The following is a 57,671-nucleotide window of genomic DNA, read 5'->3' on the forward strand; positions in this document are numbered from 1 at the left end:
TGATTGCGGATTACCTCTGAAGTGATCCACCGCCGCACAACTTCGGCAATAACCTTCTGTTTGGCTTTATCGATTTCAGCCATGTTCGGGCCTGCATGCTTAAAAGGACCGAACTGCACCGCGAGCGGATTTGTTCCTTTGAATGATGGGCGGAATGTTTGGTAGAAATTTCTCAGCAGGGGATCGGATTACTGGCTCGCGCGAGGCCCCCCTGCCCTCTCGACCCTATAGAGCGCGCCTCGATCCGCCTTTGGTCCCACAACCCCGGATCGGTCGTCCCGACGTACACCTGAGGCCGAACCAATGGGCTGCCGGGAGGACTATTCGTGGAGGTCGAACGCGACTGACAGTCCGAAGGCCGGGGCCGCAGTGAGCAGTGACTATAAGGTAGACCAGCTCATCGTCAGCTTAGCGCGCTGTTTCCGCCCGGGTGGAGCTAGGCTGTCAGTTTAGTGAAGTCGTGGCGCCGCGCGCGAACATGTGCCAGCAAATTCGTTTCGTTTACGACCCCTGATTGAAAGAGATTCAGCGTGGTCGAGACCAGAATCTGACCGTCTATCGAAGTGCTGTACCATTTAGCGTCGGCGGTTATCTGGTCGACAACCCGCTGGCAAATCGCCCGATCTTTAGGTCTAAGGAACTGACTTTTCAGCGCTCGGAGCATCTCGATGCCTTTAAAGGGGAGTCACTTGTCTCCCACGCGACCACGCGTGGGTCTCCCGAGAATGGATACTAAACGCATCTGGACAGAAAATTGCCATTCGTTTGAGCGGTACCGATGCGGGGCGTTGGGTCGATGACGTGGTTGCGATCCCGGCCGCGGTACGGAGGCGGGTCACCGACGACCGCCTCAGGGATACACGCACTTCCTTAGGGGGCGGCCCAGCAGCTTGGGTTAGGGGGCCGCTTGGCCTGACCAGCGAGCGTTCGGGAATGCTCGACTGACTGGTTAGTACATTAGACAAATCTAATGTACTTGAACCATGCGAACGAAGTACGCGGCGGTAAGAAAGTGGCTGGCACGATTCACTTACCGCGCGCTTTTGCCTTGGGTTCTGGCGAGCTTTCTGACGGGTTTGCAGCCAATTTTGCAGATCGCCGATCTGTTACCCACAGGGACTTTTTCCTCGCCACCAAATCGTCACGATCGCCCTCAGCGGTCGCTCGGCTATGCATCGCAGCTGTGGCGTAGTCGGCTCTGTTGGTTCGATAGTCTTCTTTTTGGATAGTCATCGTTTGCTCCCAGTTTCATAGCCCCTCTTTTTGCCCTGGCGGGGAGATTAACTGCCGGTGCATTACGCGAGTCAATCGATTAAACGACCACCCCGCAGTCGCGAGGGGCGGGAAGCAAGCCGACAATTTTAACGTTGGAACGGCTTACAATGTGCCGGCAACACAGCCGCCCTTTCGTCGGTGTGCGTTGATCGCGTCCATGTTGCCCTTCAGCTCCCCGATACGAGCATGCGCTGAGGGCGGGACGAAGTCTATGTGCCTTGACGGCGGAATATAATCCTATTTTGTGGATGCCGCACCCTCGCCGACACGAAGCCGTTTCGGTCCTACGTCCTTCATCTACGACCGCATAAGATTGTCAACAATCTGTAAAAGTTTTGTTGACAGATAATTGATTTGAGCCTTGACTCACAAAAGTCCGCGTATCGGTCGAGTTCTGTCGCAACAATGCGCGGCCTCCAAAGGGGAAAGAACAATGATCAACAGACGTTCAATAATCACATTCGCCGCACTCGGCGCCGTCTCTGCGCTGGCAATCATGGCCGGCGGCACAATCACAGTGCAAGCCGCCAACAAGGAACTCAAGATCGGCTTTGTCGGCGTGACGAGTGGCGCGGCCGCTGCGTGGGGCACATCCAACGTCCGCTCGATGCAGACGCGCGCCGCCTGGATCAACGAAACCGGAGGTGTGAAGATTGGTGACGAGACCTATGACATCAAAATCGTCACCTTTGACGATCAGAAGGACCCGAAGCGGGCGATCGCCGGCATGGAGAAGATGGCCCAGGAGGGCATCCACTATGTCGTCGGTCCGAATGTCGACGACGGCGCGGCGGCGGTGCGTCCTGTGGCTGAATCCAAGGGCATCATCTATTTTCCCTACGCATTCCCGAAGGAACTCTACACCCCGCCGGCGTCCAACGCCGTGCTCGGCATGATCGCCAACTACCAGTCAGCTCCGGCGATCTACAAATATCTCATGGAAAACAGGGGCGTGAAAAAAGTTGCCTTTGTCGCCGCCAACGAATCCGATCCGCTGAGCCAGCGAGATGGCGGTGTTGCCGCGGCAAAGGCGCTCGGGCTTGAGGTTGTGGCTGCCACGGACGTCTACCAAAACGATACCCGCGACTTCACGCCGGTACTGACGCCGATCGTTTTGCAAAAACCGGACCTGCTGGTGCTTTCGGGTGTCGCGCCCGGCAATGCTCCGCTGCTGATCCGCGCCGCGCGCGAGCTCGGCTACGAAGGTCTGATCTCCACCGAAACGGCGCAGGATGCCAAGGTGCTGGAAGAGGGCGCGGGCGAGTTGGCCAACGGCTTCATCTCAGTCGGCGGCGCATCGACGCCCGAAATCGCGTCCGACATGATGAAGGAGTTCGTCGACCGCTATACGAAAATGTTCGGCGAATACAATGACGAGTCCAACACCAAGGTCTACGCGCTCGAATACATCATCGAGACGCTGAAGGCGAATCCGGCCGCGATCGACAATGTCGAGGAGTTCAAGAAGACGATCGACACTTTCTCGGCGCCCAATCCCTATCTGAAGGGCGATGCCAAGCTGACCTATGTCGGAATGACGTCGTTTGGCCAGAAGCGCCAGCTTTCGGTCCCGATGGTGGTCACGGAATACCGCGACGGCAAGTTCGAGACGCTCTTCGTCGCTCAAGTCGATTGACGCAATTGCACTGAAGCGGATTGCCGCAGAGGCTCGTGCATTCGCCTTGAGCCTCTGAATGGCCGGGAACCATCCTGATGGAACAAGTCATCGCCAACGGGCTTTATCTTGGTGCGCAATACGCCTTGATCGCGCTCGGTCTGACCCTGATCTTCGCTCTGATGAACGTGCTAAACTTTGCCCATGGGCAGATGTACGTTCTCGGTGGCTTCATCACCTACACAGTCTATGGCCAGCTCGGCATGCCTTTCGTCGTCGCGCTCGTCGCGTCCGGGATCACGCTGCTGGTCATTGGAGCGCTGGTCGAGAAATTCCTTTTCAGAACGGTGATTAGGCGAAGCGTGCGGGAGGAAAGTACGATGCTTCTCGCGGCGGCGGTCGCATTCTTCCTCGACGCCGTGATCCTCCTCCTGTTCGGCGAAAAGCAGCGCGGCGTGCCGAAGATCGTCAACGGCGTCTTCGTCTCCGACAGCCTCATAATGCCTTACGACCGGCTGCTGGTCGGCGCACTCGCCATACTGTTCATCGCCTCCTTCGTGCTTTTCATGCAGTACAGCAAGCCGGGACGCGCCATGCGGGCGCTGGCGCAGGACCGGGTCGCGGCACAGCTTATGGGCGTCGAGGTCGACCGCTATTCGATGATCGGCTTTGCGCTCGGCGCCATGCTTGCCGGCATAGTCGGCGGGCTGCTGGTCGCCATCACCGGCGTCAATTCGGGCATCGGCGGGCCGATCTCGATCAAGGCGTTCTTGATGGTGATGATCGGCGGCGCCGGCGTGGTCAGCGGAGCGATCGCCGGCGGCTTCATCCTCGGCATGATGGAATCGGTCGGCCTGACGGTGCTACGCCAATATGGCGACGTCACTTATCTCGTCATCTTCGCCGCGCTGATGGTGTTCCTGAGCATCCGCCCGAACGGGCTCATGGGCAAGCCGTGGGGGTGATCGACATGAAGCGTACACGCAACATCCTCGGCGTCGCTGTCTTCCTGCTGGTCGTACTCATCGGCGTGCCCTGGCTGATCGAGGCGACGGGTCGGCTCGACCTCTACTACACGCTGACTTCGGTCGCGCTGCTCAGCATCGCCAGCGCCGGGGTGTGGGTGACTTTCTACATCGGCCGCATCAATATCGGCCAGGGTGCCTTCGCGCTTATGGGCGGCTATGTTTCGGCCATCCTTGTCGTCCAGTATGGTGTGTCGTTCTGGCTGACACTGCCGCTGGCTGGGCTATTCTGCGCCGCTGCAAGCGTGCTGATCGGGCTGCCCATCCTCAGGCTTCGCGGCGTCTATTTCGCCATGGTCACGCTGGTTTTGACCGAAGTGGCGCGGCTGCTCGCACTGGCACTGCCGATCACCAACGGAGCCAAGGGCATGGTCAGCATTCCGCTCCCCGGCGGCATCTCGATATTCGGGCTGACCATCCTTCCGGATTTCGCGACGCTCGCCAATCCGCGTCCCGCCTTCTATCTGGTGTCGGTTGTGCTGATGGTGCTGTGCTTTGCAGCGCTCTACCGCCTAGTCCATTCGCGCATCGGCAAACTCTGCCAGTCGTTGCAGCAGAACGAGGAACTGGCCTCCTCGATCGGCGTCAATATCGCCTATCTGCGCGTCATCGCCTACGCCATCTCCTCGTTCCTCGGCGGTCTCGGCGGCGCGATGTTCGTCGCCATCTCTCAGTCGATCTATCCGTCCAGCTTCACCGTCACCGACTCGGTGAACTTCATGCTGAACTGCTTCCTCGGCGGGCTCAGCTACGTCTTCGGGCCGATGATCGGCACCTTCGTGCTCTATTTCGGCTGGGATTTCCTGTTCGAGACCGGCGAGTTCCAGTTGCTGATCTTCTCGTCGGTGCTGATCGCGCTGATGCTGTTCCTTCCCAACGGCCTGCTCAGCCTCCGGCTGTTCGGCAAGAAGCAGGGCTAGGACCATGACTGACCTTCTCCAGATCAAGGCAGTGACCAAACGCTTCGGCGGGCTGGTCGCGGTCAACAATGTTTCCTTCGCGGTCCGCGAACGCGAGATCCTTTCCGTCATCGGCCCCAACGGCGCCGGCAAATCGACGCTGTTCAAGCTGATTTCCTCTTTTCTCAATCCGACCTCGGGCGAAGTGCTGTTCCGGGGAGAGCGGATTTCAGGCCTGGCGCCGCATATCGTCGCCCGGAAGGGCGTCGTGCGCACGTTCCAGGAGACGACGATCTTCAAGGGCATGACGGTGCGCGACAATGTCATAATCGCGCATCACCTGCGTTCCAGTGCCAGCCTTGCCGGCTTCTATCTCGGCACGAATACCGCACGGCGCGACGAAGATGAATTCGGCCGCTCGGCCGACGAGATCATCGACTTCCTCGGTCTCGGCGCGCAACGGCATGAGATCGCCAGCACGCTGCCGCACGGCCATCTGCGCGCGCTCGGGATTGCCATCGGGCTCGCCACGAATCCGACCGTGCTTCTACTCGACGAGCCCTTCGCCGGCATGAACCATGACGAAACCGTGCGCACGGTGGAGATGGTGCGCGGCGTGCGGAAGCGCGGCGTGACTGTCCTGCTGGTCGAGCACGATATGCCCGCCGTCATGAACATTTCCGACCGAATCGTCGTCCTGAACTTCGGTGTGAAAATCGCCGAGGGAACGCCGAAGGAAATCCAGGAGAACGAAAAGGTCATCGAGGCCTACCTCGGCGCCGAAGATGAGACGATCGGATTTTAGCCATGAGCGAACTGCTGAAAGTCTCCGACGTCGAACTCTACTACGACCATGTCTATGCACTGAAGGGTGTATCGCTCAACGTCAACGAGGGCGAGACCGTCGCGCTAATCGGCGCGAACGGCGCGGGCAAATCTTCGATCCTGCGCGCCATCACCGGCCTGAAGAAGGTCCGCAGCGGCGAGATTCATTTCCAGGGCCACCGCATCGACGGAACGCGCCCTGACGAGCTGGTCAGGATGGGCATCGCCATGGTGCCGGAGGGTCGGCGCGTCTTTTCCTACATGACGGTGCGCGACAATCTGATGATGGGCGCCTTCACCCGCATCGACAAGGCCGAAATCGCAAGGACGCTGGACATGGTGCTCGGGCGCTTCCCGCGCCTGAAGGAACGCTATTCCCAGACGGCGGGTACGATGAGCGGCGGCGAACAGCAGATGCTGGTGATCGGGCGGGCGCTGATGGCCAAACCGAAGCTTCTGCTGCTCGATGAACCCTCGCTCGGCGTCGCGCCGAAGCTCGTTCAGGACATCGCCCGCTCCATCGTGGCGATCAATCGCGACGAAAAGGTCAGTGTTCTCTTGGTCGAGCAGAATTCGCGCATGGCGCTGCGCATCTCGCAGCGCGCCTACGCACTGACGACCGGAAAGATCGCGCTGGCCGGACATTCGGCTGAGCTGCTTGGCGACGACCGGGTCAAGAAACTCTATCTCGGCGGCGAAATATGAAAGCGCAAATGGACGTACTCGTCGTCAATCCCAACACCACCGCGTCCATGACCGAAAAGATCGGCGAGGCGGCGCGCCTTGCGGCTTCGGCCGGCACCAGGATCATCGCCGTCAATCCGAAGGACGGGCCGCCGAGCGTCGAAGGCTATTTCGACGAGGTCTTCGCCATCCCGGGAATGATCGGCGAGATCCTGAGACATCCGGCGGCGAGCGCCTGCGTCATCGCCTGCTTCGACGACACCGGCCTCGACGCAGTACGCTGCGTCGGCGAGATGCCGGTGGTCGGCATCGGCGAAGCGGCGTTTCACATGGCGAGCCTGATTGCCGGCAAGTTCAGCGTGGTGACGACGCTGTCGCGTTCGGTGCCGGCAATCGAGCACAATCTGGTGCGCTACGGCCTCGCCAGCCGCTGCGCCAGGGTGCGGGCAAGCGACGTTCCCGTTCTGGAGCTCGAAGTGCCCGGCTCCAACGCCCGCCATCGAATTTCGGAGGAGATCGAGCGCGCCATCCGCGACGACCGGGCCGAAGCGATTGTGCTGGGATGCGCCGGCATGGCCGACCTCGCCGCCGCGCTCAGCCGCGAACATAGCCTTCCCGTGCTCGACGGCGTCGCCTGCGCAGTAAAACTCTGCGAGAGCCTCGTCGGCCTTGGCCTGTCGACCTCAAAGCGCGGCGGCTACCAGGTTCCACTCGAAAAATCCTTCGCCGGAATCTTTGCGCCCTTTTCGCCCTCCGGCCGTGTATCCTGATGCGTGCAAAATTGTTGACATTCCCACACAGGATGTTCGATGTGCGGCCGGAAACGCGGTGTTCGTGCCGCTATGCGATCCGGCCGCCGGGACAATGAGACGATGGACCTGCTTGGGCCAAAGCCACGGGATGGCGACAAGCCGACGATGCGCTGGTTTCCGGTCTATGCCGGCCTGCGCGACGCCATCGTCAGCCACCGCCTCGCACCGGGCACAAAACTACCCGAGGACGAACTCGCCTCGATCTATTCGGTGAGCCGCGCGGTGATACGCGCGGCGCTGCAGGCGCTGTCGCATGACCGCTTGGCTCGGCTCGAGCCGAACCGCGGCGCGTTCGTCGCCCAGCCGACCAAGCAGGAAGCGCGCGAGGTCTTCGAGGCGCGGGCGCTGATCGAGCCCAAGGTCGCGGCGCTTGCCGCCGAAGTGGCAAAGCCGGCCGAGATCGCGCAACTGCGGCTTCATCTCGAAAAAGAGCACGAGGCCCTGCATGCCGGCCGCGACAGCGACGCCATCATGCTGTCGGCAAAATTCCATGTCGGCATAGCCGAAATCGCCGGCCATTCTATCCTGACCGGTTTCGTCAAAGACCTGCTGTCGCGGTCGTCGCTGATCATCGCGCTCTACTGGCGCCGCCGCGACACCACCTGCGAAAGCCACGCCCATCACGCCCTCGTCGATGCCATCGAAAAGCACGACGCACAAAACGCGTCCGACCTGATGCGAAGCCATCTCGTCGAACTTCTGTCCGGCCTTGATCTGTCGCTTGGCGAGAAGAAGCCCGAGAGCCTGTCGGACATCTTGCGCTGATCTGCGCTGTCAAACTCTTCGCCAAGCTTCGCATTGCAGATGTCGTCGCGATGCTGGACGAATATCGGATCACCCGCAACCGACACCGGCCAACGAAGCTCGCGCGTAAGTGGCCGCTCTCAAAGCTAGTAAAGCCGAAGTGCCATACTTGATCGCCCCCGATCGGGCGCTCACGGCGAAGCCAGGATGCACGTCACCCCGCAATCCTGACTTGGCGCCTACCCCTGAAACGTCCCAATGCGACATTTCTACTTGCCAGCAACGCGACATTCGAACTTGGTTGCAACATGATCCCAGGTTGATTGGCGATCCTGCCCCCGGTCCACCCGGTTCCGAAACGGCACTATGCGCCATCTTGGGACGTTCAATGCGGCGGGGAACTTCGCGATCCGACCCTTCTTCCCGACCTTGACAGCCAAGTGCAATATGCGCCAGTTGCGTCTTCGGTCGTTGCAAGCCGTTGACACGATATGATTCAGCATTGTTGGGCGGTAGCCCGAGGATTGAAGCCGATATTCGCCTCGCTGGAATGTCTAATGCGACGCCGTCATGATCCTTCCGGCCCCGTCGAGCGACGCTGCCAAAGCCGGTGACGCCAATGCAGGTGATGAGGTCAGGCTAGATCAGTGCAGCAGATCCGCCCGGCGACTTTTCTTTTTGCGGCCCGAGCCCTGCGGGACATGGGCGACGGCTTCGTGGCCGTTCTGTTGCCGGTCTATCTCCTCGCATTAGGCTTCGCGCCTCTGCAGGTCGGCATCATTGCAACCGCATCGCTGCTCGGTTCAGCGCTCTTGACCATCGCCGTCGGACTCCTTGGTGCCCGACACGATCACCGCCAACTCCTGCTTGCCGCCGCCAGTCTGATGGTCGCCACGGGTGTGGCCTTTGCTGTGGTCCACGACTACGCGCTGCTTTTGGTGATCGCCTTCGCAGGCACCATCAACCCGTCGGCCGGCAGCGTCAGCGTATTCGTGCCCTTAGAGCATGCCGTGCTCACACGCGAAGTCACCGACGCCGCGCGGACCAAGATGTTCGCGCGCTACAGCCTTGTGGGTGCGCTCGCAGCCGCGGTTGGCGCGCTCGCTTCGGCGACACCTGATCTTCTGGCTCCAGCCGGCCTCGATCAACTCACCGGCATCAAGGCGATGTTCGTGCTCTATGCGTTGCTGGGCCTGCTCGGCGGTCTCCTTTACGCGCAGATCCCGCAGCGCCGTCCAACGTCGGACTCCGGCAGCACGTCCGCGCTTGGCCCCTCGCGGAATATCGTTTTCAGGCTTGCGGCCCTTTTTAGCCTTGATGCCTTTGCCGGCGGCTTCCTCGTCCAGTCGCTGCTTGTCCTGTGGCTTTTTGAAAAATTCGACCTGTCGCTTTCGGAAGCGGGCTTTTTCTTCTTCTGGTCCGGCATCCTTTCGGCGTTCTCATTCCCCGTTGCCGCCTGGCTGTCGCGGCACATCGGACTCATCAACACGATGGTGTTCACACACATTCCGTCCAGCATCGCCCTGATGCTGGCGGCGCTTGCGCCGACGCTCCCTCTGGCGCTCGCCCTGCTGCTGATCCGTGCCGCGCTTTCGCAGATGGACGTCCCGACGCGCTCATCTTACGTCATGGCCGTCGTCACGGCGGCGGAGCGGGCAGCCGCCGCGAGCTTCACATCGGTCCCGCGCAGTTTGGCTGCCGCAGCCAGTCCCGCCCTGGCGGGCGCTCTGTTCGCTGCCTCGTTCCGGGCATGGCCCTTCCTGATCTGCGGCGCACTCAAAATCATTTATGATCTGCTGCTGCTGATGCAGTTCCAGAACGTCAAGCCGCCAGAGGAACGCTGATATTTGGGTTGCTTGACCGGGAGGGGTCAATGGCGAAGGCAAATGTTGGAAAGGTCGTCGATCATTTCGGCTCTGACTCCGGACTTGTTGAATGCCTAATGTGACCCGACATCCTCGACGCGATGCCTGCAGACCATCACCCGCAGCGCAGCAGACAACGAAAGTCTCCGCTGGGTTCGACCGATCAGGCCGGCCGTGCTTTGTAAAAGCGGCACCAACCATCGGGGCTGATTTCACCCGCGACAATCTCGCTTGCATTTCGGCTCCACGGGTGCATCCGCCGCAGCGGCGACCCTTGTTTGGAACATCCTGACAAAGCGTCATAGGCTTTGGGGTGGCGCCGCGCGCCGCAGGCTGACCTGTCATGCAGGAAGCAAGCCCACCTGCACCTGCAATCGCCCGCGCCGGTCATCGACACCTTAAGAAGTTTCCGGCGAGACAGCGCTTGGCCTGTTGTGCCGACCCGCAATTACCTCACCACGATCTTCTTTAATGATCTTTCCTCCCAATCGAACCCAAAGAAGCGCCGAGTGCTGATCAGATCGATTGAGGTACTCGATCAGATCACTCTTTTCCTGATCGGTCAGAGCAAGGCCGAGATAGCCGTCATAGTGCTCCTTCTGCGCAAGACGTCGATCGGTTCCACTCCTCCTGCCAGGGGCCGATCAAGTTTAAGGACCGACGTCTCCACCCGGCTCCAGGTCTATTTCTATAAAACCGTGCGTCACCGTCCTGCTTCCTTGATCCCTTGCCTTCCCTTACAATCCCTTCCGGATACAGAGGAGTTCCGCCATGAGCGAAGACGCCGTCAACATGTCGATCCGCAAGTTCCTGAAGGAAGTCGGCGTCACCTCTCAGCGCAAGATCGAGGAGACGGTGCGCGAAGGGCAAATCGGCGGCAAGAAGCTGAAGGTCCGCATGACGCTGACGGCGGAAGGCACCGGCCTCAACCACGTGGTGGACGGCGAGATCGAACTTCCATAAGCGGGGCGAAGCGACCTAGCGAAACGGCCGAGGCGGCCGAAAGCGGTCGAGACGGATCAGCGGTTGGAATGGCGTCTGGCCGGGTGGATGTAGTACCGTTCACCCCACGCTCTTGCGACTCTGACGGAACGCGAAAGACCGACCCTTTCCAGTCGTTGGTTCAACGAATCTATGGAGGCGCCCGACGAGGATATGCGGTTGTCGAGGAACCGGGCCGACGTATCGTCGCGGAGGAACTTGATCGGAACGGCGATGTGCTACCCTGGGTTGACGCGGCGGCGTTCGCCCGCCGCGCCGTTACGTGAAGCGGCCGGCGACCGTCTCCAACGCCGGTTGCCCGTTTGAAACTCGAGCGCCGCCGCAGCATCGATTTGATCTGTCGCCGGCGCGCAGCCTCTCCAGCGCCTCCCATTCGCCATGAACCATTTCCAAGGCTGGCAGGCTAATTTCGATGGGGCGCACCTCGTCCACTCTGGCGCCCGATCCCATATCGCTTTGCCCACAACGAATGGTCCTGTCATCGCGGCCAGCGTAGTCGGCCGCTGATTTGATATCCCGCAGTTCATCGGGCCGCATCAGGACGGATCGAGGAGGCGCCCTGTTTCTGGCGCTGTTTTGACAGGGAGCGCCTTGGTCATTCGGCCCATCTCGCTTTTTGTCGCGGCTGCAAAGACGGCCGGGCCATTTTGGCAGCGCTCATCACTGATAGAGGAACGGCGGCACCCCGTTTCGCCCGATATCAGGGAACGATACCGCCCCCCATGCATTAGAAACTGATGGACACTATGGAACCCCACGGCCACGGGATAGCGGCCGATATTTTGACATCGGAAGTTGCCATTGCCAGGCAGCGCATCCATCGGACCGAGGTCGCGCTTCAACGCACTGAAGAAATGCTGGCCGAGAATCTCGCGCGGCGCAGCAGGATTCGAACTGCGGTCGAGGCCGCAGACCGCTTGGTGAAGATCGATCCTCCCAGCTTTGAAGGGCGTCGCCCAGGTTGAATTGGGCCGGCGCTTCATTCGTCGCGCCCCACCGGCCACCGGCGCCACCACTCAAACACGGCGGCAACCATGTCCACAGACGGCGAGCGCGGTTCATCGTGGGCGGACTGATGCTCGGCCAGGAACCGATCGTCGTCCGGCCGACGGCTTCAGCGACGTGGGCCAGCGGTTGGTCGATCCAGGCCGCGGCGGAGCGATCGGTCGACGTCATGCCGACGGCTCGGTGTCGGGAATGCTCGGGGCGGCGGTGGGTAGTGGTACACTCGCCGGAAAGGTCGGCAATTGGCGCGTTGTGCCGGTTCGGAACCGGGTGGACCTGGGGAGAACCGTCAATCAACCTTCGGTCTGTTACACTTCTCCGAAGCTGACGTTCGCGGTGCGGCCCGGAATGCCACCGAACCTGCCGACATCATAGCCACGCCTCGAGTAGAGGCTTCGTCTCGAGCACCTCGGCACGGTTCTGTTCGCGCGATAGAAGCTGCGGTTGGCGATTGAGCAGCATGGAATCGCCGAATTCATGCGCGCGGTATCGATACGCGGTGAAGGCTGCGGAGGCCTTAGCGAGCAGAGCATCGTCGGCAAAGGCGCGCAGGAGCTCGAAATGGCTTTCGCCGGGCTGGTGGACGCCTGTGAGAATCGCATCGACCACGCGAAGCCGCGTGCCCCGCGCGATGCACCCTGTCGCAATGCCATTTCCGGCACGCACATTGCCGCCGGGATTGGCGGCTGCCTCAAGTGCGCGCACTACGCTCGTGCCGATCGCAATGATGCGGCTGCCGCGCAGCTTCGCCCGCGCGACCTGCGCCGCGGTGCGCCCAGGGATGCGGTATGGCTCGTCGAAGGGAAGGCGCGAGTCGAGCGCGGGATCGCCGGTGGAAGACACGCCCGCAGCATGCGTGAGTGTTGCAAAGCCAACGTCGTGCCGACGCCAGGCTTGGAGCGTGCGCCAGTCGAGCGCGAAGCCTGCCGACGGCGCCTCGAACGCGACCGGCCCGGCGGCAATCTTCGTCCAAACATCCCACAGTGCCAACGGCTCGGGAACATGCGCGTATTGGACCGGCCGGCCGTGCTGCGCCAGTCCTGCAAGCACTGCTGCGCGGTTGCCTGGGAAGTGCAACTCGAGAAGGCGTGGATGGTCGAGAAGGCGCTCGACGACGGCGTCAAGCGAGCCGAGCCGGAGGCGATCGCCTGGTGACAGCGGAGGTGGAGGCAGCCGGTCTTCCGTGCGCGTGCGGTGATCGCCCGAGCCGAAGGCAATCGCCACGAAACGGGTTGGATCGGGAAGTGACAGCCAACCCGCCAGGCGGATCTCGATCGCCTCACCGCTTGGGACATGCGTGCCGTGCAAGCTGGCAGGCAAGGTCGCGGCGTCATTGGCGACGACCTGATCGCTGGGACCGAACAGCGTCGCGATTCCAGCGCGCGGCAGGTCGCGCATGGTGCCGTCCGCCTCGACGACCAACAGCCTGGCTTTGCGCCGATCGGGACGGTCGGCGGCAATCATGCGCATGCCCCGGCGTGAAGCGTAGCGCGGACCTGTAACGCGTCGATCATCTTTTCGATGATCTCGGCAGCAGCCAGCTCGGGGCGTTTCAATGTAGACGGATCGGCGTTAGGAAGCGCTAGCGCGTGCAGCGGGGTGTCCATGTCACCAGGGTCGGGTGCGAGGAGCCGTATGCCGTCAGCTTTCGCCTCCTCCTCCCAAATCGCCGTCAGATGGGCAAGAGCGGCCTTGCTCGCCCCATACGCGCCCCAGCCGGGATAGGCGTTCACCGCCGCGTCGCTGGAGATGTTGATCACCATCGCGCCACGGCCCTCGCGTGCGGACGCGGCAAGCGCACCGAACAGGGCCTTCGTCAGCCGGAACGCGCCGACCAGGTTGACCGCGAGCGCCACTTCCAGCTCCTCGCACTCAGTATCTGCGAGGAGCGCCAGCGGGACAGGGCCGAGGCTCGAGGCATTGTTGATCAGGACGTCGAGCCCGCCGAGGCTGGCAGTGACCTGTAGCGCGATCGAGTAGGTGTCCTCCTTCTTGCCGACGTCGCCGACAATGCCGTGCGCGCCCGTCTCGTCAGCGATGCGTTCGACATTCGCGGCGGTGCGAGCGACGAAGGCCACGCACGCACCCTGCGCGGTCAGCTGCCGCACAAGCGCCATTCCGAGCCCGGAGGTGCCGCCCGTGACCGCCACGCGAAGTCCTTGAAGATCAATATTCGACTGCATTACCGGTGCTCCTTCAAGCTTTATGGCCCTTGCTACAAGTTCAAGTTAACTTGAAGTCAAGCGGGAATCGTGCTTTCGTTCATGCATGGATTCCATGCTGACCATCTCCGACGTGTCGCGGCGCAGCGGCGTCGCCTCATCGGCCCTGCGCTTCTACGAGGAGCGCGGGCTGATCGCGTCCGAGCGGGCCGGCTCGGGACACAGACGCTATCCGCGATCCGTGCTGCGCCGGATCGCCTTCATCGTCTTCGCGCAGCGAATTGGGCTGACGCTTGAGGAGATCGGCGCCGAGCTCGCCAAGTTGCCAGCCGATCGCGTGCCGTCGCGTCGGGATTGGTCGCGGTTGTCGGGCCAGTGGACTAAGCGCATCGACCAGCGCATCGCCGAGTTGCAGCGCCTGAGGTCCGGGCTTACCGAGTGCATCGGTTGCGGCTGTCTGTCGATCGACCGGTGTAGCCTTGCGAACCCTGCCGATATGGCAGGACGCAAGGGGCCGGGGCCGAGGTATTGGCTGGGGTGAGTTGGCAGCCAAGTGCGAGACGCTGCTGCCCTGTAACGTTCAGCGGGATATTGTTCGTCGCTGACTTTCTCCATCCACTCGACGGCCTTGCCATCAAGTGCTTGCGTCGTCCTGCCAGACGGTCGTTCCTTCTAAAAACGCGGCTGCATTTCAGCGGGCCAAGCGAAATGGGGAAATACGTCGAACTGCTCCGGGTGCGGCAGTCATCAACCTCTTCAGTCCCGCCCGAAACGTTTGAGTATTGGAGCCGTTGCGCGTTGGCACAGGCTGACCGGATTGATCCGGCGGTTGGGGAACCTTTCCAATCGTTGGTTGATCGGCCGAACGGTACTGCATTCGGTGCCGCATGACCCAAGGCTCTACGTTAAGTATCCGAATTTTTCAGCTTTTTCGGCGCGGTTCGTCCCATCCATCATCGTCCCGACTCGCAATTTCGAGTTCGTGGTTGCTCGATCTCGATTTGCTCTCAGGCCGCTTGCCGACGATAGCAAAAGAACGCCTCTTCGATAGTGGGTCTTGCGATGTAGCGGTCTCCCGCTACCAAGAATTTCTCAAAGTAAACTTGACAATCGGCTAGCCCTTAAAGCTGGCCGATTGTGTTTCGCGGCATGTTGCAAGCAGCTACCGGTGATTTGCAAGGATTTCCTGCGACACTCGGCAAATCCACGCGACACGCGCGCGACATGGATTGACCTCTTCAGGAACCGGCTTCGAACCTGGCCTGGCAGCTTGGTTCATCTCGTTATGCTTGCCACCGAGGCCGCGCGAGCGAACTTGCTGACACGTGGCTACTGGTGCCCGCTCCAAAGTGTCGGCATTGAGTTTCTGTATGACTGCCCTAGGCGCAAAGCAGCCATGCCGCCGTCGTATGTGAGACTCTGCTTCGGGTCACAAGAAAAACACCAGCCTCTACGACTCGTCCCTCTCATCGCGCAAATTAGACACAACGCGGCGGTTCTGCGACCTGCAGGCGGTGTCGGGGCAGTCACGGACGAGCCTGTCCTTGCCGTAGCCCTTGGCCCACATGCGGTTGCGGTCTATGCCGCCGGCGGCGAGGTAATCCATCACCGCATCGGCGCGCTGCTGTGACAGCGCCATTTCACTTGCGCCGGGATCGTCGGCGAAACCCTGCAGCTTGAGCAGCCAGCGCGGATGCTTTGCTAACCAGGCGATCTGGGTGTCGAGGGTGGCCTTGGCGACAGAATCGAGCGCGGCCGAACCTTGCGTGAAATAGGTGCGGCGGCCGACATTGAGGATAAAATCCTCCTCGCTGCCAGGCTGCACGTTCTGGAAGCCGGCAACCTCGGTGTTAGTGATGTCAGGCGTGGAAGGGGCGAGCGTGTTGCTGGTCGAGCAGGATGCGACCAGCATCAGCAGGCCGGCAGCGAGCAGCCGGCGCGTGTTTTCAATTATACGGTTCATGACGCGCCAATCATTCGACAGTGGTGGAAGCGGGCGCCTGGTCGGCGATGTGCGGCAGGACCTGCACCGCGGTGCCGATCGGGCAGCGCTGGTAGAGGTCGATGATGTCTTCCGGGAACATGCGGATGCAGCCGCTGGAAGCGTCGGTGCCGATGCTCCATGGCTCCAGCGTGCCATGCAGGCGGTAGCCGGTGTCGGCGCCGTCGCGGTGCAGATAGAGCGCGCGCGGCCCGAGCGGATTGTTGGACGCGCCGCCTGCGATCATGGGCGGTAGTTCCGGCCTGCGCTTACGCATTTCGGGGGGCGGGACCCAATCCGGCCACAGCGCGCGGCGGTCGATCGTCGCGCGGCCGTACCATTTGAAGCCGTCCTTACCGACGCCGACGCCGTAGCGGATGGCGGTCTTGTTTTCCATGATGACGTAGAGGAAATGGTGGCGGGTATCGACCACGACGGTGCCGACCGGCTCACTGCTGAAATACTTGACGATCTGGCGATGCCATCTCTTGTCGATCTTGGCGAAGTTGGTCTTGCGATAGACAAAATTGTTGTCGCTGGCGATACCCGCGAAAAAGGATTTTGCCGCCGCGGCTTGAGCAATATTGCTGGTTGCACCCACCGCGACCAGCGCCAGGCCGCCGAGCACGACACCCCTGCGTGACAAAACCATCGGCAATATCCCCCATGCCAAAAGCCTAGCTCAACCATAGTTGAGAATTATTTCGCCTCAAAGTGGAAAATGCCGCGTTGCTGCAGTCCGCCGGAAGCGGACTGGCGGGGAGGTGAATAGCTGCCATTCCAGCACTCCGCTGTACGCGCCCGCCGGTGCCGCAACGAAGCTGCGCCGAGTTAGCCTTGAGCACGTATGTGCATGGCGGAGACGAGCCAAATCCCGCCGTCGACTTTGGTGATTCCGAACCTCTGGCCGGCAGCGTTGCCTAGTCCGAAATGGTTACTTGCGCTGCAGCTAATGTAGTTACATTCTTGGGCAGTCGGAAGCCGCATGGACTGGTCAGGCGCGAGTAACCTCTTCGCCGGCGTCTCAGGGCAGTCGACCACACGTTTGCGGTGCTCTAAGGGGGAATCAATGAGATTGGCGATTATTTGTGCGGCAATGGTGATTGCCGTATCCACCGCCGCCGTTGCGCACGAGAAAAAGAGGCTGGTCAACACAGCGTCGGCCTGCGCCGACCTGTCGGGCAGCACGATCAAGAAAACCACGGAAACAAAGCTGGATCGCAGTTCAACCGGAACTGTCTCCAGCGGGATTTCGAAAGGCAAATCGGAGCCGCGCCTGGGCTATGAAATGGTTAATCCTGCGATCATATCGATCTATTAGCTGCGGAAAAGCAGGCAAGTCTATCGGCGTCCAGGCTACGCAGGCTTGATCCTGCGGGACAGAAGTTGCCACTGCCTGCGCTCAATGTTTGATGCGGTCGCGCAGTGCGTACCAAAGCATGCCGAGCACGTGGAGCGGGCCGCTCAGCGCCGTGCCGCCGGGGAACGGCAGCGTCGACAGGATCACCCCTTGCCCGAATAGCCATGCGCAAAATAGACCTCGCCGTAGCGACCGACATGCGGCAGGCGCGGTGTCGTCACCTGGCATTTGCATCGAGTCGCAGCCGAATGACGTCATATCGGGCGTGGCGCTGTAGCCGAAGGCTGAGCTCGTACTCAGAAAGGCACCTGCGCTCAACGGCCATTCGCCCGGCGGACCCGCCAGATGACGTTACCGACGTCGTCGGCGACGAGCAGTGCGCCAGTCTGATCGATAGCAACGCCGACCGGACGGCCCATCGCCTCGCCATTACGCCCGATGAAGCCAGTGAGCACATCTTTCGGAGGACCGCTCGGTTTGCCGCCACGGAAGGGCACGAAGATCACCTTGTAGCCGCTATGCACGCTTCTATTCCACGAGCCGTGCTGGCCGACGAAGGCGCCGTTGCCGTAGGCCGGACCGAGCCGGGCGCCTTTGGAGAAGGTCAGTCCCAGCGAGGCGGTATGAGAGCCCAGGGCGTAATCGGGCTTGATCGCCGTCGCCACGAGATCGGGGCGCTGCGGCTTGACGCGTTCGTCGACGTTCTGTCCGTAGTAGCTGTAGGGCCAGCCGTAGAAGGCGCCGTCACGAACCGAGGTCATGTAATCCGGCACGAGGTCGTCGCCGATCTCGTCACGCTCGTTCACGGCGACCCAAAGCTCGCCAGTTTCAGGATTCCAGGAGAGCCCGTTCGGGTTGCGCAGGCCCGAGGCGAAGACCCGAGTACGACGGCTCGACCGATCCACTTCAAGGACAGCCGCGCGGTTCTTCTCCGCGGCTATGCCGTTTTCTCCAACGTTGCTGTTGGAACCAACGGTGACATAGAGCTTGCGTCCATCGGGACTTGCGATCACGTCCTTGGTCCAATGATGGTTGAGGTCCCCGGCCGGCAAGTCGATGATCTTTTCCGGCGACGTGCCGGCTCGGGTCTGGCCGTTGGAGTAGGGGAAAGCGACGAGCGCGTCGGTATTCGCGACAAAGAGCTTGCCTTTGGACAGCGTCATGCCGAAGGGCGAATTGAGGCCTCCCGCGAACGTCGTGCGCACATCCGCAATGCCATCGCCATCTGTGTCGCGCAGGAGCGTGATGCGGTTAGCACTTTTGGTCGCGGCGCCGGCCCGCTTCATAGCCAGGTCCATGAAGACCTTTCTGAGACTAAAGCCTTCGTCATGCTTGGCAGGGGCATTGGTTTCAGCAACCAGCACGTCGCCGTTCGGAAGCACATGCAGCCAGCGCGGATGGTCGAGGCCGGTGGCGAAGGCGTTCACTGTCAGCCCCTTCGCCGGGGTCGGCATACCTCCTTTCTGCCAGCCTTTCGCCTCGGCGATGTTAACAGTCGGGATCAGCGTCGGTCTTGGTTTCGGTAAGGTGGGGTTGGGGCCATAGCCGGTTATTGCCCCGGTTTTTTGCGCCGGCCCGGTTTTTTGCGCCGGAATACCGACGCAGCTCGCCATGACGGCTCCCAATACCGCCACGAGTACGCTTCCTCGGAAGCCGGCATGCATCGGACGTCCTCCGCATGGATCTGTGTCGCGCTCTTTGTGCAAACGGAAGTCAGTGGCTTATTCTTCCAATTGCTTCGAAACAGCGGCGCGTGATCCGAGGGCCAGGAATTCGCGACAGATCTGCTCTCGGTAGAAATATGGCGCGAGGAGATTGTGGCAACCGCCCGAATATCTGTCGCGCGATATGAATCTCACATTCGTATCGCGCGAAATCGATACGGCTTGCGCTTTTCGGTATCGAGTTGCTCATGGGCCAACATGCGTTGGAATGGAACGAGACCGTGAACGGCGGGACCCACAATGACCCACCGATTGCACTGGCTGGTGAAACAGCTGTTGTCGCTGCTTAGCAAGGCGCTGCAAATCTGCTAAAGTCTGCGATGGGAGGAGACGGATATCCAATCGCTGCCGATAGCACATCCAAGTGTAGCGAAGGCGACACCCGGCGCATCACTTCCGCTCGCCTATTCCCTCGCGACGCTCTGCTGGCTCCTGTCGGCCGGCGTCTATATCGCCGCCAAGTGGGTTGCCCCCGAGATGCCGCCCTGGGCGCTCTGCTTCTGGCGGCTGACGCTTGCCTGCGCGATCCTGCTGCCTATCGTCCATCGTCATCACGGGGCGATGCTCGTGCTGATCCATTCCCGGGTGATCGAGGTGCTGGTCATCGGCGCCATCGGGCTGACCTTGTGTCAGGGCATGATCTACACGGGCCTCAACTACACCAACGCGACAACCGCCGGCATCATCATGGCGCTGTCGCCGATCATGACGATGGTGCTTGCCCGCTTCGTGCTCGGCGAGCCCCTCGGTGTCTGGAAAGCGCTTGGAGCGCTGGTCGCTCTGGCCGGGATGGTGCTGATCGTGGCGCGCGGCGACCTTGCTGCGCTGATGCAGCTGCAGTTCAATCCCGGCGAGTTGTGGATCGTCGGCAGCGCGTTTTGCTGGGGCCTCTACACCGTGCTGCTGCGTCGAGCCAAATTCGCTATCGAGCTTCTGCCGATGGTGGTCCTGCTGCTGGGAGCCGGCGCGCTGGCCGCACTGCCCCTTTATCTCTGGGAACTGTTTTCCGGGGATCGTTCGGCGCTGCATGCGAACGGCCTGCTGGCCCTCGCCTATGTTGCTGGCCCGGGCGGCGCTCTGATGTACTATCTCTACAACCGTAGCGTCGAGACGCTTGGCGCCGGGCGCGCCAGCATGCTGCTCTATCTGCAGACCGCCTTCGTCGCCGTTCTCGCTTATCTGTTCCTCGGCGAAAGCTTGCACGACTACGATCTCGCCGGCGCCGCCCTCATCATCGCCGGCCTGCTGCTCGCCACCGCGATCAAGCCGAGGCAGCGCACGGTGCGTGTCGCGTAGTGAACCTCAGCACCGCCGCTGCGGCCAGCAACTCGTAAGTCTTTGACAGTCCTTTCGGCCGGTGCAGCCCATGACATTGAAGGCGGCGCGTGTTGGATCGCCATAACATCTTCTCAGCGGGAACACCGCCATGGCCGCGTCGAGCGGTGATCAATGCCGTTCAGCCATCATGCCAAAGGGAGACGGCTCTCGTGCCCGCCCATCCTCGAGCTCGAGCATCGAATCGAAATAAGTTTTCCAGCGCGTATCGTGGGTCACAACGCAGATCGCGACATTGCGGCTGTCCGCCAGATGCCTGAAAACCTTCATCACCATCTCCGCCCGTGTACCATCCAGTGCGGCGGTAGGTTCGTCGGCTAGAATAACGGTGGGATCGTTTGCCAAGGCCCTGGCGATTGAAACGCGCTGCTGTTCGCCGCCGGAAAGCTGGGAAGGATAATTGGAGCCGCGATGTTCGATGCCCAACGCGGCGAGAAGCCGGCTGGCTCGCGCCTGCGCCTGCTGGCGACCGACATCGTTGACCTGCATGGCGATGGCAATGTTTTCGGCGGCCGTGAGAAAGGGGATCAGGTTCGCCTTCTGGAACACAAACCCAAGATGGGTCCGCCTGAAGGCCCGTAGCTCGTTGAGCTTCGCACCGGGACGCGAAATCACCTTACCGTCGAACAGGACCTCTCCCGTTGTCGGTGTCTCCAGCAGACCGGCGATCATCAGCAGCGTCGTCTTGCCGGAGCCGCTGGGCCCGACGATGCCGGTAACACTGCCGGGGCTCAAGGTCAGCGAACCTGCCGCCAACGCGGTGACCGGCGAGCCGCCGCTCTCGTAGACCTTGCTGGCGTTCCGAACCTCCAGCGTGGCGAGGCGGCGCTTCGACATCAGGCCAACACTTCCTGGGCACGGACCGCGAGCGCGCGACGAATCGCAAACCAGCTGGCCGCAAGGCTGAGTGCCATCAGCACGAACGACAACACGCCAAGATCGGATTCGGTCATCAGCACAGTTCTCGGAAATCTCGGATAGATCGTAAACGAGATGGCTATGGCCAGAACGAGGCTGCAAAAGCCGATCAACCCCGCCTGCTGCGCAATCATGCCGATGATCACCCGGTCACGGGCGCCGATCAGCTTCAGAAGTGCTATCTGCGCGACCTTCTCGATTGTCATCGTATAGATGGTCAGTGCTATGACGGCGCAGCAGATCAGCAGCGTCATCGTCGTGAAAGCCAGGATCTGGACGCGGAGCTTGCCGAGGCGGCCGTCCAGTAGAAGCGTTTCCTGGTCCTGCTGCGTGAGGACCTCGACGTCGCCCCAGCGTTTGATCGAGTCACGCACGACCTCCTTGTCAGCGCCCGGGAGAGTTTCGACGATGACCGCAGCGACACTTCCGGTCTCGTCGCCGAGACCCATGCGCGTCTTGCCCTTGGCCGCACGGTTGAGGAGGATCGCCTCGCTGGGCAGCAGTCGGTTGATGACCTGCGCGTCCGGGATGGTGACGAACAACAATCCGTCGCCACCCATGTCGACCTGCCCGGCCGACACGCCGACAATCGTATAGCTATCTCGTCCAAGCCGGATCTCGTCACCCACAACCAGGCCTAAAGTCTTGTCGGCTATGGCCTCGTAGCGATTTGATTGGAAGTACCGGCCGGCGATCAACGGTATCCAGCTGCCACTGTCGCTTGGATAGTCCACACCAGTGACGGACATTCGCAGCGGAAGCCCGTCAATTTCGAACTGCTGGTTGTATTGGATGAACCGCCGCGTTGCCGCCACACCGGCCACACCGGCCACGCGGCGATCGAGATTGGCCGGTACGGCGGAGGATTCGGCGAACGGTCCGGACTTTCCCCCTTCGACGACCCAGAGGTCGGCACCAATGCCGTCGATCACGATCAAGGCTTCGTAGACGATGCCGCGATACATGCCCAGCATGCCGATCGTCGCCGCCATCAGCAGGCCGACGCCGAAAACGGTCAGGATGAACCTCAGCAGGTTATGCCTGATATCTTTGACCGCGAGATTCACCTGCTCAATGCCTGGAGGTTAACCGCTTGGTACTGGAAGCGGCCTGTCGGACTGAGCACGACATCGCCGACCTTTAGGCCGCGCGTGATCTCGATATCGGTGCCGCTGGAGTAGCCCAGCGAAACAGGAGCCCAATAGGCCCGCCCGTCATGTGCAATCCAAAGACCCACCCGTCCCTGGTTTCTCGCCAGGAATCGCTGTGGCACCGCGATGCCCGGTGACGGCGATTCCGCTTGGATGGTGACGCTTGCACGCTGACCCACAGCCCAGTTCGCCGGCACCTCGCGCAATTTAAGATCGACCGTGAACTCGCGCGTCTCTTGATCGACCTGCCGGCCGATCCGCGCAATGGAAGCAGCGTAGGGCCGTTGCGGATCCGATGAGAAGGTGACTTTGGCTACTTGCCCCGGCCGAAGCGACCCCATCGCGGATTCGTCGAAGCGCGCCATGACCAGCAATGACGTCGGGTCGACGATCTGCATCAGTTCGACGCCCGGAGAAAGCAGGTCTCCCACCGTGCGGCTGCGGGAAACCACCACCCCATTGACAGGCGAGCGTATCGAGGTTTCGCCGAAACGGCTCCGTATCTGCTCGACCTCGGCGGAGGCGGCCGCGGCCTGGGCCTTTGCGCGCTCGATGCTAGCGGTCGCTCGCGCCAATGCGGCCTCGGCTTGCTTCTGGGTGCCTTCGAAGAGGTCGAACTCGGCCTGAGAAATCGATTTGCTGGCGAGCAGGCTCTTCCTGCGATCCAGATCTGCCTTTGCAGTACGGGCGGCGATAACCAGCCGGTCACGCTCCAATTCGGCCTCGCGCACGCTCTCCGCCGCGGCCCGGTCGTTGGCGACCGCTGCGGCAAGCTGATACTCGATTTCAGTCGCGTTTAGCGTGGCGAGGATATCGCCGGTCTTTACCTCGTCATTCCGGTCGACGCGAACGTCGGCCAGGAATGCCTGGATCCTTGCCGTCACGACGACCTGGTTGGTTGCACCAAGGAGGCCGGGTCCGGCGATTTCACGCGCGATCAGCCTTCGCTGGGCGACATAGGACTCCACCTGAGCAGGCCAGATATACCAACCAGAAAAGAGCCCGACTGCCGCCAGAACGGCAAACAAGATTAAGATGAAGCGAATCACGTGCCTTTTACCTGCACCGGCTTCCACCGGCCCCGCTGACCCCTGAATCGACGCATCACTATATCGCCGCCTGCTCGGCTGCATCGACCGCCGGTTGCCCAGCCAACAGTCGTTCGATGACTTCCCTCAGGATATCTTCTGCTTCTGCACGGTCATAGCCCAATTGGTCGAATATCAAGGTCAGACCAAGACCGTTCGCGGTCGGAAAGGTACGCAGATCCATCTCGCTGGTACGTGGTTTTTCTCGTCGCATGTCAGGCAGGGGCGTCACTTTGAACATGCCGAGATCAAGTTCGCCACCGGCATGGGCCCTTTGAAGGGGGGCCGACTGCGTGGCGCGTGTCCATCTGTCGACTGTTTGGGTGCCGGCGACGAAGAGGGAGGTATAGGAGCCCTTGGCCACGACTTCGTCATGCACGTCTCCGAAGTAGTTCGAATCCATGAAGGGCGCGAACTGGATAGCCTCTTCGATCCCTTCTCCGAGCGAACCGGCTAACGCTTCGATTGTCTCGAACCGAGACAGCCGCGTACGCACAGGGACGTCCGAGGCGACGAAATTGACATAGTTCTCCAGCCGCCGGTCGTGGCGCAACGCTGCTGGAACCTGCATCACCATATCGTCCACGCCGCCGCGCGACCCGATGGTCTGCGCAAAGGCCGCGATGATCATGGCCGTTTCCGTCGTGCCGGCTGCCCTGGCACGCTTGCGCAGCGCATCCTGCTGGTCGCTGGCTATCGAGAGCGTCACGTCCTCGCTAAGGCTGCAATCGATCAGGTTGACATTCGTCCGGCGGCCTTTCGCCTTGCGCCCGAGATTGGGAATTTGCGGCAAGGGCTCGGCGAATACCTTGCGCAGGAATGCGTCGCGCCGTTCGAACGAACCAGGCTTTCCGACATGGTCGAAATCCCGGATGAATCGGTCGATACTCATTTCCACCGGATCAAGAGGCAGGCCGAGATAAGCCTTGACTGTTTCCTCGACGATGAGGCCGAGGGAATAGCCGTCAACAACGAGATGATGTGCCTTGGCGACGATAAGGTCGCTCTCGGAGCCGAACCGGATGACGGTGACACGGAACATCGGCGCCTGGATATCTATGCCTTCCTGCGCGAGTTCGGTTGCGCGCTCTAACGCTTCGGATTCGTCGGCGACTTGCTCGACCCTGAAGAAATCGGTCGGGGTCCTTTCCAGATACGCGCCGTATCTAGCCCCCTTGCGGAAGAACCGGGTACGCATCACCTCGTGTCGCGCCATGACCGTTTCGATCGCCCGTCTGAGACGATCGGCGTCCATTTGCGGCCGGATCTTGAACTCCTTGCTTACAATGAATGCGGCACGCGCATGCGAAGTCGCGTCTGGATGTTCCTGGAAACGCAGTAATCCCAATTGCGTGCTAGTTACTGCTATCTCTCTTTCGACGTTGGGCACGCCGTTGAGCGGTGAGCGCTCGACATCCTGGCCTCCACTCGGCTGACCGGACCACTCGCGCAGACTCCAGCCCATTGCGATGGGCACCAGGCGGCCTGACGTTTCGAGCTCGGAGGAAAGCTCGTCGAGAAACTGATCGAGTAGCAACCGCGCTGCTGCTTCTTCGACAACGTCGAGATCCACGGTCAGCCGGCAGACAACGCCGGCTTCGCTGGTCGCTACGGACAATTGTATCTCGTGCGCGGATGCGGGGATCGCATCGAGAGGATGGTCCAAGGCGGCGAGCGCCGTAACTTGGCTACGGTCGAGAAAAGCGAAGCCGAATTGGCGCAGCGAAACATGGCGAATGCGCAGATCTTCTTCGAGCGCCAGTTCCAGAGACGACGTATCCATTGACCGATGCGCGTGGCCGTTTGCGTCGGCACGCTCGACCTTCCTCAGCAGATCGTAACCGAGTTCATTCATGGCTCGCAGGACAATCGGATAGGACCCATCCAAGGGGCCTATCAATCCGCTTGGTGCTCCCTGCCCGCGCTCGCTATACCAGCGGTCGACGACGATTGATCGGAGCGAGAGGCGGCTTGCCAAGGCCTTGGCATAGGCGGCCAGAAAGCGCGCGGCCGTCAACTCCGATCCCGATGCGAATGCTGCTGCTGGAAGCGTGATCTCCAGCAACCCGACACGGCCCCTGTTGGTTCCCATACCGACGGGAGACGCGGCACGACTGCGGCCGGGGATCGGTGCGATCGCAGGCGCGTGGTGAAGTATCTCCTTCCAATAGGCGAGGTCGCGACGATACTCGCTCGATCCGGGCATCGGATGAGCTGCGCGCGCGTAGTCGGTAAAACTAGGCCCTGCTTCGACCGCTTCTGCTTCGCCTTGCACAAGCTGCGCAAGCAAAAGATGAACCGACAACGTGTCCGCAGCCGCGCGATGAGCCCGGATTTGTAGCTCGTGACCGCCATCCTGCCGCTGCCACGCGCCGATCCGCCATAGCGGACCAGGCAGCGCCACATCGCCCAAACGACCGCCCGGCGAAAGCACTTCAACAATCGGTTGAGCCTCGAAGCCTATCTCCACGGCGCCGGACGCCGATATCGCACCGGTCATCCGGAGCGCGTCGTGTCGCTCGACCAGTCGCGCCAATCTTGTCGCAAGCGCGGCCAGCGACACGCCAGGCTCAATACTCGTCTCGACCAGGATCTGATTGTCCGCCTTTGCGACCGCCGACGACATCGGCAGTCCGTCCAGCATCATCGCATTGACCTGGCGGCCAAGAGGCCGGAAGGCTTCCTGCGCTGCAACGCCATCGGAACTCGCTTGTGCGGCCAGGACCTGCAAGGCGGACGCCTTCAGCTTCGCCTCAAAAGCGGAAGCAACGAGGCGCGACAGTCCCGCGATCGTCGGCGCTTGCAGGAACTTGGCGACAGGGATGTCGACTTCGACCTGAGCCTCGACGCGGTTTTTCAGTTCGAACGATGAGAGGGAGTCGAGACCGAGCTCACTGAGCTTGCGGTCATCCGCCAAGGCGCTTGCCTCGACCTTGAGGACTTTCGCCACTTCGCGCCGGATCATGTCGGCGAGCAGGTCGTCCCACGCCTCGCGCGGCGCGGCTGCAAGCTCGGCCTGAATGCGAGACCGCCCTCCGGTTCTGTCTCCAAGCAGCGGCGAAATCCTCGGATTCGTCGCTGCGCCGGGGTTCGTGCGAGCGATCGCAGCCCAGTCGATATTGGCAAAGCCGAGATTCTCCGATCTGGCGCGCACAAGATAGGACAGGGCCGCCGCCGCTTCAGAATCCTGAACCGGCTTGATGCCTACGCTATCGAGATAGTTGGTCATTGCTTCCGACCTGGCAACGAATCCACTGCCGGCGATCATGCCCCAGGCGGTGGACGAGCCGGCCAGGTTGCGACCCCTGCGGTACGTGGCGATTGCGTCCAAAACAGAGTTGGCCGCTGTGTAGTTGGCCTGCCCAGACGAACCGATAACCTGCGCGATCGACGAGAAATTCACGAAGTAATCCAGCGGAATATCGTGTTCGACAACGGCGACATGCAAGTTCCACCCGCCGGCTATCTTCGGCCTCAGCACGCGGTCGATCTTGCCTGCATCGAGCTGCGAGACGAAAGCGTCCTCGATCACCGCGGCGCCGTGCACGATGCCGCGCAGAGGAGCGTCACCCCCAGCATATTCGCCGATCAGCCTGCCGACGGCAGTAGCATCGGTCACGTCCAGAGCGGCGCGAACGATGCGCGTGCCACGTTGCTCCATGATCTCGATGGCCACAGCCGCTTCGGCATCTGGAACACCGCTTCGATTGGCAAGGATGATGGTTCCCGCGCCTTTCTGACTGAGCCACTCGGCGATCGCAACGCCAAATCCCTTGAGCCCACCAGTGACGAGGTAGGAAGCCTGAGCGGAGACGGCGAACTGTGCGCCGAGGTCAAGTTCGATGTCCACGGAAGGTTCGTCGAAAGTGACGATCACCTTACCGATGTGCAGCGCTCGCGAAAGCATGCGCATGGCTTCTGCCGCGCGCGATGCCGGGAAGCGGGTCGCCTCCAGCGGCTTATAGACGCCGGCGGCCACCTTAGCCTCCACCTCCACCAGCAATTGCCTGAAGAGGCTCTCCTTCTCGACGGGGAGCGTCGAGAGATCGATGACCGAATAGGCGTTGTTGCGATAAAGCGAGCGAAGCCCGATCGGCTTGTCGTCGGCGAGATCGCGCTTGCCGATTTCGACCATCCTGCCGAAGGGCGCCAGGCACTCCAGACTCTTGTCGATGCCGTTGCCAGACAGCGCGTTCAGCACCACGTCGACGCCGCGGCCACGCGTAAGGGAACGCACCTCGTCGGCGAAATCGAGAGCGCGCGAGTTCATGACCTCATCCACGCCCCATGTCTTCAGGAAGGCGCGTTTTGTGTCGCTGCCTGCAGTGCCGAAGACTCGAGCCCCCACATCATGCGCGACCTGGATGGCGGCGAGCCCGACACCACCCGAAGCCAGATGGATCAGCGCGGTTTCGTCCTGTGCCAATCGGCCGATATGTTTGAGAGCGTAGTGAGCGGTAAGGAAGGCTGTCGGGAGGGTCGCGGCCTGGATCAGATCAATACCATCGGGTACGCGCATGGCGAGATCCGCCCGGAGCTTGGCGAAGCGTCTGAGGTAGCCCTTGCCCATACCCATGATGCGATCGCCGGGCTTGAGATTGGTCACCCGTTCGCCGACCCTGCGGACGGTGCCGGCGAACTCCAGCCCGAGATTGCGCCAGTATGCCTCGTCATTCTCCAACTCGTCCGGCAAGATGCTGGTGGCCGCCATGATGTCGCGGAAGTTCAATCCGACCGCGGCGACCTCGACCATGACCTCGTCTGGCGCCAATTCGGGATCGGCGATTTCGCGTAGTACGATGTTGTCGATGGTGCCAGGCCCCGTCATGGTGACGGCGAAGTTGGAAGAATCCCGCGCGGTCTCCAGCGTCCGCCGCAACGGCGCCACTTCGTGCAAAGCCAGTTGCTCCAGCCGCGGGACATAGCGTTCGGCGCCACGCAGGATGAATTCCGTCTCTGCGGTTTCCTCCAGCACGGCGCCCGAAATGCTCACCCCCGACTGCAACGATGTGGGATCCGCATCGATAAGGCGGATGCCCAAACCTTTGAACTCGTTTGCCATTGTGCGAGCAATGCCGATTAAGGCGCTCTCACTCAGGCCTGAAAGGCTCATCGGCTGGTCACCTTGCACAAGCCGGCTGCCGGACGTGACGACAACCAGTTCGGGCCGCTGTTCGGACGAACTGTGCAGCCGGTCGATGACTTTTCCAAGCGTGATCAATTGGTGCACGATAGGCGTGATCCTGGCGAGAAGCTCGTCCCCGCCTGCTTTGTCGTCGAGTTTTTCGGGGGTGGCGGCGCTGAACAGGATGCCACCTGTCCCACCCGATTTGGTCATGAATGCCCGGATCGTGGCGAGCGCTTCATCCGCATCGAGGTTCAGGAACGGCGCGGGGTTTGCGACCTCGACCGTCGCTCCGCGGCTAACCAGCTCAGCCAATGTCGCTTCGAGGCGCTGCGTTCCATCACCCACCACCAACCAGTGGGCGCAACGCAATGAGGGCGCTGCCGGTTTGGCTTCCTGCTTCTCGAAATGCTCCTCGAAAACACTGGAGCCCGAGCCGGCACCTTGCTTGGCCCTGCTGCTCCTGACCTTGCCCAGCGCCTTGGTCTGAAGGTTGTCGAGAACGATGAGCGGCTGCCCTTCCGGCGAGAACACGCTGAACCGAATCGAGTACGGGTCGAGACCCGGCTGGATGTCGACGATCACCTCGGGCGTCAAAGGAGCGCCCAGCAGGATCTTGCGGGCGCCGGTCGGCAGGCGCAACTGATACTGGGCCTTGTCTTCATTAGCCGGCGGCAGCGATTCACCTGGAACCCACACGCCGTCTCGATGTGAAGCCAGGCCGATGCCGGCCTGGAGCACCGCGTCCAGCAATCCGGGGAAGGCGAAATACTGCTTCGCCAAGTTGGGATCCTTGCTTGACAGCTTGGCAACCAGGCGGTCGCCGACAATGTCGAGTGCGTTCACCGACTGGAAATAGGGACCGTATTCAAGCCCGTGCCGTTCGGCGAGACGGTAGAATTCCGTCTTTTCGACTAGGTTCGGGCGATCCAGCAGCAGGTCGGCAGGAGCTGGTGCAAGTTCATATTTGTGGCTGAAGCCATAAGCTTCGGCACGCGTCCTCCAGCCATCCTCCGAACCTCGATGGAACGTGGCGATGCGCAGCCTGCTACCGACCGGATCGAACGTCGTCGTAAACAGTACGACGTCGTCCTCCGCGATGGAAAGCGCTTCGTACAGTTTGAAATCACGCAGTTCCACGGACTCAGAGCCGAAATGGTCGCGCAGTGCGGCCCCCATGATTTCGATGTAACCGACGGCCGGGAAGAGGCAATCGCCGCTGACCCGATGGTCAGCCAGGAATTTGAAGCCTCTGAGCGTGATTTCGTTCGTCCAGGACGGCGCCGCAGTGAAGTCGCGCCATCCAAGCAGTGCGTGCCGGGGTGCCTCGAACAGGAAGTTCTTGGTTTCCTCGGATGTATTCAGCAGGCGCTGGTTGTTCCAGGGTAACTTGGGAACGGCCACGTGGCCACTCAACGATTTCGGCCGGTCGAATTCGACGCCGGCAACATGAAGGCTGCCCTCGGCCCGCGCCAGCGTCCAGAAATCGTCAGTTTTGCGATCGAGCGAGTTCACCGCGGCGGCGTCTACCCCGCGCTCCTGCGAGATGCCTCGGATGAGCGGCGTCAGCGTGCGGTGCGGACCTATTTCCAGGAAAGTATTGATGCCGAAATCGAGGGTGAAATCCAAGGCCTTGGTAAAGCTGACGGGTTGGCGCAAATTGGCCCACCAGTAGTCGGCGTCGAACTTCGTCTCGAATATGCCGGTGACCGTCGAGATGATCGGCAGACGGCCTTCTTTCCAGGCGACCGGACCCAGTTCGCCGAGGAACCATTCCTTGCAGTCTTCCAGATGCGCGCTGTGCCATCCGAAATCCATGGTCATCCGGCGGGCCGTCGCATCGGGATAGGCTTCCGCGACCTTGGCCAGCACGCCAAGCACCGCGTCCTCCATGCCGGAAATCGTTTGCGCGATCGGGCCGTTGTAGGCGGCAATGACAACGCTTTCGTCACCGGGCAGCAAAGGTTCGAGTTGATGGACCGTCAGCCCTATCGTGGCCATTGCACCGCGCCGCTCGCTCTTCAGCGGGATGAGGCCGCGTTTGGCAATGATGCGAGCCGCCGTCTCGATATCGATGATACCTGAAACGTAGGTGGCCGCGACCTCGCCGAAGCTGTGGCCGATCAGAAGCTCAGGCCGCACGCCGGCCTTTGTCCAGCGCTCGTAGAGGGATATCTGCGTGGTGAAGATGGATGCCTGGGTAACGTCGGCATCGTTGATGCGGGTCTTCGTCTCGTCCCGCAGCATCTCCTCGACGGTCGACCAGCCGACCATCGGACGCAGCACTTCGTCGAACATCTCGGCGGTTCGGCGAAACGCACGGTCTTCCTTCAACAGGCGGCGCGCCATGGCCCACCACTGGCCGCCCTGGCCCGAGAAGGCGATGGCGAGCCGACGGTCGGATGCCCTCCCGGTGATGATGGTCGGCCCTTCCGCGCTTTGCTCGATGGCTCCCTTAGCTAATGCGCGCAGTTGGGCCTGGAGCGCGGCACGCTCCGGCTCGACGATGAGCGCTGCCCGTTGCGCGAAGTTATCGCGCGTGCTGCTCAAATAGGCGGTGATGTCTTCGACCGGGGTCTTCGCAAGGGAGCCCCCCTCCTCCAGCGCATCGGCTAGACGGCCTGCCCACAGTTCGAGTCCGGCCGTGCTGCCGGCCGAGATCGGGACGGCTATCGGATGGCCCGCTGTCACCGGCCTTGGCGCACGGTTGGCGTTCGCGGACAACCCCCGCCATCCTTCCACTGCGATGGAGGCATTGGTACCGCCAAAGCCGAAGGAGTTGACGACGGCCAGGACCGGCCGGCCGTGATGGTCGATCGGCGTCGGCGTCGTTGCTACAGCGATGTTGAGCGCGTCGAACGGAATGCTCGGATTCGGGCGCTCGAAATTCCGGTTCGGCAGCACGATGCCCTTTCCCGCCGTCAGCACCGTCTTGATGAAACCCGCAATACCGGACGCCGATTCGAGGTGGCCGAGATTGGGCTTGAACGATCCGACATAGGCCGGCTTTGACCGTGAATTCACACCGAACACGCGGCCGATGGCAGCCGCCTCGATCGGATCGCCGACCGGCGTGCCTGTCCCATGGGCCTCGACATAGTCGACATCGGCCGGATCGATGGCGGCGCCTTCCACCAGCGCCTCCAGCATCGCTTGCTGTGCTTCCCCGCTCGGCGAGGTCAGGGTGGGCGTATACCCGTCCTGATTGACCATCGAATGACGGATCACGCCATAGATCCGGTCGCCGTCGGCAATTGCCCGGTCAAGAGGCTTCAGCAAAACGAAACCGCAGCCTTCGCCGCGCACGAACCCGTCCGCCCTTTCGTCGAAGGTGTAGATACCGCCGGTCGGCGAAAGCATGTTGGCGCTGGAGAATGCGATAAACGGGCCTGGATCGAGCATGCAGTTGACGCCGCCGGCGAGCGCCGTCTCACAGGTGCCGGTGCTCAGGTGGCGCACCGCTTGGTCGATGGCAACGAGCGCCGACGAGCATGCCGTGTCGACGGCGATACTCGGCCCTTTCAGATCGAAACGGTGGGATATTCGGTTGGCCGCGATCGAGAACGCCGAACCGGTGCCGGCAAAAATATCCCCACCACCGACACGTCCGCGGCGCAGGTTCTGCGCGAAATCGTTGGTCGAGATTCCGATGAACACGCCGGTGCGCCCGCGGCGCAGGTCGGCCAATGTGCGCTCGGAATCCTGGACGGCCTCGAAGGCCACTTGCAACGCCAGGCGCTGCTGCGGGTCCATCGTTGTCACCTCGCGGGGCGACATGTCGAAGAAACTCGGGTCGAAGCCGAAAACGTCGCTGGCAAGAAACCCACCCCAGCGCGTCCGCATCTTTCCCCGGGCATCGGGCTCCGGATCATAGAATGCATCGACATTCCATCGATCCGCCGGGATATCGACGATGCCGCAGTTCTTCTCCAGGAGAAAGTTCCAGTACGAGTCCGCGTCCTGGATTCCTCCAGGAAACCGGCAACCAATTCCGATAACTGCGATTGGCTGTGTTGACTCAATGACCTGCTGAGGGCCATCGCCCCCACGATGAATGTTCATGCCCAGACCCCCGCCTAGTATACACCGTGGGTTGCCCAACCCACGGCGCACTTACAGTCACGGCGTATTTAAGTGCATGTCCTAACGGAAGCTCCAAGAGCAAAACTCGCCAGGTTAGCATTTTTATCGCAAAATGTGTCTTTTAAGCCGATTTGATTACTTTTTAGGCCAATTTGATTAGTTTTTAGGCCGATGTGGCTGCTTTTGAAGAGAAACCCGTCCGCTCGATCCTCGTCGCCAAAAACAGGCGTCCCCGAGGCCCGTTCCGGAGCGTCAACGCAATCCCAAGTCGAAATCGAAGCGGCGTGCGACGACCTGAGGACTGCGTGCACTCCAGGCGACGGCGGCCACGTGGTGCGCGCTTGGGCGGAACTCAATGAGCCTGAGGGGTTCAACCAATTCCAGTGGCGGCGAGAGGATATAGGCCTCGCCGCTCCCGTCCATCCCAATCTCGAGTCCCACCCCGGCGAGGCCGACGCCGGCAGCCTTGAGCACGGCTTCGCGACAAGTCCAAAGCCGGCAGAACATGAGGCGGCGGGCCTCTGGCGCCAGTGACTCAAGTTGTGCGATCTCGCCGGGCGCGAACAGAGAACGGGCCATGGACATCTCGCCGCTCCGCGGGGCGACGCGCTCGACATCGACGCCGACTTGCCCGGCGGCAGCCACGGCCACAAGGGCAAGATCCCCCGAATGCGAAAGGTTGAAGGCGAGGCGCCCGTCCGCAAGGAACGGCTTTCCCTGTGGGGTCTCCCGCAGATCGAGCTCTCCCGGCGCTCGGCCGGTGTACATGGACAGCACCCGGCGTAAGCCGGCATGAGCTGCCAGATGGCGCCGCTGATCCTGCTCGAAAACAAACCGTCCGCCCCTGGTCAATTCGGCTGGATTGAGCACGGCCATGTCCGACTGCGAAAGGGGAGCATCGAGAGCAACCCGCCACACATGGACGTCGATCCCGAGAGCCGGCACCACCCGCCCACCGCCGTGCGGCAAGACAACTCCGCTTTGCTTCATCTTGCAGTTTTCCCGGCCGGGCGAGAGGTAGGGCTCGGCCTGCTGCAGCAATACGGCATTGACGACTGCCCCCCAAGCTTTGCCCGTTAACACCATCAACCTACGCGATTCTTGTAACACCTCTCGGCACGCTCATCATCGGCCACGCTCTAACGCGCTAGAGTGAACCAGTCCAAAGGCCTGAGGGACTTGGCTGCGATGCGGGTGCGCACCGATTTGGAACAACGAGCCTCAGAGTACCACCCGAAGCGGAGTCAGGTCATTGAAGCCGGCTGTTGTGGCGCAGCACGAGGCCGACCGCGCCGAGCAGTGCGTCGTTCTCCGTGTGCTTGCCAACGATTATCCGCGTGCGCAGCGCAGGTGCCACATCGCGGGACTTGATCAGCGTATGGCGTTCATATGACGCGATCAGTGGCGCCAGGAGAATGTCGCCCGCCAAGGCCATGCGGCCGCCGATGATGATGAGCGGCGGATTGAGCACCGAACCGATCAGGCCAAGGCCACGGCCGGCGAACTCGGCGGTGTCCTCGATCATCCGCAGCGCCCTCACGTCGCCCTGCTCGGCCATCATGATCACATCGTCCATCGTGACCGGCCGCCGCACGATGCGCGAAATCTGCTCGAGCGGCCGGGCGAAGCTGGCATAGAGCTCCAGGCATCCGCGATTGCCGCACCGGCAAAGGTCGCCGCCGGGATCGATGCTGATGTGCCCGAATTCGCCGGCGCCGCCGGCGATGCCGCTCACCAGCCGGCCGTGCTGGACAATGGCCCCGCCGACGCCCAGATCGACCTTGAACAGCACGAAATCGTCGTGGCCGACTGCCGCACCCCACATCAACTCAGCAATGGCCGAGCAGTTGCTCTCATTGTCGGCGAAGATCGGCTGTTCGAGGACCGGCCCGAACACATCGCGGATGTTGACCCCGGCCCAGGTCGGAACAATACTCGCGCGCAGCACCACTCCTTCGCGGCTGACTGGGCCCGAGACGGAGACCCCAACCCCCAGGAGCCCCGCCATCGGCAGACCGTTCTCTTCGTAGCATCGGGCAATTACTGACTTGGCGAGCTGGGCCGCCTGTTGCGGCTGGTAGTCCAGACCCATGGGGATAGTTTGTTCAGCAACGAAAGAATGCGAGACGTCGGCGACGACGCACCGCATCTCGTCGAGGCCCAGGTGGATGCCGACGCAGGTGCCCGCAGCGGGATTGAGCGTCAATGCCGTGGCCGGCCTGCCAATGCCCCTGGCCGCGTCATGATGGGCCGAGGATTCGATCACCATCCCTGACTTTCTCAAGCCGTTGAGCGCGGTTGAAACCGTCGACCGCGCCAAACCGGTAATGCGGGTAATTTGCGACGCGGAAAGCACGCCGCGCTCGCGCAAGCATCGGACGATCAGGCTCTCCGGCGACGCGGACGGCCTGTCGATCAGCCAATTTCTAAGCGAAGGTTTGTTCATGATGAGCACAAAGCATGTTGACTGATAGCTCAAATATGTCATCTTGGAAAGAACGGAGATTACTGCATCTCGCCGGCCACCACCTCAAATCGCAGGCCACAAGCGGTCGATACGAACCGTGCATCACATATGGGAGTAAAACGATGAAATACCTGAGGACGGCCTTTGCGGCCGCTACCGCCTTCACCTTGATTACCGGAACAGCGCTCGCGGAGCCGAAGACCAACCTCTTGCATCAATGGGCCACCGGATCGGACGCCCAGGCTATCGCCAAGCTCGGCGAGATGTTTACCGCCAAGGGTGGCACCTGGCAGCAGACCTCCATCGCAGGCCATACGGCCAATACATTGGCCAAACTGCGTGCCGATGTGATCGCCGGCAACGCACCTCCCGCTGTGCAGCTAAAGGGCCCCGAGATCGCCGAATGGAACGAGACGGGCATGACAGCCAATCTCGACGACCTGGCGAAGGCGGAAAATTGGGAGAAGGTCGTCGCTCCCGAATTGCTGCCGGTGATGAAGCCGACCGGGAATTGGGTAGCAGCGCCGATGAACATCCACCGCATCAACTGGCTGTGGGCATCGCCGAAGGTCATGAAGGATGCGGGCGTCAACGAGATGCCGAAGACATGGGCGGAGTTCAACGCCGCCTGCGACAAGATCGTGGCCAGCGGCAAGATCTGCATTTCACACTCAACCGCCGACTGGACCGACTCGACGGTCTTCGAAGTGGTCGTGTACGGTCAGGACCTCGATCTCTACAGGAAAGCTTTCGTCGAGGGCGACGTCGATGCCATGCGCAGCGACGGCATGGTCAAGGCCTTCGAGCAGTTTCGCACCATGACCTCGAAGTACATGGACCCCGGCATGAATGGACGTGACTGGGATACCATGTCGCATCTCGTCGGCCGCGGCGAGGCCGCCTTCCACATCATGGGCGACTGGACGATCGGCCTGCTGACGGCCGGCGGCTTCAAGGAGGGCACCGACTATGTCTGCGCCCAGGCGCCGACCGATTGGGGCAAGCCCGGCTTCATCTTGAATTCGGACTCGGTCGTGTTCTTCAAGCAGAAGGACCCGGACTACATCGAGGGACAGAAGCTGCTTGCCAGCATCATCCTGTCGCCCGAATTCCAGACCATTTTCAATCAGACCAAAGGGTCCATCCCGGCCCGCCTCGACGTCGATCTTTCGAACGGCTTCAATCCCTGCCAGCAACTCTCGCAAAAGGATCTGCAAGCCTCGATCGCCGCCGGCACGCTCGTCCGTTCGATGGCGCACAACATGACGGTGCCACAAAAGGTCCGCGGCGCAATAATGGACAGCATCACCGAGTTTGTAGCAACGCCGGATATGAGTGCGCAGGACGCGGCCAATGCGATGGCGGATGCGGCAGAAGCGCAGAAGTGACGCTGCCGATGATGGCCAGGGGCGAAGCTCCCGGCCAGACCTCGCCGGAGCAGCCCGATGTCCACCCATGATCTGATTGTACCAGCCGTAGCTGCCGCGGCCCGTCCGTGGCGCGAGCGCCTGGGCACGATGGTGCCCCTTCTAGTGCTGGCGCCGTCGATTGCGGCGAGTTTCATCTATGTTTTCGTCTTCACGCTCTGGACGCTCTACATCTCCCTGTCCAATTCGTCGCTGTTGCCGACCTATGGGTTCGTCGGCCTGGACAACTACGCTTCGCTTTGGGCAAACCGGCGCTGGAACATCGCCTATACGAATCTCTTCCTGTTCAGCGGCTTCTATATCGTTGGCTCGATGGCGGTTGGCCTGCTGCTTGCGATCGCGATCGACCAGCGCGTCCGCGGCGAGGCGGTTTGGCGCACCATCTTCCTTTATCCGTTGGCGGTGTCCTTCATCGTCACCGGTACGGTGTGGAGCTGGCTGTACAACCCTGTCGACGGTATCCAGGCCTTCGTTCGCGGGCTTGGCTGGACCGACTTCAGCTTCGCCCTGACGGCCAACCGCAACACCGCGATCTATGCGGTGATCATAACCGGTATCTGGCAGTCGTCCGGCTTCGCAATGGCGCTTTTCCTGGCCGGTCTGCGGTCGGTCGATCCGGATCTCGTCAAAGCCGCGCAAATCGACGGCGCGTCGGTTTTCCGGACCTATCGGAGGGTCATCCTGCCAACCATCGCTCCGATATTCCTGGCGGTGGCGGTCATTCAGATACAATTCGCCATCAAGACCTTCGACCTGGTGGCGGCGCTGACGCGGGGCGGGCCAGGCGTGTCCACGACCTTCCCCGCCATCTATGTCTACGACCTGATGTTCCAGCGCGGCCAAATCGGCGAGGGTGCCGCCGCGGCGATGATGATGCTCGCGGCGGTCGCGGTGGTGCTGGTGCCGTACTCCTTGTGGATCGTCTGGCGCCGGCGGGCGGAGGGCCGCAATGGTTGAAATTGCCCCCAATGCCCGTTTTGATCCGGAGGAAGCCGCTGCCACGCGCCGGCATTTCTGGAGCCGCTTCCTTGTCTATGCCGTGCTGACGCTTTTCGCGGTCGTCTATCTCGTGCCATTGCTGGTGGTGATCTTCAACTCGTTGCGCGAGCAGTCGGAGATTGCCCGCAACGGCCTCATCTCCGTACCGCGCAGCTTCCGGTTCGATGCATGGGCGCAGGCCTGGGGATCCTACTGCGTCAGCGGTACCTGCGAGGGCATGAAGCGCAATTTCTTCAACTCGCTGGCGATGACGATCCCCGCCACCATCATCTCGACCATTCTCGGAGCCATGAACGGCTACATCCTCTCCAAATGGCGCTTCAGGGGTTCCGAACTGATCTTCAATCTGATGCTGCTTGGCGTATTCATGCCCGGCCAGATTTCGCTGATGCCGTGGGCGTTCCTGCTCGGCAAGCTCGGCCTGACCAATTCCACATACGGGCTGGTGCTTATCCACGTCGTCCAGGGCATCTCGTTCACCACCCTGTTCTGCCGCAATTTCTACGTCAGCATACCGGACGACCTGATCAAGGCGGCACGCATCGACGGCGCCGGCTTCTGGCGGATCTTCCGCAAGATCATCCTGCCCCTGTCGCCGCCCATTCTGATTGTCACCGTCATCTGGCAGTTCACCGGCATCTGGAACGAGTATTTGTTCGGCGTCGTCTTCACATCAGGCCAGCAGCAGCCGATTACCGCGGCACTGGTCGCGCTCACGGCCGGCGGCACGACCGCGCGTGCTTACGATGTGATGAGCGCAGCCGTGCTGATCGGCGCGTTGCCACCGCTGCTGATCTATCTGTTCGGTGGAAAATACTTCGTGCGCGGCCTCACCCAGGGCGCCATCAAATGAGGCGTCGCCCATGTCCGCGTTGATGATCCGCAACCTTCACAAGAGCTACGGCTCGCTCGAGATTCTTGCCGGCATCAATCTCGAGGCTAAGACCGGAGAATTCGTCGCCCTTGTCGGCCCGTCGGGTTGCGGCAAGTCAACCTTGCTCGCCATGATCGCCGGCCTCGAAACCGTCACGTCGGGCGAGATATGGATCGGCGACCGGCTGGTTAACTCCGTGCAACCCAAGGACCGCGACATTGCGATGGTGTTCCAGTCATACGCCCTCTATCCCACCATGACGGTGCGCCAGAACATCACCTTCGGCATGGAAAGCCGCGGCGTGCCAAAAGCGGCGCAGGCGGAAGCTGTCCAGCGGGTTGCCGCGCTCCTTCAGATCGAACAGCTGCTTAAACGCAAGCCCGGCCAGCTCTCGGGCGGCCAGCGGCAGCGCGTCGCGATGGGGCGCGCCCTCGTACGCGACCCGAAGCTGTTTCTGTTCGACGAGCCCCTGTCCAACCTAGACGCCAAGCTGCGCGTCGATATGCGCACCGAAATCAAGAAGCTTCACCATCGCGTCGGCAAGACCACGGTGTACGTCACCCATGATCAGGTCGAGGCGATGACGCTTGCATCCCGCATTGCGGTGATGAACCAGGGCTCGGTACAGCAGTTCGACACGCCGAAGCGGATCTACGACCGGCCGACCAACATGTTCGTTGCCGGTTTCATGGGATCGCCGGCGATGAATTTCATCCCCGCCCGGCTTACGGGCTCGACCAGCATCTCGGTACGCGCCGCTGACGGCAGCGACGCCAGCCTTGCTCTTGCCGCGCCGATGCCCGCCGGTGCGCCAAAGGACGTCGTGCTCGGTATCCGGCCGGAACACATCTATCGTTTCACGACCGACCTGAAGTCGCGCAAAACTGCTGTGGCGTCCATGCAGGCGCCGGTCGAACTGGTCGAGCCGACCGGGGCCGAGACGCTTGCCGTGCTCAGGCTGGGTGACCTGGAGATCACCGGCCGTTTCGAGCCGGACGACGCTCCCGTCATGGGCGAGACGATAACGCTGGGCATCGATATGTCGCGCGCCTGTCTGTTCGATCCAACAACCAAGGCGCTTCTGTAATCGATGTCCGTACAATTCGCGACTTATCCGAGCTTGACCGATCGGGTCGTGCTGATCTCCGGCGGCGCCTCCGGCATCGGCGCCGATATGGTCCGTGCCTTCGCCTCGAATGGCGCCCGGGTAGCCTTTCTCGATGTGCAAGATGAGCCAGCGGAGGCGTTGGTGCGCGAGCTCGCTGGTGCCGCCGGGCAGGCTCCCTTATATCTCCATTGCGATGTGACCGACGTCGATGCCCTAAAGGCGTCGGTAGAAGGCGTGCGCGCGCGGCTTGGTCCGGTCGCCGCCCTGGTGAACAACGCCGCCAATGACCAACGCCATCCCATCGACGCGGTAACGGCCGACTGTTGGGACCGCAGCTTCGACGTCAATCTGAGGCATCACTTCTTCGCCGCGCAGGCTGTGCATCCGCATATGAAGGAACTCGGCTTCGGCTCGATCATAAACTTCTCTTCCATCGCCTGGCGTTTCGGAGCGGACCAGATGGTGGCCTATGCCACCGCCAAGGGGGCTGTGGTGGCGCTGACGCGTGCTTTGGCGCGCTCGTTCGGACCGGATAACATCCGCGTCAATGCGGTCGAACCCGGCGCCGTCATGACCGAGCGGCAACGCGAGCTGTGGTTCAAGACGCAGGAGGCAGTCGACCAGACGGTGCAGCGGCAATTGATCCGCCGCGTCCTGCTGGGCGAGGAGATTGCACGCACAGTGCTCTTCCTGGCAGCCGACGACAGCCGCATGATCACCAAACAGTCCATTACCGTCGATGCTGGTCTGCGCTAGTGACGCTTCTTCGCTCTCCATTGGAACCGCCAAGCTGATGCTTCGTCTCGGCCTCAACCCCTACGGACTGACCTATCATCTCGGACTGCAGGGCCGCGGCACGCCGCGGCACAATCCGGACGGCGTGGGGCTGGAAGGCTTCATTACGCTGGCGCAGGAAATAGGCGCACGCACGCTCGAGATCTACGAACCCTGGTTGACCGACTTGACTGACGCCGAAATCGTCGCCCTGCGCAGGCGTCTTGCCGCGCTGGACATCGTCCCGGTGGTGAGCGGCGGATTTCTAGTGGCAGGTCCGCTGGACAACGCCTTTCGGGCTGCGCGCCTGCTCGAGGCGACGACGATCCGTATCGCACTGACGCCTGTCCTGTGCGGCGACCGCAATGCGTGGGGACCGAAATGGAGTGAGTTCAACGCAACGATTCGCGCTGCCTTGACGGAATGGGGGCCGCGTGCGGCGGCCGAGGGCTGGATGCTCGGCATCGAGAACCATCAGGACTTCGGCAGCGACGAACTGGTTGCGTTCTGCGAACTCGGCAGGCCGGGTGTCGGCATCACCTACGACACCGGCAACACCTTTCCTGTCGGCGAGGCGCCGCTTGCCTTCACGCGCCGGATCGCGCCCCATGTCCGCCATGTTCACCTCAAGGATTATCGCATTCAGTTCACGGATGAGGGCTACCGTCTGGTCCGCTGCGCGATCGGCGACGGCGCCGTGCCATTCGCCGAACTGGCAGCCATCCTTGGCGAGCACCACGACACGCTGACGGCGGTGCTTGAGCCAGGCGCGCTGGAGGCCCGTCACGTTCGCTGGCTCACCGACGACTGGTGGAACGGATATGCGCCGAAGACCGCCCGGGAGTTCGCCGCGTGCCTGAGTGCTGCGCGCGTGAACCGCCTTGCGGACGACGCCGATTACCGCACGCCATGGGAACGGGACGATGACGGCGCGCTCGTTTCGTACGAGCTCGACATGATCCGGCGCAGCGCCGCCAACATGAAGAAGTTCGATTTCATTGCAATGGAGAAATCAGCATGACTGCCCGAGAACTCAGCGGCCTGACCGCCTTCGTAACCGGCTCGGGACGCGGCCTCGGCCGCGTGATGGCCGACCGCTTGGCCGGACTTGGCGCAAACGTCGCGGTCCACGACCTCGATTGGACCCGGCCATCTCAATATGGCGAATTCGCGGATCTCGGCGACTCTGCCCGGGGCTTGGAGAAGCATGGGACGCGGGTGACCGCGGTCACCGGCAATATAGGCGACAAACAAGCTGTCGCCGAAATGAAGAGGAAGATCGAGGCCGATCTCGGCGACGTGCACATTCTGGTCAACTGCGCCGGCGGCGACATCGGCGCCAAGGGCGTAAAGCCCAATCCCAACAACGCACTCGATATCGACTACGAAGACATCAAGGTTCTGACCGAGAACAATCTCATAGGCACGATGCTGGTCTGCCAGGCCTTTGTTCCGCCCATGATCAAGCGCGGCTCGGGCTCGGTGATCAACATCGCCTCGGCGGCAGCGCATATCGGATGCTCGCCCGAGGTGGTCTACTCGACGCTCAAGGCGGCTGTCGTCCATTATACGCGCTGCCTCGCCAAGGAATTGATCGACGATGGCGTGCGCGTCAATGCGGTGAGCCCTGGCGCCACCAAGACGGCACGCTTCCAGGCGAGCCGCGTGGTCGATCCGCAGCGTATGGACTCGAGCAAGAAATCGCTGAACCGGTATGCGGAGCCGGAAGAGATCGCCGAAGCGGTGGCCTTCCTCGCCGGTCCGCGCGCGCGCTTCATCAACGGGCAGGTAATCCGCGTCGACGGCGGTTTCACGATCTTTCCAGGTTAAGCCGCGACAGTTCACATCGGCTGCCCAGCTAAGCCTCGCCATCGAGCATAGCGTCACCGGGGTCGACCAGACCCACCCGCGCTTACGTTCGAAGCTTCGGTCCGTCGCGCGTCCGCATGAGCAGGATCGCCGCTATTTGACGCCCACGCTTTCAGGCCAGAGGACCTGGATTTCCTTTGGCAGCGCATCCCGCACCTTTGCCGACTGGCCAAGGTCGATATGCCGTGCAAGCACACGCAGCACCGCGCGTGCCGCATCCCCGGGATCGACAGCACGGGTCGATTTCAATTCATCGGCGATGTGTTGCAGGAACTCCTCGAGCGAGCGTGTCTTGTCGGGCATGTCGGCGGGCCGATAGCGATCATAGTAGGCGCCCCGCACGAGCAGCGGCAGTTCCGCTCCCAATTTAGCCGCCAGTCCGATCTGCAGCCTGTCCCGAAGGGTTCGCAGAACGGCGCCCAATGTATGCCAGGCGACGTGTCGATCCGGACCAAGATCCACCATGATCTCGTCAAGCCAGATGTTTGTTATCTGCAGCGTTTTGTCAAAGGCGTCCAAGCCGGTTGCGCTCATCGTCGCCTCCTCGAAGGTTCTGCGGGCGAAACGGCGACCGGAGATAATTGTTTCGTGGTCATGTGAAAATCGCCTGGCAAAGCGGCGGAAACCGGTTCGGTCGGAGAGGCCTGTCGGCATCAGGTCTGCTCTACGCTCTGCATCTGCCGGATTTCGGCGATCTGTCGGAACCGGCCATTTGCCACCACGTTGAGTGCAGTCACCGCGGCCGGATTGTCGCCTTTTCATGGGCTCCCGATAGGCGATTCCCTTGAAACGGATATCGCGCACTGCCGCCAGAACGTCGCGCCGGCTCGGATATCCCTTGGATACAGTGCTGGCGTCTTTGATCGCGGCAAGAAGAAGACAGGCCGAATCGTGGGCGTTCACGGCATAATTGCCGATCGGTCCGAAGCGCGCTGCATAGCGCGCGGCAAACTCGGCCGAACCGCCACCCTGCCCGGTTCGGGCGTGGCGGAAAGCACAAGAACGTCTTGGCCAACACTGAGCTTGCGCTTATCGGTTCCGAACGCCGTCAGCAATGAGACCAGTCCTCACGTTGCCCGAACCCGGCTTTTGCCGGATATCTCTTGACCGATTGAGCGGCCCGCGCCGACAATGGCATTGGGAAGATGGCGGGATGTCGCCCACGGTGTTCGGCACCACTTGGCGAAAGCTGCGAAAGGGTTGTCATGGATTGGAAGCTGGAACTGGTCCCGGTCCCCGTATCGGGCGTCGACAATGCCATCGCCTTTTATGTTGGGAAGGTCGGCTTTCACCTCGATCATGATCACACGGTAAGCGACGAGATACGTTTCGTGCAATTGACGCCGCCCGGTTCGGCCTGTTCGATTGCCATGGGCAAAGGCATCGTCGACAGCACCCCGGGATCCATACGGGGTCTGCAGCTGGTTGTGCCCGACATCGATGAGGCGCACCGGCATCTGGCCGCCCAAGGCATCGAGGTCAGCGATATCAAGGATTTTCCCTGGGGCAGATTTGTCTTCTTTGAGGATCCTGACGGCAACACATGGTCTGTCCAGCAGCTCCCTCCTCGCAACTGAAGCGGCGCGCTGCGGCAGGACGATGCTCAACCCAGACGCGATGACCAAAAGAAAAGGCCGGACTGTTGAGCCCGGCCAAGCGTGAAGGTCTGTAACCTCCAGAGGGGAACGCGCCGGACGCAATGGGAGGAGACATCCGACGCAATCCGCATATGGGTCGCTACTGGTGACGTTTCAATGACATGCAGTGGACCAACGTCGCCTCGCCATAGAGCCAGGAAGGTAAAGCATTCGAAGGGACCGGTGGATCGCGCCGCCTGGTGGACACAAAGGTCGCCGAATGCAGGCGGCTCCTTGCATAGGGACTTCAGTCTGTAGGCCTGTCGACCAAGGGCCTGCACAGCCGAACTTTGGTCCGAAGCTGCTATCGCAAAAGCCCGAAACGCGAGAGTTTCAGGAACCGAGTTCAGAAGAGCCCCGTTGCGATGCCGACTGTTACAGGAGGCCGCTATGGATTCGAGCGTTCACCAGGCGCGTTGGCTGCTTTTTCCGTTATTTGGCCTGTGTTTCGGGATCGCAGCCATTGGATTTATTGTTGGCTGACGGTGAGAACTCGGCGCCCCCGCCGAGAGACGCAACGAAGCGAAGGCAAAAGACTTGCGCAGTAAATAGTCCCTTCCTGCGCCAGCGAGACCCACCAGTTACCATCGTGGGGCTGGTGGGTCTTGACCTTACCGATACAAACCATTGTTTTAAGCATCACACGAATTCGAACTGGAGGCAGCACGACAGGTCCGTATGATTAAGGGGATTTCCGCCATGCGAGTGGCAAGTTCGTTGATGACGACCCGGAGACGAAGGACCGGATCTTCGCGAGGACGTCATGTCGGCATTTCTGTAGTCGTTTTGACCTTCGTTCTCGTCGTGAGCCCCTATCGCGTCGTGTTCGACGGACTATCGCAGCCGCTCGGCCCGCAGGCCGCCTGGGCCAAAGACGGCGGGAACGGCAACGGCAATGGCGGGAACGGAAATGGGAATGGGGGCGGCAATTCCGGCAATCCGGGTGGAAACTCCGGCAATTCGAACTCGAACGCCGGTGCCGGCAAAGGCAAAGCAAAGTCGCAGGACGACAATCTCCCTGATCCCGCCGCTGCGGTAACCCCGGGCAGCAGGCCAAAACTCTTTATCAATGCAACCACGGGAGACCGGATCGAGGTGAGTGGGCCGAGCATTGGCGTGGTGCATTCGAACGGCCTCAGCGAGCGCGTTGATAGCGGCCAATATGAAATGCGGGATGCCAAGGGCCGTACCATCATTCGGCGCCTGGCGACGCGTTCCGATCGGGACAGGTTGCTTGAAATGATCAACTGAGGCCGGTTCACATAGCCGCCTGTGCGGCAATTTCGGCTCAAGCATGATCGCGAACAGGCGAATGCCGGCGCTCAGTCGCATCGCGTAAAGTCATTGCGGCTTCGGTCCTGTTGCTGACGTTGAGCTTGGCCAGGATTCGCGTCATGTGGTGCTTTATCGTTTTCTCATGCAGGTTCAGCCGAAGCCCGATCCGCTTGTTGCTCAGTCCCGCGGCAACCAGCGTCAGGATCTCCCTTTCGCGGCTGGTGAGTTCGGCAAGTCCGTCGGCTTTCGCCGGCTCATTTGATTGAGCCGACAGATCGGCCAACAGGCGTGCCGACAATTGTGGACAGACATATCGTTCGCCCGACGCTACCGTGCGCAGGATCGTAGCCAACGTCCTCGATCCGACCCCCTTCAGAACATAGCCCCTTGCCCCGCTCTGCAATGCGGTCATCACGTGCTGGTTTTCTTCCGAAACGGTCAGCATCACGATTTTCAGTGCCGGATGGCTCTCGAGGGCCGGTCCGATCACGCTGAGGCCGCCTCCGGGCACCGAGATGTCCATCAGCAGAATGTCGGGCCGCCGGTCTTCGACTATCCGCAAGGCATCATCCCTGCTGCTTCCTTCGCCGACGATCTCGAACCCGCCGATCTGATCGAGCGTGCGCACAACGCCTTCCCTGAACAGCGGGTGGTCGTCAACGATGGCGAGCCTGATGGCTGCTGTCATGTCTGCCCCATTTCAACGATGTTGAGAGCCATTTTCACGATCGTGCCACTTTGTGAGGACGTCACGGTAAACTGGCCCCCGAGGCTTTCCACCCGCTCGCGCAGCCCAACAAGCCCCAGCCCCTCGGGACGCACGATTTGTGGATCAAAGCCGGGGCCGGCGTCGGACACTTCGATACAAACGCGTTCGCCGTCGAAATGTTTCTCGACCGACTGACCTTCACCTCCGGCATGACGGAATCCATTGTTCAGCGTCTCCTGGACGAAGCGGAAGATACAGATCCTGGCCGCTGGCGACAGCGGTGTATGGCCGCCGGTCATCGATAATCTTACTTTGACGCCGGTTCGTTCTTCATGCGCCTGTACGGCAATCTGGAGAATTTCACGCAGTTCGGCATGCTCTATATGCGGCAGGACAAGGCCCTTGCTGATGCTCCTGATCTCGCGCATGGCATCGTCCAGATGTGCTTTGATGGCCCGCAATTCCTGCGCACGCTTCGATTGCGGCGTAGCAGGATCGGCAATGACCGGGCTATCGATCCCCAGCGCCGCGAGAGCAACCAGTTGCGCGGGGCCATCGTGCAAGTCCGCGCCGATGCGCCTGAGATAGCGTTCGTTGAGTGCGGTGGCACGCTGCGAAGCGCGCTGCACCCGCAGCCTCAAAAATCTGTTTTGAGCGAGCAGATCGGAAAGCTCGGCAATGCGCTGTTTCAACGAGCGGCTCTGCGAACTGATCGTGCGGCTGCCACGAAACACGATTGCCGACAGCCCGAGAAAGAAGGCCGCTGTGACCGCGGCAACGTCCAGCCAGGTTCGAATGAGGGCCTGATGCAGGTTTCTTTCAAAATCAGTGGCGACTTCGTAGAATTCCGAAACGGCCACCACTTCCCCCGACCATGGCTGCAGCACCGGATTGTAGATCTCGAGGAGATGCAAGCCGCTGGCTCTTTCGGCCTCGCTGTCCGGATCGTCGAGCCTGTCGAACTCCGAAACCATTTGGCCGGCGAATGCCGCCCGGAGATTGTCGCTGGGTTCAAAGCGCTTGCCGATCAATGTCTTGTCGGTCGAATACAGGATGGTTCCGTCGCGACGCCAGAGCTTGAAGGATTCGAGCCTTGTGCCGAGTGCCCCTTGTCCCAGCGTTTCATCGAGCGCATGGGCTACGCTCTCGTCGAGGACTTCGCTCTTGCGCATATCCGGAAGCAGCGGTGCAATAACGCTGTCCACGTAAAGAGCCGTAGCGGAAGCCGAATTCTGCGTGACCACGGTTTCTATATGGTTCGTGACTGAAATCCCCACCACCACCATGGCCGACAGGGAGAATAGACCACCCGCGAGCAGGAACTGCGTGGCCAGCGACAGCGCATTCCAGCGGTCAACGAGGCTTGTCAGCCTGTGTGGCCTGGTATTCCGAATGGCCCGCTCGGCAGCACGCCGCGCCAGTGGCGCGATTCTGGAGAGCCGGCTAATCCGCTGTCGAACGTCGCTAAAAGACGCCATCCTAGGTGTGTAACCGATCAATCGCGATGGAACTAGGGCCTGATGAGAGGGCGAACAGCGCATCCGACGCTTTTTTGCGCAAATCGTCTCATTGGGTCGTTCGGTAAAGCTCGGACGCAGCCTGCTTCAGCGCCGCCCGCCCGTCCGGCCTCAGATACATCATGTGCCCGCCTTCCAGCACCTCGCTGCGAATGGGCTTTGCGCCGGCAAGCGAAGGAATTTGACCAAGCAGGTAGCGCGAGCCCATGTACGGCGTCACCAGGTCGCTGTAGCCGTTGACGATCAGCACGCCGAGGCTGGGGTTCAGCGTGCGCGCCTGCTGAAGGTCGTCCATGACACCCGCATAGCCCTGACGCGTCGGGCTCGTTCCATAATCCCAATTGCCGCTGACTTCGCGGTTGAGAAGCCGATAGCTAATATCCGTACGGAAGTTCAATTCATCACGCACATATCCGACGAAAGCGGAGGTAAGCGCCGGCACGCTTCGGTCGAGCACCGGATCGGGACCCTCGACTCCCAGGCTCTCTGGCGCTACGTCCGCCGTTGCGATGTTGCCGTCATAGGCGCTGAGAACATTGCCCTTTGCCCGTGCAAACTCCTTGGCGAACAGCCCTATGGGAATGCGTGCAAAGTGCCGCTGGACGAGATCGAGCGGCAGACCGGTGATTGCGGCGACACGCTGGCTCGCCAGGCGTCCACCCTGCTCCAGCCCACCGGCTAGCGCGGCCAGATATTCGCCGAGCGCATAGCGTTCGACTTCCGCCAGCCGCGCCTGCAGGGCCGGGCCGGAAACGCCTTCGCTGTGCAGGCGAACTGCCGCCAGCGACGGCAGTTCCAGCGCCCAGTGGAGCGGCTGGAACTCGTCCGGACGCACCAGCGTGAATTCGAGCGCCGGCGAAATCAGCACGACGCCGCTCGGGCTGATGCCGATGTCTTCCTGAAGCTTCCTGGCGAGCAATGCTGCTCGAAAGCCGCCATAGCTTTCACCAGCCAGGAAGACAGGCGATGCCGTACGGCTGGTCTGCGCCAGATAGAGCCGGATAAACGCGCCTATCGACGCGGCGTCCTGGCTGACGCCCCAGAAGCTGTGTGCTTCCGTGCCGGGCGCTTCACGGCTGTAACCGGTTCCGACAGGGTCCACAAAGACCAGGTCGGTCATGTCGAGCCAAGTGTCGGGGTTGTCGAACAGCCTCTGCGGCGGCGGCAGGAAACTTCCATCGGCCGCTGTCGCCAGAACCCGCGGACCGAGCGCGCCCAAATGAAGATAGGCGGAAGCTGCTCCCGGACCGCCATTGAAAACGAAGGTGATCGGGCGACGCGGATCCGGTCCCGTTTCTTTCCCGGCGTGCAGAGCATAGGCGACATAGAAAATCTCGGCGGTGATATCGCCTTTGCCGGACGGTAATGACAGCGTGCCGGCCCTGGCGTCGTAATCGAGCGTCCGTCCGGCAATGACGATCGAATGATCGGAAGTCTGCGGCGGTGGCAGGAGCGAGAGAACCCCGCCTGTGGGCGGCGGCCGCTGGGCCGTCTCCGCATGACCGACCCCAGTTCCGGCAACCAACAGCAGAAGAGCGAGGGCGATTTCTTGCAGCTTGATAGGCATGACGTCTCCGGAGCAATTGGCTGGAAACTAGCACACCGTCGGCCGAACCAAAGTCACAGCACCGTGCGCCAGTACGTCTGACAAGAAGGGATCGGTTTGGGAAATCCGATGCCCAGGCGGAAGATAGGGCGCGAGGGTCACGGCGGCAGCCTCAACCTCTTGCAGCGGATGCGCGCGGCGGAATGACGTACCAAACGACTTCGTGAATTTTCTGCCGGTTGACTCGATTGGCTCACTTCCTAGGTTGGCATTCGGGGCTCCCGTGCAATCCGAAGTTGGTATGACATCTTTCCACACCCGAAAGCTTGCCCTTCTCCTTCTATCGGCAGGCGCCGCCATCCTGTCATCCTGCGTCATGCCAGACGACACGTCGAGCACCGCGAGGGAAGACGCCACGGCGGCGGCAGCCCGCAAGGAGATGGTTGGCCTTAGCGAGGCGGACGTTCGAATGTGCGCCGGCTTTCCGACCGCCACTGCCGATGTCGGCAAATCCGGCCAGATCTGGACCTATCAGCGGGTCGTTCAACGCGGCAATCTCAACATTGTGGTTCCGACCATGGCCATTGGCCCGGTCCCTGCGCTCGGAGGTTCCGTTAACGTCGCCCCCGGCGGCTATTGCAACACGCAAATTCGAATGGTTGACGGTCGTGTTGCCGAGGTTGCCTACGCCGGCGACAACAACCTGCCGAACAACCGCGATGCGCTCTGTGTCAGCACGGTGGACGCCTGTGTCGCCTATGCCCGTCAGTATCATCCAAGCAGGGCAATGGGCCGAACAAGATAGCGGGATGAGTGGCATTGCCGCCGACCTAAACGTCTGGGGTTTCTGGATCTCGATCGAGCATCACTGATTCGAACTGATGTTCCCCGCTCTCAACCGCCGACCCGTCTCCATCGCGAATAGTGGAGAAATAGCGGTCGGTTCCGACCTGCCCGCCCTTGAGGGCAATTTCCAGCCCGTCGATCGCCTTTATGCGCGAATGCGCCACACAAAGCGGCGAGCCCGGCGATGCCGGCAGCGGCATTCGCACCGTCAGCGCGTCGACGCCCATCTGGCCAAGTGCATGGCTCGACGTGTCGCCGCCGGCGATGACCACGCGCGGCAGCTTCTCTTGAAGCGTCAGTTCGCGGAGAAGCTCGCCAAGGCCGCGCCCGAGCTTATGGCGGGCGCCTTCCCTGAGATCGATTTCAGCACCGCGGTCGGCCGCAGGTCCGAGCGCGGTGTAGAGGATGATGCTCCGCCCGGCCCGTAGGCTGGAGCGGCCGGTTGCGACCGCGCGCGCAATAGCGTCGTTCGAAGCCTCGGAAACCAGTTCGACCGGGTCGAGCTCGATCCCGTCGAAGCCTTCGGCCAGGGCATGCCGGATCTGTCGTTCCGTCGTCGGCGAGCAGCTCCCCGAGACCACGGCGATCCTGTCGGCAGCGCCCGGCGGCGAAAAGGCGGGTTTGGCATCCACGATTCGGTTCGATGCCCATTCGACCAGCAAGGCATATTCGATGCCCGAAGAGCCGACGACGAAATAACTGCCCGGCTTGCGAGCGCGCCAAATCTCCTTGCCGGCAAGCGCTTGGGTTTCCAGGCTGTCGACATCGACAAGCACGATCCCTGTGCCATCCTCCACAAGCCGGTCGAATGCTTCCGACCGTGACGCAGACTGCAGCGTTGCCAGGTCGATCAGGCCCGAGCTGAGGTCTGTCTGGCGCGACAGATGGATCAGCAGGTCGGATTCGTCCATCGGCGTGATCGGATGGCGGCTCATCACAGGATGGCGGTCGATGCGGAAATATTTTTCGCGATAGGCCGCGAACAGATGGCCGAAGGCGGTGTAGCGCTTCAGCTGCGGCGCGCCGACCACCAGCGGCACGCCGTCTTGCCGGAAAACCGAGCAGCCGATCTCGATCGCCCGGCCGATGCTGCCGATCGCCGGGCTGGAATCGAAGGTCGAGCAGACCTTGTAGTGGCAGATCTCGGCGTTAAGGGTCTTCAGCCAGGCGAAGGCATCTCGCAGATGCGTGTCCATCCACTGCGGCGTCTCGCTGCGGCTGGTGCCGGCCAGCCCGACGGCGCGGCAATGCGCAAACTGCGAAAGCAGCGCCTCGTCCGGCTGGCGCATGAACAGCACGGTCGGCACGCCGCCGAGCTCGAGCGCCTCCATCACGTCGGTCGAGCCGGTCAGGTCGTCGCCATAATAACTCAGAAGCAGGTTCTGCATGGCGTCAGGCCGCCTTGCCGTCGCCGAACTTCTCGATCGACCGCGCCAGCTCGACATGGCTCAAGGCATAATCCGACAACGGAATGTCCTGGACCGCCGCCTGCCAGGCCTGCTGCACGGCGCGCACGCCGGCGCCCGGCCCGTCCGGGTGGCTGACGATGCCACCGCCGCACAGATAGAGAAGATCCACCGTCCGGCCGGTTCGCTGGAACGTTTCAGGCGCCTGCCCTCCCCACTGGCCGGAACCGGCGACCGGCAATGCGCAATCGGCCGGCGAAAAGATCGGCGTGGCCACCGCCTTGAAGGATTCGACGAAGGACCAGTCGGGTTCCCAGTATTTCGAGGCGATGCCGTTGATCTGGAACTGGTCGACGCCAAGCAGGCGCCAGAACTGCTGCCAGACCTTGAAATCCATGCCAAGACCGGGATGACGGGTGAGAATGTCCCAGCCATTGCGGTGGGCATGGAGCACAAGGCTGGAGCGTTTTCGAAGGTAAGCCATGCCGCCGAAACCGATCGAATTGATGTTGACCACGGCGCAATTGCCGCCGGCCTTTGCCACCAGGTCGTGGTTTCGCATCATCTCGTCGGGATCGGCATGTGAGATGCCGAAGGCATACATGACCTTCTTGCCGGTCTTCTGCTCGTGGTCGAGGATCAGCGGCATGATTGCCCTCACCCGCTCCGACAGCGGTGAATAGGCCGGGCTCATCAGCTTCTCGTCGTCCTTGATGAAATCGACGCCGGCTGCAATCAGCTCTTGCACCATTGCGGCCGTCTCGGGCGGGCGGAGCCCCAGCGCCGGCTTGACGATGGTCCCGATGATCGGACGATCCGCGACACCGGTCAGCCTGCGGCTGCCCGTGACGCCGAATTGCGGGCCCGGATGCGCGCCCCGGTACTCCTCGGGTAGCCTCATGTCGACGATCCGGATACCGGACAGGCCCTTGATCGAAAATGTGCCGCCGATGGCGATGGTCATCAACGCCGACAAGTCGGTGCCGATGGCGTCTAGCGGAAACGCGATGTCGACGTCGGCGCGCTTGACCGGGCCATTGCGCGCTTCGGGACCGGTTTCGGGAAGAGACGGCCGATCCGCATCGGGCAGATGCCGTATCGCCAGGACTCGCGCCGCGACCCTGGCCTTGAGCTCTTCGGTCTCGCCGGCCAGCGCGACGAAGGTTCCGGTCGACTGGTCGCTTGCGATCTTGGCCGCCAGCGCCTCGATATTGCCGGGCGTTTCGATGCGATAGGTGAGAACAATCATATTCGCGCGGCCTGCCGGGGTGGTTCGAAAAAGGTTCCTTGGCCCTTGAAATCTGGTATAATGAGTACATAAGCTTTGCAAGCCCTATCCGGCTGGGCAGAGCCGGACGAGCCGGCAGCAGGCGTTCCGGAATTCGCGCCGAAAATGCTAGATAGGGGCCGGTCAAAGGAGTGATTCGCGACGATGAACCGTTCGGAGCCGATCGTCCGGCGCAAGCTTTCCGACGAAGTATTCTTGAGACTGAAGCGCCTGATCACCAGCGGCGAATTGCTGCCGGGTGACGACATGCCATCGGAGCGCGAGTTGATGGAGCGCTTCGAGGTCGGCAGGCCGGCGATCCGCGAGGCAATGCAGGCGTTGAGCAATATGGGCCTCGTCGCGATCTCGCATGGCGAGCGGGCGAAAGTGCTGCAGCTGACCGCCAAGTCGATCATCAAACAGGTCGACGGCGCCGCCAAGATCATCCTGTCGTCGTCGAAGGACACGCTGGAGCACCTCAAAAACGCGCGTATCTTCTTCGAGCGCGGCATGGTCAGGGAAGCCGCGGAGAAGGCAACCGCCGAGGACGTGCAGCGGTTGCGCGCAACGGTTGCAGAGCAGCGCAGCCATCGTGGCGACTCGGAAGCCTTCATATCCGCCGACATGAAATTCCACACCCAGATCTCGGCAATATCCGGCAACCCCATCTATGTCGCCGTCAGCGAGGCAATGCTTGGCTGGCTAAAGGAATACCACACGGAAATGCTGATCTGGACCGGCAAGGAAAAGTTCACGCTGACCGAGCACGAAGAGATCATCGGACGCATCGAAGCCAAGGATGCGGATGGCGCCGAGAAGGCGATGATCAAGCACCTCGAACGCTCGCGTGCGCTTTACGTGATGAACTCCGGCAGCTGAAAACCAAGAGCAAGGTCCGGACCGGCGTAGCGGCCTGCACCTGCTCTCGGCCTACTGACTGACCACAGATCAGCCTGAGCCCGGACCGACGCAGTTTTCTGTTGCCCTCTGAATCCGATGTATTTGCCGCGTGTTTTCATTCAACGATTTCAGCATTTGCATCTTCCCGGCCACGGATTTCCGCGGCCCCGCTTTCATCAGCAAGCCCGCATAGGCCCTCCTGGAGCCCGCGCGCTTGTTCTGGAATTGGCAATTCTTGCAAGGACTATGCTAGGCTTGCCATCCGAGACCGGCACTGGAGTACCGCAATGGCTGTCAGGAGCCTCCACGTTGTGATCTGGCTGCCGTCGAATTTCTATTCGGCCGTCGTCTCGACGCTCGTGGAAATGTTTCAGCTTGTGAATGATGTCTGCCGTTCGCAGGTTCTCTCCTGTGAGTTCGTTTCAAGGAGCGCGCCGTCGGCATCAAGCACCGGAATTTCCTTCCCGACAAAAGCTCAACCATCGCGGAAAATGGATGTCCTGATTCTTGTTGCCATGCCGGGTGTCGAGATTCCGCAGCTTCTGCGCTCGCTCGACGAGGAGAGTGAACATTCAAAACCGCTGATCGCGCTCGCGCAGCAGCAGGACGCAATCATCGCAGCACATTGCGGCGCGTGTTATCTGCTCGCCAATTCGGGATTATTGGACGGTAGACGCGCGACGATATCCTGGTGGCTGAGAGCCGAGGCAAGCCGCCGGTTTCCGCAAGTGCGATGGGACGCTTCCCGGCTCCTCATTCGCCAGGACCGCCTTTACACATGCGGAGGCGGGTTTTCCGGACTCGAACTCGCCAGGGCTTTGCTGATCGATCTGGGCTTCTCGAAGGAAGAGCGGATCATTCGAAAACTTCTGGTTCTCCCGCCGCCGCGCACATTCCAGAGTCCCTACGAATTTTCCCTGGATGGAATTTCGAACGGGGCCAGCCCATTCGAGGACAAGTTGCGTGAGCTCTCGAAAGACAAGATGTCGGAAATCGATCTGAAATTTCTGGCAACCGAATTGGGCATGTCTTCGCGAACCCTCTCTCGCAGGTTTTTCGACGAACTCCAGACAACGCCGGGAAAATGGATCCAGGAAAGGCGGCTGGAGTTGGCAAGGTCCATGCTTGAGGAAACGAAACTGAGCGTTTCAGAAATTTGCTATCGGGTGGGTTATCAGGACGTCGCCTCGTTCAGCCGTCTTTTTTCCAAGACAACTGGAATGGCACCGGGCGAGTTTCGAAAGCAAATCCGGTGACAACTCGGCAGCGGAGTGCTGCGGCTACACGCAACCGCTACGCAAGTGCGGCTACCCATGAGCCTCGGCAATGACTTCAGCCGATCCGGACGATTGCGTAAGGTGTCATCACAAGATGGTCTCGGCCCGACGTATCGCGCGGAATCTGGCGTGACAGTCGTCCATCCCAAATCTTGAGAGGACCCTGATCGGAGCCGAGCCCGCAAACGTCGACCGGAACGTCGACCGGGGTAAGGTTCGCCAGCCAGATGATGATCTTGCCTGTCTGGGAGCGGCCGGCAAGTGCCAGGACCCGCCTCTCATCGGTCGTTGTCGCCGCTACATGCGCATGGCCGGCCAGATCGCAAAGTCCTTTCACCGCGTGGAAAATCGGCCGGGGTGTACCGTCTTCGACAGGTTCGCCCGACGAGGCCAGCACGCCAAATGGTCCGGTGAAGCTGCAGAGCGTCAGCATTTCCAGTTCGGCCGGCGCAACACGTGCGGCATAGCCGATCGTCCATGCGGCTCCGAACAGCCCGGTATGGCGAGGGTCGCGGTCGGCCATGGCAATGCGCTGACTGTCGGGATTGGCCTTGGTCGCACCGCCATAGGGGTTCTGGCGCATGGCAATGGTCGACGGCCCGATCCGATAGGGTTTTGCCCCGAAGATCGCCCTCACCGAGGCTGTGATGGAAGGCAGCGCCTCCAACGATTGCATGACGCTGAGATCGTCGGCGGCGTGCACGATCGGGCAGGTACAATGCGTGACGAAATCGAGCGGATCGGCCGGCACACGCTTGCGATTGAGTTCGGTGAAATAGCTGAACATGCCGCCGCCGAGGCGGCTGTCGGGAAAGGCGCGCCGCGTCGCGGCATAGACGTCCTCGAGCGGCGGGCAGTGCGGCCACGCGCTGCCCGGTGGCGTCGACTGCCGGTCGACCGAGGGCGAAACGGCAATGGCCGAAAGCTTGAGCCCGGCCTGCCGCACCCTGTCGGCGACGCCTGAAAGCTCGGCGTCGAGATCGCCGTCGCCGGCAATGACACATTCGAGCGTTGTCCGGACCGGATAGGCGGCGGCGAGCCGGGCGTAGGATCGCAAGGCATCGAACTCGTGGCCGCGCGTCGGGTCATAGTGGAACATCAATTGCTGCGGGCCAAGCTCGGACAGCACCGACAGCTTGCCCAGCGCCGCCTCGACCTCATCCGGGTAGATGATCACGCCGATATCCGGCAGCACCGGTCCGGCTTGGCCGAGCGTGACACGAATCGGTTCGGCGCTTGCCGCGGCAGCCGGCACTTTCCCGCCACCCTCCATCCGCAAGCTGATGGTCTGGCGGAAGGTCTCGCCGGCAGGCAGCACGTATGGCCATGGCAGCGCGAGCGGCCGGACATAGGTCTTGTAGGAGGCATCCGACCAGTTGCGCTGGTCCTCCATCTCGAAAACGTCGCCTTCCATCCGGCATTCAGCGGTGACGCCCGGCCGGACCTCATGGGTGATCGCCCGCAGGTCTTTGAAAGGCTGCCAGGGATCGATCGACTCTGGAAGCCGCGTTGCGACCACGCTGCCATCGGTATGCTCGATCGCGACCGGGCTGCCGGCAAGGCCGGCAATCGGGTGCAGGATGCAGAAGCCGCAGCGATTGGTTTCGAAATCGCTGTCGGGAAGAGCGCTCACGTCGAAGATCAATTTGCCATCGGCGGAGCCCTTGATGGTGGCGCGGAAGTCGAGCCGGCTGCCGTCCGGTGCCCGGCAATTTGCCGAATAGCTGACGGAAAAAGCCTCGGCATTTTGTTCGATGGCAAGATCGGCCAGTCTCGGCTCGTAGGTGCCCCAGTCGCGATCCCTGACGATGTAGGCGATAGCGCGCAGAACTTCGGTGCCGCCATGCCGAATGGTGCGCAGATTGCCGTTGACGAAGTCCGCCGTCAGCGCGCCGGCTTGCAGCCTGACCGGTTCGGCTTCAACGGCACGTGTGCCGTAGAGGAGGAAGGCGTCGGCTGTCATTTCAGCAAGGCGTCGAGTTGCACCGGCTCCCGGCTTGCGGCGCCGGCGTACGCTGCCTCGACCAGCGCTAATGTCTTGAGGTTGTCCGCGCCCGAGGTCGCGGGCTCGGTTCCGTTGGTCAGGCAATCGACCCAATGTTTTTGAATGGCGACGACGCTTTCCTGGATGTTGTGCCACGGCCGCGATGCCCAGGCCAGCAGCGGCGGCGAGACGTCGCTAACGACCGTCCCGCTCCTGCCGGTGACGGTGAGGCGGTAGCCCTGCGCCAGCCGGATCGTGCCATCCTTGCCGTCGATCTCGATCAGCGTCTCGGGGAACGGCTCTGTCGCGAGCTTGCTGGCGTAGCTGCAGTCGACCATGGAAGTGGCGCCGCCCGTGTGGTCCATCAGCATCGTCGCAACGTCCTCGCCGGTTATGCCGGGATTGACGCGCGCCGTTCGCGCGGTGACCGTCGAGACGTCGCCCAGCAGAAAGCGGGCGATGTCGAGGATATGAATGCCTAGATCCTCGATAATGAAGCGCCTTCCGGTCGCCAGATAGGGCTGGCCGGAAAACACGTCATAAGCCGATCGGAACGAGATCCGTCCGAAGAAGGGGGTGCCGATTTCGCCGCTGTCGAGCACCGCACGCACCGCCTGGATCGGCGACTGCCAGCGAAAATTCTCATGCACCATTAACGGCACGCCGGCGTCGGCGCAGGCTTTCACCATGGCCTTGGCGTCGGCAAGCGACGGCGCGAACGGCTTTTGGCAGATTACCGGAACGCCATACTGCGCCGCCATCTCCACCAGCGTTCTGTGGCTTGGTACGGTGGTAGCGATGTCGACGAAATCCAACCTTTCGCCGGCAAACAGCGCAGCAGCGTCGGTATAGCGCCGCGAGATGCCGAACTGGTCGCCGACGACCCTTAACCGGTCCGGATCGCGGTCGCAGATGGCGGCAATCGAAGCGCTCTCTATGTCGCGCCAGGCATGCATCTGGTTGACGGCAAAGAAGCCGCAGCCGATCAGCGCGCCACGCAGCTCCGCCATGTCAGCCGGCCTTTGCCATCTGCATCAGCGTGACACGGCTCTGCAGCCGGCGCTGTGCCTGGTCGACGACAACGGCTACGATGATGACGAGGCCCTTGATT

The 57,671-nt window shown here is 61.7% G+C and carries 47 protein-coding genes and 2 pseudogenes (1 of these 49 running past the window's edge); 25 read left to right on the plus strand and 24 right to left on the minus strand.

Going from position 1 to position 57,671, the window contains the following annotated elements; genetic code table 11:
* Positions 1-1,026: 1,026 nt before the first annotated feature.
* Positions 1,027-1,233: a hypothetical protein gene (locus NKH17_RS03485; protein ID WP_352647446.1), complete on the minus strand. Its 207-nt coding sequence runs from the start codon at positions 1,231-1,233 to the stop codon at positions 1,027-1,029.
* 475 nt (positions 1,234-1,708) lie between these two features.
* Between NKH17_RS03485 and NKH17_RS03490 the strand changes: the two genes are divergently transcribed.
* The 10 genes and pseudogenes from NKH17_RS03490 to NKH17_RS03535 all read left to right on the plus strand — a co-directional run.
* Positions 1,709-2,911 (plus strand): ABC transporter substrate-binding protein, encoded by a 1,203-nt coding sequence (locus tag NKH17_RS03490; RefSeq protein ID WP_352478408.1) that lies wholly within the window; start codon positions 1,709-1,711, stop codon positions 2,909-2,911.
* A gap of 77 nt (positions 2,912-2,988) precedes the next feature.
* Positions 2,989-3,855: a branched-chain amino acid ABC transporter permease gene (locus tag NKH17_RS03495; RefSeq protein WP_352478406.1), complete on the plus strand. Its 867-nt coding sequence runs from the start codon at positions 2,989-2,991 to the stop codon at positions 3,853-3,855.
* Positions 3,856-3,860: 5 nt separating this feature from the next.
* A complete protein-coding gene (locus NKH17_RS03500; RefSeq protein ID WP_352506249.1) occupies positions 3,861-4,835 on the plus strand; it encodes a branched-chain amino acid ABC transporter permease in 975 nt (324 codons plus the stop codon).
* 4 nt (positions 4,836-4,839) lie between these two features.
* On the plus strand, positions 4,840-5,619 hold the full coding sequence (locus NKH17_RS03505) for an ABC transporter ATP-binding protein (RefSeq protein WP_352800090.1): 780 nt from the start codon (positions 4,840-4,842) through the stop codon (positions 5,617-5,619).
* Between the two features lie 2 nt (positions 5,620-5,621).
* Positions 5,622-6,344: an ABC transporter ATP-binding protein gene (locus NKH17_RS03510; protein ID WP_352478401.1), complete on the plus strand. Its 723-nt coding sequence runs from the start codon at positions 5,622-5,624 to the stop codon at positions 6,342-6,344.
* An 8-nt stretch (positions 6,345-6,352) separates the two neighbouring features.
* On the plus strand, positions 6,353-7,093 hold the full coding sequence (locus NKH17_RS03515; protein WP_352896956.1) for an aspartate/glutamate racemase family protein: 741 nt from the start codon (positions 6,353-6,355) through the stop codon (positions 7,091-7,093).
* Between the two features lie 102 nt (positions 7,094-7,195).
* The gene (locus NKH17_RS03520; protein WP_352478397.1) at positions 7,196-7,900 is read left to right on the plus strand and encodes a GntR family transcriptional regulator; all 705 of its coding nucleotides are present in this window, start codon (positions 7,196-7,198) and stop codon (positions 7,898-7,900) included.
* A gap of 680 nt (positions 7,901-8,580) precedes the next feature.
* Entirely contained in the window at positions 8,581-9,723 is a 1,143-nt protein-coding gene (locus tag NKH17_RS03525) for an MFS transporter (RefSeq protein WP_352737024.1), read from the plus strand.
* A 792-nt stretch (positions 9,724-10,515) separates the two neighbouring features.
* A complete protein-coding gene (locus NKH17_RS03530; RefSeq protein ID WP_023679340.1) occupies positions 10,516-10,707 on the plus strand; it encodes a DUF6494 family protein in 192 nt (63 codons plus the stop codon).
* Positions 10,708-10,862: 155 nt separating this feature from the next.
* Positions 10,863-11,006: pseudogene (locus NKH17_RS03535) on the plus strand (AAA family ATPase); the annotation flags it as partial.
* On the opposite strand, the gene NKH17_RS03540 reads toward NKH17_RS03535, so the two are convergent.
* The 4 genes from NKH17_RS03540 to NKH17_RS03555 all read right to left on the minus strand — a co-directional run bounded on the left by NKH17_RS03540 (position 11,005) and on the right by NKH17_RS03555 (position 13,934).
* On the minus strand, positions 11,005-11,283 hold the full coding sequence (locus NKH17_RS03540) for a hypothetical protein (protein ID WP_352702913.1): 279 nt from the start codon (positions 11,281-11,283) through the stop codon (positions 11,005-11,007). The pseudogene NKH17_RS03535 and the gene NKH17_RS03540 overlap by 2 nt on opposite strands.
* Complete coding sequence (locus tag NKH17_RS03545; RefSeq protein WP_352896958.1) at positions 11,283-11,729, minus strand: hypothetical protein; 447 nt, start codon at positions 11,727-11,729, stop codon at positions 11,283-11,285. Before NKH17_RS03545 ends, NKH17_RS03540 begins: the two co-directional genes overlap by 1 nt.
* A gap of 391 nt (positions 11,730-12,120) precedes the next feature.
* Positions 12,121-13,215: an S-adenosylmethionine:tRNA ribosyltransferase-isomerase gene (locus tag NKH17_RS03550; RefSeq protein ID WP_352896960.1), complete on the minus strand. Its 1,095-nt coding sequence runs from the start codon at positions 13,213-13,215 to the stop codon at positions 12,121-12,123.
* Positions 13,212-13,934, minus strand: a complete 723-nt coding sequence (locus NKH17_RS03555) for an SDR family NAD(P)-dependent oxidoreductase (RefSeq protein WP_352896962.1) — start codon at positions 13,932-13,934, stop codon at positions 13,212-13,214. The genes NKH17_RS03550 and NKH17_RS03555 overlap by 4 nt, the downstream gene beginning before the upstream one ends.
* 85 nt (positions 13,935-14,019) lie before the next feature.
* Between NKH17_RS03555 and soxR the strand changes: the two genes are divergently transcribed.
* Positions 14,020-14,454 carry a redox-sensitive transcriptional activator SoxR gene (gene soxR / locus NKH17_RS03560; protein WP_352896964.1) on the plus strand — a complete coding sequence of 145 codons (435 nt, stop codon included), beginning with the start codon at positions 14,020-14,022 and terminating at the stop codon, positions 14,452-14,454.
* 909 nt (positions 14,455-15,363) lie between these two features.
* On the opposite strand, the gene NKH17_RS03565 is transcribed toward soxR, so the two are convergent.
* Both NKH17_RS03565 and NKH17_RS03570 read right to left on the minus strand, forming a co-directional pair.
* Positions 15,364-15,876, minus strand: coding sequence for an OmpA family protein (locus tag NKH17_RS03565; RefSeq protein ID WP_352896966.1), 513 nt, complete (start codon positions 15,874-15,876; stop codon positions 15,364-15,366).
* Between the two features lie 10 nt (positions 15,877-15,886).
* Entirely contained in the window at positions 15,887-16,546 is a 660-nt protein-coding gene (locus tag NKH17_RS03570; protein WP_352896967.1) for a L,D-transpeptidase, read from the minus strand.
* A 417-nt stretch (positions 16,547-16,963) separates the two neighbouring features.
* On the opposite strand from NKH17_RS03570, the gene NKH17_RS03575 reads away from it, so the two are divergent.
* Positions 16,964-17,215: a hypothetical protein gene (locus NKH17_RS03575; RefSeq protein WP_352896969.1), complete on the plus strand. Its 252-nt coding sequence runs from the start codon at positions 16,964-16,966 to the stop codon at positions 17,213-17,215.
* Positions 17,216-17,296: 81 nt separating this feature from the next.
* Here the strand turns inward: NKH17_RS03575 and NKH17_RS03580 are convergent.
* A pseudogene (locus tag NKH17_RS03580) lies at positions 17,297-17,475 on the minus strand (FAD-dependent oxidoreductase); the annotation flags it as partial.
* Between the two features lie 93 nt (positions 17,476-17,568).
* Positions 17,569-18,918 (minus strand): PQQ-dependent sugar dehydrogenase, encoded by a 1,350-nt coding sequence (locus tag NKH17_RS03585; RefSeq protein WP_352896971.1) that lies wholly within the window; start codon positions 18,916-18,918, stop codon positions 17,569-17,571.
* 396 nt (positions 18,919-19,314) lie between these two features.
* Between NKH17_RS03585 and NKH17_RS03590 the strand changes: the two genes are divergently transcribed.
* Positions 19,315-20,274, plus strand: a complete 960-nt coding sequence (locus tag NKH17_RS03590; protein ID WP_352897126.1) for a DMT family transporter — start codon at positions 19,315-19,317, stop codon at positions 20,272-20,274.
* Positions 20,275-20,424: 150 nt separating this feature from the next.
* Here the strand turns inward: NKH17_RS03590 and NKH17_RS03595 are convergent, their stop codons facing one another.
* The 6 genes from NKH17_RS03595 to NKH17_RS03620 form a co-directional block, all read right to left on the minus strand.
* Positions 20,425-21,150 carry an ABC transporter ATP-binding protein gene (locus NKH17_RS03595; protein WP_352478380.1) on the minus strand — a complete coding sequence of 242 codons (726 nt, stop codon included), beginning with the start codon at positions 21,148-21,150 and terminating at the stop codon, positions 20,425-20,427.
* Positions 21,150-22,298, minus strand: a complete 1,149-nt coding sequence (locus tag NKH17_RS03600; protein ID WP_352478379.1) for an ABC transporter permease — start codon at positions 22,296-22,298, stop codon at positions 21,150-21,152. Before NKH17_RS03600 ends, NKH17_RS03595 begins: the two co-directional genes overlap by 1 nt.
* Positions 22,295-23,431, minus strand: a complete 1,137-nt coding sequence (locus NKH17_RS03605) for an efflux RND transporter periplasmic adaptor subunit (protein ID WP_352478377.1) — start codon at positions 23,429-23,431, stop codon at positions 22,295-22,297. The genes NKH17_RS03600 and NKH17_RS03605 overlap by 4 nt, the downstream gene beginning before the upstream one ends.
* A gap of 58 nt (positions 23,432-23,489) precedes the next feature.
* Entirely contained in the window at positions 23,490-32,657 is a 9,168-nt protein-coding gene (locus tag NKH17_RS03610; protein ID WP_352970148.1) for an SDR family NAD(P)-dependent oxidoreductase, read from the minus strand.
* Between the two features lie 273 nt (positions 32,658-32,930).
* Positions 32,931-33,764, minus strand: a complete 834-nt coding sequence (locus tag NKH17_RS03615) for a 4'-phosphopantetheinyl transferase family protein (protein ID WP_352897135.1) — start codon at positions 33,762-33,764, stop codon at positions 32,931-32,933.
* A 163-nt stretch (positions 33,765-33,927) separates the two neighbouring features.
* On the minus strand, positions 33,928-35,166 hold the full coding sequence (locus NKH17_RS03620) for an ROK family transcriptional regulator (RefSeq protein ID WP_352736949.1): 1,239 nt from the start codon (positions 35,164-35,166) through the stop codon (positions 33,928-33,930).
* Between the two features lie 101 nt (positions 35,167-35,267).
* Here NKH17_RS03620 and NKH17_RS03625 point away from each other — a divergent pair, with 101 nt between their 5' ends.
* The 7 genes from NKH17_RS03625 (at position 35,268) to NKH17_RS03655 (ending at position 42,157) form a co-directional block, all read left to right on the plus strand.
* Positions 35,268-36,533 carry an ABC transporter substrate-binding protein gene (locus tag NKH17_RS03625; protein ID WP_352478369.1) on the plus strand — a complete coding sequence of 422 codons (1,266 nt, stop codon included), beginning with the start codon at positions 35,268-35,270 and terminating at the stop codon, positions 36,531-36,533.
* Positions 36,534-36,590: 57 nt separating this feature from the next.
* Positions 36,591-37,529, plus strand: coding sequence for a carbohydrate ABC transporter permease (locus tag NKH17_RS03630; RefSeq protein WP_352896976.1), 939 nt, complete (start codon positions 36,591-36,593; stop codon positions 37,527-37,529).
* Positions 37,522-38,424: a carbohydrate ABC transporter permease gene (locus tag NKH17_RS03635; RefSeq protein WP_352702898.1), complete on the plus strand. Its 903-nt coding sequence runs from the start codon at positions 37,522-37,524 to the stop codon at positions 38,422-38,424. Before NKH17_RS03630 ends, NKH17_RS03635 begins: the two co-directional genes overlap by 8 nt.
* A 10-nt stretch (positions 38,425-38,434) precedes the next feature.
* Complete coding sequence (locus NKH17_RS03640; protein WP_352478365.1) at positions 38,435-39,532, plus strand: ABC transporter ATP-binding protein; 1,098 nt, start codon at positions 38,435-38,437, stop codon at positions 39,530-39,532.
* A gap of 3 nt (positions 39,533-39,535) precedes the next feature.
* Complete coding sequence (locus NKH17_RS03645; RefSeq protein WP_352478363.1) at positions 39,536-40,309, plus strand: SDR family NAD(P)-dependent oxidoreductase; 774 nt, start codon at positions 39,536-39,538, stop codon at positions 40,307-40,309.
* A 124-nt stretch (positions 40,310-40,433) separates the two neighbouring features.
* Positions 40,434-41,348: a sugar phosphate isomerase/epimerase family protein gene (locus NKH17_RS03650; protein ID WP_352970154.1), complete on the plus strand. Its 915-nt coding sequence runs from the start codon at positions 40,434-40,436 to the stop codon at positions 41,346-41,348.
* Positions 41,345-42,157, plus strand: a complete 813-nt coding sequence (locus NKH17_RS03655; RefSeq protein ID WP_352478359.1) for an SDR family NAD(P)-dependent oxidoreductase — start codon at positions 41,345-41,347, stop codon at positions 42,155-42,157. The genes NKH17_RS03650 and NKH17_RS03655 overlap by 4 nt, the downstream gene beginning before the upstream one ends.
* A gap of 132 nt (positions 42,158-42,289) precedes the next feature.
* Here NKH17_RS03655 and NKH17_RS03660 read toward each other — a convergent pair whose 3' ends face one another.
* On the minus strand, positions 42,290-42,730 hold the full coding sequence (locus NKH17_RS03660) for a DUF2267 domain-containing protein (RefSeq protein WP_352478436.1): 441 nt from the start codon (positions 42,728-42,730) through the stop codon (positions 42,290-42,292).
* A 671-nt stretch (positions 42,731-43,401) separates the two neighbouring features.
* Between NKH17_RS03660 and NKH17_RS03665 the strand changes: the two genes are divergently transcribed.
* Together NKH17_RS03665 and NKH17_RS03670 are read left to right on the plus strand one after the other, a co-directional pair.
* Positions 43,402-43,773 carry a VOC family protein gene (locus tag NKH17_RS03665; RefSeq protein WP_352800062.1) on the plus strand — a complete coding sequence of 124 codons (372 nt, stop codon included), beginning with the start codon at positions 43,402-43,404 and terminating at the stop codon, positions 43,771-43,773.
* Between the two features lie 846 nt (positions 43,774-44,619).
* Entirely contained in the window at positions 44,620-45,084 is a 465-nt protein-coding gene (locus NKH17_RS03670; RefSeq protein ID WP_352478355.1) for a hypothetical protein, read from the plus strand.
* A 37-nt stretch (positions 45,085-45,121) separates the two neighbouring features.
* Here the strand turns inward: NKH17_RS03670 and NKH17_RS03675 are convergent, their stop codons facing one another.
* The 3 genes from NKH17_RS03675 to NKH17_RS03685 form a co-directional block, all read right to left on the minus strand.
* Positions 45,122-45,796: a LuxR C-terminal-related transcriptional regulator gene (locus NKH17_RS03675; protein WP_352478353.1), complete on the minus strand. Its 675-nt coding sequence runs from the start codon at positions 45,794-45,796 to the stop codon at positions 45,122-45,124.
* Entirely contained in the window at positions 45,793-47,295 is a 1,503-nt protein-coding gene (locus NKH17_RS03680) for a sensor histidine kinase (protein ID WP_352478351.1), read from the minus strand. The genes NKH17_RS03675 and NKH17_RS03680 overlap by 4 nt, the downstream gene beginning before the upstream one ends.
* An 88-nt stretch (positions 47,296-47,383) precedes the next feature.
* Complete coding sequence (locus tag NKH17_RS03685) at positions 47,384-48,901, minus strand: S10 family peptidase (RefSeq protein ID WP_352802023.1); 1,518 nt, start codon at positions 48,899-48,901, stop codon at positions 47,384-47,386.
* A 280-nt stretch (positions 48,902-49,181) separates the two neighbouring features.
* On the opposite strand from NKH17_RS03685, the gene NKH17_RS03690 reads away from it, so the two are divergent.
* Positions 49,182-49,685, plus strand: a complete 504-nt coding sequence (locus tag NKH17_RS03690) for a hypothetical protein (protein ID WP_352896983.1) — start codon at positions 49,182-49,184, stop codon at positions 49,683-49,685.
* Between the two features lie 25 nt (positions 49,686-49,710).
* Here the strand turns inward: NKH17_RS03690 and NKH17_RS03695 are convergent, their stop codons facing one another.
* Both NKH17_RS03695 and oiaX read right to left on the minus strand, forming a co-directional pair.
* Complete coding sequence (locus NKH17_RS03695; protein ID WP_352802025.1) at positions 49,711-51,114, minus strand: four-carbon acid sugar kinase family protein; 1,404 nt, start codon at positions 51,112-51,114, stop codon at positions 49,711-49,713.
* A 4-nt stretch (positions 51,115-51,118) separates the two neighbouring features.
* Positions 51,119-52,381, minus strand: a complete 1,263-nt coding sequence (gene oiaX / locus NKH17_RS03700) for a 3-oxo-isoapionate-4-phosphate decarboxylase OiaX (RefSeq protein ID WP_352896985.1) — start codon at positions 52,379-52,381, stop codon at positions 51,119-51,121.
* Between the two features lie 183 nt (positions 52,382-52,564).
* On the opposite strand from oiaX, the gene NKH17_RS03705 reads away from it, so the two are divergent.
* Complete coding sequence (locus NKH17_RS03705) at positions 52,565-53,278, plus strand: transcriptional regulator NanR (protein WP_023720267.1); 714 nt, start codon at positions 52,565-52,567, stop codon at positions 53,276-53,278.
* Between the two features lie 308 nt (positions 53,279-53,586).
* Positions 53,587-54,555: a GlxA family transcriptional regulator gene (locus NKH17_RS03710; protein WP_352896987.1), complete on the plus strand. Its 969-nt coding sequence runs from the start codon at positions 53,587-53,589 to the stop codon at positions 54,553-54,555.
* A 76-nt stretch (positions 54,556-54,631) separates the two neighbouring features.
* On the opposite strand, the gene apnL is transcribed toward NKH17_RS03710, so the two are convergent.
* The 3 genes in view from apnL to NKH17_RS03725 are tightly spaced (at most 1 nt apart) and all read right to left on the minus strand, a layout consistent with a single transcriptional unit that may run on beyond the window.
* Complete coding sequence (apnL, locus tag NKH17_RS03715; protein WP_352896989.1) at positions 54,632-56,539, minus strand: D-apionate lactonase; 1,908 nt, start codon at positions 56,537-56,539, stop codon at positions 54,632-54,634.
* The gene (locus tag NKH17_RS03720) at positions 56,536-57,570 is read right to left on the minus strand and encodes a Gfo/Idh/MocA family protein (protein WP_352896991.1); all 1,035 of its coding nucleotides are present in this window, start codon (positions 57,568-57,570) and stop codon (positions 56,536-56,538) included. Before NKH17_RS03720 ends, apnL begins: the two co-directional genes overlap by 4 nt.
* 1 nt (position 57,571) lies before the next feature.
* On the minus strand, positions 57,572-57,671 hold the final stretch of the coding sequence (locus tag NKH17_RS03725) for an ABC transporter permease (protein ID WP_352702875.1). The gene runs 965 nt beyond the window's last position; the window shows 100 of its 1,065 coding nt (coding positions 966-1,065); the start codon falls outside the window, past its right edge — the gene reads right to left on this strand; it ends in the stop codon at positions 57,572-57,574.

This window comes from Mesorhizobium sp. M1334 (genome assembly GCF_040317995.1).
Lineage (GTDB): Bacteria > Pseudomonadota > Alphaproteobacteria > Rhizobiales > Rhizobiaceae > Mesorhizobium.

What these genes read in the sequence shown, in the direction of transcription:
- NKH17_RS03685 (WP_352802023.1), bottom strand. Translation starts at nt 48,901, where the DNA reads ATGCCTATCAAGCTGCAAGAAATCGCCCTCGCTCTTCTGCTGTTGGTT.
- NKH17_RS03495 (WP_352478406.1), top strand. Translation starts at nt 2,989, where the DNA reads ATGGAACAAGTCATCGCCAACGGGCTTTATCTTGGTGCGCAATACGCC.
- NKH17_RS03615 (WP_352897135.1), bottom strand. Translation starts at nt 33,764, where the DNA reads ATGGTGTTAACGGGCAAAGCTTGGGGGGCAGTCGTCAATGCCGTATTG.
- oiaX (WP_352896985.1), bottom strand. Translation starts at nt 52,381, where the DNA reads ATGATTGTTCTCACCTATCGCATCGAAACGCCCGGCAATATCGAGGCG.
- NKH17_RS03610 (WP_352970148.1), bottom strand. Translation starts at nt 32,657, where the DNA reads ATGAACATTCATCGTGGGGGCGATGGCCCTCAGCAGGTCATTGAGTCA.
- NKH17_RS03570 (WP_352896967.1), bottom strand. Translation starts at nt 16,546, where the DNA reads ATGGTTTTGTCACGCAGGGGTGTCGTGCTCGGCGGCCTGGCGCTGGTC.
- NKH17_RS03645 (WP_352478363.1), top strand. Translation starts at nt 39,536, where the DNA reads ATGTCCGTACAATTCGCGACTTATCCGAGCTTGACCGATCGGGTCGTG.
- NKH17_RS03630 (WP_352896976.1), top strand. Translation starts at nt 36,591, where the DNA reads ATGTCCACCCATGATCTGATTGTACCAGCCGTAGCTGCCGCGGCCCGT.
- NKH17_RS03565 (WP_352896966.1), bottom strand. Translation starts at nt 15,876, where the DNA reads ATGAACCGTATAATTGAAAACACGCGCCGGCTGCTCGCTGCCGGCCTG.
- apnL (WP_352896989.1), bottom strand. Translation starts at nt 56,539, where the DNA reads ATGACAGCCGACGCCTTCCTCCTCTACGGCACACGTGCCGTTGAAGCC.
- NKH17_RS03635 (WP_352702898.1), top strand. Translation starts at nt 37,522, where the DNA reads ATGGTTGAAATTGCCCCCAATGCCCGTTTTGATCCGGAGGAAGCCGCT.
- NKH17_RS03555 (WP_352896962.1), bottom strand. Translation starts at nt 13,934, where the DNA reads ATGCAGTCGAATATTGATCTTCAAGGACTTCGCGTGGCGGTCACGGGC.
- NKH17_RS03705 (WP_023720267.1), top strand. Translation starts at nt 52,565, where the DNA reads ATGAACCGTTCGGAGCCGATCGTCCGGCGCAAGCTTTCCGACGAAGTA.
- NKH17_RS03640 (WP_352478365.1), top strand. Translation starts at nt 38,435, where the DNA reads ATGTCCGCGTTGATGATCCGCAACCTTCACAAGAGCTACGGCTCGCTC.
- NKH17_RS03490 (WP_352478408.1), top strand. Translation starts at nt 1,709, where the DNA reads ATGATCAACAGACGTTCAATAATCACATTCGCCGCACTCGGCGCCGTC.
- NKH17_RS03575 (WP_352896969.1), top strand. Translation starts at nt 16,964, where the DNA reads ATGAGATTGGCGATTATTTGTGCGGCAATGGTGATTGCCGTATCCACC.
- NKH17_RS03485 (WP_352647446.1), bottom strand. Translation starts at nt 1,233, where the DNA reads ATGACTATCCAAAAAGAAGACTATCGAACCAACAGAGCCGACTACGCC.
- NKH17_RS03525 (WP_352737024.1), top strand. Translation starts at nt 8,581, where the DNA reads ATGGGCGACGGCTTCGTGGCCGTTCTGTTGCCGGTCTATCTCCTCGCA.
- NKH17_RS03675 (WP_352478353.1), bottom strand. Translation starts at nt 45,796, where the DNA reads ATGACAGCAGCCATCAGGCTCGCCATCGTTGACGACCACCCGCTGTTC.
- NKH17_RS03720 (WP_352896991.1), bottom strand. Translation starts at nt 57,570, where the DNA reads ATGGCGGAGCTGCGTGGCGCGCTGATCGGCTGCGGCTTCTTTGCCGTC.
- NKH17_RS03545 (WP_352896958.1), bottom strand. Translation starts at nt 11,729, where the DNA reads ATGAAGCGCCGGCCCAATTCAACCTGGGCGACGCCCTTCAAAGCTGGG.
- NKH17_RS03585 (WP_352896971.1), bottom strand. Translation starts at nt 18,918, where the DNA reads ATGCATGCCGGCTTCCGAGGAAGCGTACTCGTGGCGGTATTGGGAGCC.
- NKH17_RS03695 (WP_352802025.1), bottom strand. Translation starts at nt 51,114, where the DNA reads ATGCAGAACCTGCTTCTGAGTTATTATGGCGACGACCTGACCGGCTCG.
- NKH17_RS03625 (WP_352478369.1), top strand. Translation starts at nt 35,268, where the DNA reads ATGAAATACCTGAGGACGGCCTTTGCGGCCGCTACCGCCTTCACCTTG.
- NKH17_RS03665 (WP_352800062.1), top strand. Translation starts at nt 43,402, where the DNA reads ATGGATTGGAAGCTGGAACTGGTCCCGGTCCCCGTATCGGGCGTCGAC.
- NKH17_RS03690 (WP_352896983.1), top strand. Translation starts at nt 49,182, where the DNA reads ATGACATCTTTCCACACCCGAAAGCTTGCCCTTCTCCTTCTATCGGCA.
- NKH17_RS03595 (WP_352478380.1), bottom strand. Translation starts at nt 21,150, where the DNA reads ATGTCGAAGCGCCGCCTCGCCACGCTGGAGGTTCGGAACGCCAGCAAG.
- NKH17_RS03660 (WP_352478436.1), bottom strand. Translation starts at nt 42,730, where the DNA reads ATGAGCGCAACCGGCTTGGACGCCTTTGACAAAACGCTGCAGATAACA.
- NKH17_RS03550 (WP_352896960.1), bottom strand. Translation starts at nt 13,215, where the DNA reads ATGATTGCCGCCGACCGTCCCGATCGGCGCAAAGCCAGGCTGTTGGTC.
- NKH17_RS03500 (WP_352506249.1), top strand. Translation starts at nt 3,861, where the DNA reads ATGAAGCGTACACGCAACATCCTCGGCGTCGCTGTCTTCCTGCTGGTC.
- NKH17_RS03655 (WP_352478359.1), top strand. Translation starts at nt 41,345, where the DNA reads ATGACTGCCCGAGAACTCAGCGGCCTGACCGCCTTCGTAACCGGCTCG.
- NKH17_RS03620 (WP_352736949.1), bottom strand. Translation starts at nt 35,166, where the DNA reads ATGACATATTTGAGCTATCAGTCAACATGCTTTGTGCTCATCATGAAC.
- NKH17_RS03710 (WP_352896987.1), top strand. Translation starts at nt 53,587, where the DNA reads ATGGCTGTCAGGAGCCTCCACGTTGTGATCTGGCTGCCGTCGAATTTC.
- NKH17_RS03515 (WP_352896956.1), top strand. Translation starts at nt 6,353, where the DNA reads ATGGACGTACTCGTCGTCAATCCCAACACCACCGCGTCCATGACCGAA.
- NKH17_RS03530 (WP_023679340.1), top strand. Translation starts at nt 10,516, where the DNA reads ATGAGCGAAGACGCCGTCAACATGTCGATCCGCAAGTTCCTGAAGGAA.
- NKH17_RS03505 (WP_352800090.1), top strand. Translation starts at nt 4,840, where the DNA reads ATGACTGACCTTCTCCAGATCAAGGCAGTGACCAAACGCTTCGGCGGG.
- NKH17_RS03540 (WP_352702913.1), bottom strand. Translation starts at nt 11,283, where the DNA reads ATGCGGCCCGATGAACTGCGGGATATCAAATCAGCGGCCGACTACGCT.
- NKH17_RS03510 (WP_352478401.1), top strand. Translation starts at nt 5,622, where the DNA reads ATGAGCGAACTGCTGAAAGTCTCCGACGTCGAACTCTACTACGACCAT.
- NKH17_RS03680 (WP_352478351.1), bottom strand. Translation starts at nt 47,295, where the DNA reads ATGGCGTCTTTTAGCGACGTTCGACAGCGGATTAGCCGGCTCTCCAGA.
- NKH17_RS03520 (WP_352478397.1), top strand. Translation starts at nt 7,196, where the DNA reads ATGGACCTGCTTGGGCCAAAGCCACGGGATGGCGACAAGCCGACGATG.
- soxR (WP_352896964.1), top strand. Translation starts at nt 14,020, where the DNA reads ATGGATTCCATGCTGACCATCTCCGACGTGTCGCGGCGCAGCGGCGTC.